Here is a 57671-nt window from a genome sequence, read left to right as displayed (position 1 = left end):
ATTGCTCCCAACCTATAGTACGATCGGTGTTACTGCCCCAATATTATTAATCATTTTACGACTTATCCAAGGTTTAGGATTAGGTGGGGAGTGGGGAGGAGCACTGCTTCTTGCTGTAGAGTATGCTCCAAAAAATAAACGAGGATTTTTTGGAAGTATCCCTCAAATGGGGGTAACAATTGGAATGTTACTCGGTACCTTAGCCTTATCAATAATGACCCTACTTCCGGAAAATTCTTTTATGACGTGGGGGTGGCGTGTTCCATTTCTTTTGAGTGCTTTGTTAGTATTTTTTGGATTATGGATTCGTAAAGGGATCGATGAAACCCCTTCATTCAGGAAGGCTCAGGAAAAAGGGGAAATTGCAAAAATTCCTTTCATTGAAACCATTCGAACACATTGGAAGGAAGTATTAATCGCCGTCGGAGCAAAGGTAGTTGAGACAGCGCCATTCTATATTTTTGGAACGTTTATCGTTTCCTATGCAACGACACAATTAGGTTATTCTCGAACAGTAACATTAAATGCTGTTACCTTAGCTACGATCATTACAACAATACTAATCCCATATATGGGGAGGCTATCAGATACGTTTGGACGAAAAAAACTTTATGTAATCGGAACTTGTTTGATGATTATATATGCTTTTCCGTACTTTTGGTTAATTCACCAGCATTCAGCTGTCTTGCTGACTGTAGCAACAGTGTTAGGTTTAGGGATTATATGGGCACCAATTACAGCTGTACTTGGGACAATGTTTTCTGAAATCTTTAAATCCAATGTCCGATATACAGGAATTACCTTAGGGTATCAAATTGGAGCCGCGGTGGCAGGAGGTACAGCTCCACTTGTTGCAACTGCATTATTAAAAGCATATAACAATTCATACGTACCGGTGGCACTATATATTATATTAGCTTCGATTATTTCACTGATTGCTATATGGTCGGTACGTGATCGTAAAAATGAAGAATTGGACACTGAGGCAGCTTAGGAAAATGAAAAGGATCTCAAATACGTTATTTTTATAGTTAACGTTCTCTTTAGAAAGAAGGTATCCCATGCTTATATTATCAGAAAAAGAAATACGAACCTTGTATTCTATGGAAGACGCTATTCAAGATTTAGAAGAAGCATTATTGTTTTATAAAAAAGGAAAAATTATCAATCCAGAACGAACAGTAATTGAGTTTCCAACGAAACATGCTTCTGCACTCTATATGCCAAGTGCAATGGATCCAATAGGAAAAGCAGCTGTTAAGATTGTAACAATTTTTCCGCATAATCCATCTAAGGGTAAGAGTACAACACAAGGTGTTATCCTATTAAATGATACAAATAGCGGTGAGCCATTAGCTTGCTTAAACGCTTCCTATTTAACAAGGCTTCGAACTGGAGCAGTAAGTGGAATTGCAACAAAATACCTGGCAAAGGAAACGGCATCAACAGTGACCTTAATTGGCTGCGGTGCAATGGTAGAGAGCCAGCTTCAAGCAATTCTTTTCGTTAGAAATATTAAGGAAGTTTATCTTTTTAACCGAACAAAAATAAAGGCAGAACAATTTGCAGAAAAAATAAAGGATATAAGCCCATGGTATAAAGGAACAGTTTCAGTAGTGGAGGATGTAAATGAAGCTGTATCAAAATCTGATATTATTATTTGTAGTACTCGTTCAGAAACTCCAGTTTTCTTAGGTGAAGTATTAAAACCAGGCACTCATATAAATGGTGTGGGATCCTACCTTCCTCATATGCAAGAAGTAGATGTTAATACCCTATTAAAGTGCTCAAAAATCGTAGTTGATACTCTTGAGGGATCAAGGACGGAAGCTGGCGACTTTATTATTCCGGACAGAGCTGGTCTTTGGAGCTTCTCAGAATTGCATGGTGAACTTGGTGATTTGGTTTCAAGGGATGCTACTGGTAGAGAAACTGATGAAGAAATTACTTTTTTTAAATCCGTGGGAATTGCCTATTTTGATCTTGCTGTTGCTGCAAATGTATATGAAAAAGCGGTAAGTAAAGGTATTGGAACACAAGTAGATATATGAGTTCTTTGTGCGATGTACCTGTTAATGTTAATTAGGTTTTTATAAAGTAAGGAAAACTCGATGAAGCCTATTTGTTATCATCGAGTTTTTCATTATGTTTGTTAGCTTCTGCTTGAACAAATTTTAATGTTTGCAAACTAAATTCTTTGAATGGAGAATTGGGTAGTTCATTAAAGTTCTCCATAGCTTGGTTTGCACTCAGCAGCGCTTGATCCCATTTTTTTAAATGGATATAGCAAAGAGCTTTGTATGAATCCTTTTCATAGAAGATGGCCAAGTCAAACGGGTGATGGGTATGCGATGGGACTTCAACTTTGTCCAACCAATCAATGGCTTCCCGGTAACGACCGAAACCGTACATGGCCTCACCCTTTGCGAGGTACATCCATGGTCCAAAGCTTTCTAATACCTCTTCATTAGACATATGCCTTTCTATAAGATCTAGTACCTTTGTATAGTCTTTTCTTTCTTTAATAAGATATATTAGCATCACTAAATCATGCGATAAAATGGATTGAATATCATCTGCAAAATCTCCATATTGTTTTAACTTCATTAAATAATAATTTATTCTCTCCTTATTATTTGACATCATTGCATGTGCGGAAGCTAATCGATATAAATCATCTATACGATAAAATGTTCTATATTTTTTTGAGATTTGAATGGCTCTTTCCATGACCTTTGTGGCAGTATTTAAATCTTCCACAGCAAAATGTAATATGGCTTCATGATAATCAAGATCAAGCATTGTCATTGGATCGATATACGCATGCTGAGTTTCAAGTATCTTTCTTTCATTTAGCAGAATTTTTAAAGATTGTCTGTAATCATGTTCAGTGAATTTTACCATTGAACGAAAAATGCCTAAATTTGCTCGTCTTCCAGTAAGGTTTATTTGATCGTACATTTGTGCTGCTTTTTCAGAAAAACTTTGCCAGTCATCCCTCTTGTTAAAATAAAGACATCGGCAGTAAATATCTAATAATCGTGCTGACTCATATCCTTGATTTAAATTTGGGATATAGGGTTCAATTAGCTCGATCAACTGAATATATTTGTTAGGCAAATCTTCAGTTTTCCTATTGTATAGAGTTTCTGCTTGCTCAAGGATCTCTCTTAGTTCATGTACACTCAGTTCTTCCAATAAATCTGCTGTCTCAACTTCAAGTCTTTCAGCTATATAGGCAAGACTTTCAATTGAAGGTTTCGCTTTATTATTTTCAATTAGGCTGAGCATCCCTTTAGTTAATCCTTCACCTGCAAGAGATTCCAGTGTCATCTTTTTTTGCTTTCTTAACTTTCTTATTCGTTCACCTAACATATTTTATTTATACACTCCTAAGTTGATAATAAGTTTAATTATATTAAACTTTAGATTGAAATGGAAGTGTGATCATGATATGATTTGTTTAATTAAATTAAACAAATGGGGGATATTTATGGAGGATCGGATCAAACTGCAGAGAGCAACATATCATTTATGGACATTCACGGTTAGTAAACTAATTTCGACATTCGGGGCACAGGTGTATTCGTTTGCCATTAGCTTTTATATTCTACAATTAACTGGCTCAGCTACTAGCTTTGCTACAAATCTATTATGTAATATACTACCGCGGACATTGGCAGCACCTTTTATTGGATATGTTGCTGATAATTACTCACGTAAAATTATAATCATTACATCTCAAATAGCTACTACACTTGCTATTGGTGGGCTTCTATTTATCAGTTTAACCTCTGGATTATCATTGATAGCCATCTATACTACAACCTGTATTTTATCAATCACTTCAACCTTCTCCGGAGTAACATTTACCTCGTCTATTACAGGCCTTGTTGATGAGGCGAGGATTCAGAAAGCAATGTCATTGAATCAAATATCTGTTTCCTTTGCTTCTATTGGAAGTCCTGCAGTAGGAGGATTATTATATGGAAGTGTTTCAATGCCAGTTTTTCTTATTATTTATTTGATTGCTTCATTTATCGCAGTTCTCCTTGAAGCAACGATGAATTTTAATCTTTTTGCAAAACGAAAGACGAAAGTAGACGGAAGCACGAAGGAACCCCTATTGCAAAGTATGAAAGCAGGAATTCATTATTTAAAATTACAGCCTATTATCATGACAATTATTTGGATATCATTACTTATTAACTTTTTATTTGGTGCATATGAAGTGGGATATTCATTTATACTTATTGAAAAGTTAAAAATCGTATCACAGCACTTCGGTTTTACACAAGGAGCATTTGCGATTGGAATGCTATTACTCTCAATATATTTTTCAATAGGAAAAGAAGTGAAATTTCCACTTCTGACATCTAAAAGAGGAATTATTGGAATGGGTATAGTTTTAAGTTCCATTGCCTTGCCGTTACTAATCTCCATGACATATGGCTTTATGGTCCTCTATTATGTAATGATTATGTTTTGTTTTGGCTCTTTGATGATTACTGTTAATACGCCAATCCAAGTGATGTTGCAAAAGAAAATAGATGATGATTATAAAGGGCGTGTTTTTTCGATCCTTGAAACAATGGCAATGGCCTTGATGCCATTAGGAATGGTTCTTTATGGTTTTTTATATGATATTTTTCCGGCTCAATGGGTCTTGATTTTATCAAGCTTTCTTTTAATTAGTGTGGTTCTTATTTTGGCTCGACCATCTATAATAAAGAAAGCACATCCTGAATTGATAAAACATGTAAAAGGGAAAGCTAGAGCTGTTTCATAAGAAAATGGAAATCGGAGTTATCGATCCTATCGATAACTCCGATTTTATCCTTACATATTTTAAATAATATTCTTTGTCGATGAGCAGAATATAATATTATTAAAAAGTATTGACAGGAGTAAAATGTAATAGTAATATAGTAAAAGTCGTTAAGATAGTTTGATTAGAAAAAGTGATTTCTAGTACTATATTAATCTTTTAAAAAAAGATGTTGACATAATGAAATAATAGTAGTATAATTTATAAATGTCGCTGGTTCAGCGGAATAAATTATTTCAAAAAAACAATTGACAACAAAGAGATTGAATGATAAAATGAAATCCTGCGTTAATGATTGATCTTTGAAAACTGAACAAAACGAAACGTCAATGAATTACTTTTATTTATAAGAGCTATATCAAACATCTTTTTGGAGAGTTTGATCCTGGCTCAGGACGAACACTGGCGGCGTGCCTAATACATGCAAGTCGAGCGAACTTGATGGGAGCTTGCTCCCTGAGAGTTAGCGGCGGACGGGTGAGTAACACGTGGGTAACCTGCCTGTAAGACTGGGATAACTCCGGGAAACCGGGGCTAATACCGGATAACTTTTTTCTTCGCATGAAGAAGAATTGAAAGATGGCTCCGGCTATCACTTACAGATGGACCCGCGGCGCATTAGCTAGTTGGTGAGGTAACGGCTCACCAAGGCGACGATGCGTAGCCGACTTGAGAGGGTGATCGGCCACACTGGGACTGAGACACGGCCCAGACTCCTACGGGAGGCAGCAGTAGGGAATCTTCCGCAATGGACGAAAGTCTGACGGAGCAACGCCGCGTGAGTGATGAAGGTTTTCGGATCGTAAAACTCTGTTGTTAGGGAAGAACAAGTATCGTTCGAATAGGGCGGTACCTTGACGGTACCTAACCAGAAAGCCACGGCTAACTACGTGCCAGCAGCCGCGGTAATACGTAGGTGGCAAGCGTTGTCCGGAATTATTGGGCGTAAAGCGCGCGCAGGCGGTTTCTTAAGTCTGATGTGAAATCTTGCGGCTCAACCGCAAGCGGCCATTGGAAACTGGGAGACTTGAGTGCAGAAGAGGAGAGTGGAATTCCACGTGTAGCGGTGAAATGCGTAGAGATGTGGAGGAACACCAGTGGCGAAGGCGACTCTCTGGTCTGTAACTGACGCTGAGGCGCGAAAGCGTGGGGAGCGAACAGGATTAGATACCCTGGTAGTCCACGCCGTAAACGATGAGTGCTAAGTGTTAGAGGGTTTCCGCCCTTTAGTGCTGCAGCTAACGCATTAAGCACTCCGCCTGGGGAGTACGGCCGCAAGGCTGAAACTCAAAGGAATTGACGGGGGCCCGCACAAGCGGTGGAGCATGTGGTTTAATTCGAAGCAACGCGAAGAACCTTACCAGGTCTTGACATCCTCTTGACCTCCCTAGAGATAGGGATTTCCCTTCGGGGACAGGAGTGACAGGTGGTGCATGGTTGTCGTCAGCTCGTGTCGTGAGATGTTGGGTTAAGTCCCGCAACGAGCGCAACCCTTGACCTTAGTTGCCAGCATTCAGTTGGGCACTCTAAGGTGACTGCCGGTGACAAACCGGAGGAAGGTGGGGATGACGTCAAATCATCATGCCCCTTATGACCTGGGCTACACACGTGCTACAATGGATGGTACAAAGGGCTGCAAGACCGCGAGGTTTAGCCAATCCCATAAAACCATTCTCAGTTCGGATTGTAGGCTGCAACTCGCCTACATGAAGCCGGAATCGCTAGTAATCGCGGATCAGCATGCCGCGGTGAATACGTTCCCGGGCCTTGTACACACCGCCCGTCACACCACGAGAGTTTGTAACACCCGAAGTCGGTGAGGTAACCTTTTGGAGCCAGCCGCCGAAGGTGGGACAGATGATTGGGGTGAAGTCGTAACAAGGTAGCCGTATCGGAAGGTGCGGCTGGATCACCTCCTTTCTAAGGAATATGGAAAACCACTTACGTGGTTCAGACGTCTTCTGTTTTGTTCAGTTTTGAAAGGTTAATCCTTTCAGTTTAATAGAGGTGAATTAGAAGCGAGAAGGTCGAGGAAGCAAGCGAACGAGCACCGGAACGTATAAACATACGTGAGGATGTGAGTGAGTGCGCTGACGAAGAGATTCGAAGCTTATCATTCGCCGGATTGTTCCTTGAAAACTAGATATATAAGAAGTAACCAAGTAATAACCGAGAATCGCCACTTTATGGATGAATCCATTAAGTAGTTTTTAAACTGAAAGGGCAAGGAGAAGCGAGAAGATCGAGGAAACGAACGAAGGAGCACCGCAGCGTATTACACATACGTGAGGATGCGAATGAGTGAGTTGACGAAGAGATTCGAAGCTTATCATTGGCCGTAGGTTAAGTTAGTAAGGGCGCACGGTGAATGCCTTGGCACTAGGAGCCGATGAAGGACGGGACTAACACCGATATGCTTCGGGGAGCTGTAAGCGAGCTTTGATCCGGAGATTTCCGAATGGGGGAACCCACTGCCCGTAATGGGGTAGTATCCTTACTTGAATACATAGAGTAAGGAAGGCAGACCCGGGGAACTGAAACATCTAAGTACCCGGAGGAAGAGAAAGCAATTGCGATTTCCTGAGTAGCGGCGAGCGAAACGGAAGAAGCCCAAACCAAGAGGCTTGCCTCTTGGGGTTGTAGGACACTCTATACGGAGTTACAAAGGAACGGAGTAAATGAAGAGGTCTGGAAAGGCCCGTCAAAGAAGGTAACAACCCTGTAGTTGAAACTTCGTTCCCTCCAGAGTGGATCCTGAGTACGGCGGGACACGTGAAATCCCGTCGGAAGCAGGGAGGACCATCTCCCAAGGCTAAATACTCCCTAGTGACCGATAGTGAACCAGTACCGTGAGGGAAAGGTGAAAAGCACCCCGGGAGGGGAGTGAAAGAGAACCTGAAACCGTGTGCCTACAAGTAGTTAGAGCCCTGTGCGTATTTTCCTTCGGAAAAACGCCGGGTGATAGCGTGCCTTTTGTAGAATGAACCGGCGAGTTACGATTTCATGCAAGGTTAAGCTGAAGAGGCGGAGCCGCAGCGAAAGCGAGTCTGAATAGGGCGATAGAGTATGAGGTCGTAGACCCGAAACCAGGTGATCTACCCATGTCCAGGGTGAAGGTAAGGTAACACTTACTGGAGGCCCGAACCCACGCACGTTGAAAAGTGCGGGGATGAGGTGTGGGTAGCGGAGAAATTCCAATCGAACTTGGAGATAGCTGGTTCTCTCCGAAATAGCTTTAGGGCTAGCCTTAAGGTAAGAGTCTTGGAGGTAGAGCACTGTTTGGACTAGGGGCCCTCATCGGGTTACCGAATTCAGACAAACTCCGAATGCCAATGACTTATCCTTAGGAGTCAGACTGCGAGTGATAAGATCCGTAGTCAAGAGGGAAACAGCCCAGACCACCAGCTAAGGTCCCAAAGTATACGTTAAGTGGAAAAGGATGTGGAGTTGCTTAGACAACCAGGATGTTGGCTTAGAAGCAGCCACCATTTAAAGAGTGCGTAATAGCTCACTGGTCGAGTGACTCTGCGCCGAAAATGTACCGGGGCTAAACGTATCACCGAAGCTGTGGATGGACACCTATGCATCTTTTCCTTCGGAAAAATGCTGGATGTCCGTGGTAGGAGAGCGTTCTAAGGGCTGCGAAGCTAGACCGTAAGGACTGGTGGAGCGCTTAGAAGTGAGAATGCCGGTATGAGTAGCGAAAGAAGGGTGAGAATCCCTTCCACCGAATGCCTAAGGTTTCCTGAGGAAGGCTCGTCCGCTCAGGGTTAGTCGGGACCTAAGCCGAGGCCGAAAGGCGTAGGCGATGGACAACAGGTTGATATTCCTGTACCACCTCTTCACCGTTTGAACGATGGGGGGACGCAGGAGGATAGGGTAAGCGCACTGCTGGAATAGTGCGTCCAAGCAGTTAGAGGGGTGACGAGGCAAATCCCGTCACCATGTACCTTGAGCTGTGATGGCGAGGGAAATTTAGTACCGAAGTTCCTGATTCCACACTGCCTAGAAAATCCTCTAGTGAGGTGAAAGGTGCCCGTACCGCAAACCGACACAGGTAGGCGAGGAGAGAATCCTAAGGTGAGCGAGAGAACTCTCGTTAAGGAACTCGGCAAAATGACCCCGTAACTTCGGGAGAAGGGGTGCTCTGTTAGGGTGCAAGCCCGAGAGAGCCGCAGTGAATAGGCCCAGGCGACTGTTTAGCAAAAACACAGGTCTCTGCGAAGCCGTAAGGCGAAGTATAGGGGCTGACGCCTGCCCGGTGCTGGAAGGTTAAGAGGAGAGGTTAGTCGCAAGACGAAGCTTTGAATTGAAGCCCCAGTAAACGGCGGCCGTAACTATAACGGTCCTAAGGTAGCGAAATTCCTTGTCAGGTAAGTTCTGACCCGCACGAAAGGCGCAACGATCTGGGCACTGTCTCAACGAGAGACTCGGTGAAATTATAGTACCTGTGAAGATGCAGGTTACCCGCGACAGGACGGAAAGACCCCGTGGAGCTTTACTGCAGCTTGATATTGAATTTTGGTACAGCTTGTACAGGATAGGTAGGAGCCTTTGAAACCGGAGCGCCAGCTTCGGTGGAGGCATCGGTGGGATACTACCCTGGCTGTATTGAAATTCTAACCCGCACCCCTGAATCGGGGTGGGAGACAGTGTCAGGCAGGCAGTTTGACTGGGGCGGTCGCCTCCTAAAAGGTAACGGAGGCGCCCAAAGGTTCCCTCAGAATGGTTGGAAATCATTCGCAGAGTGTAAAGGCACAAGGGAGCTTGACTGCGAGACCTACAAGTCGAGCAGGGACGAAAGTCGGGCTTAGTGATCCGGTGGTTCCGCATGGAAGGGCCATCGCTCAACGGATAAAAGCTACCCCGGGGATAACAGGCTTATCTCCCCCAAGAGTCCACATCGACGGGGAGGTTTGGCACCTCGATGTCGGCTCATCGCATCCTGGGGCTGTAGTCGGTCCCAAGGGTTGGGCTGTTCGCCCATTAAAGCGGTACGCGAGCTGGGTTCAGAACGTCGTGAGACAGTTCGGTCCCTATCCGTCGTGGGCGTAGGAAATTTGAGAGGAGCTGTCCTTAGTACGAGAGGACCGGGATGGACGCACCGCTGGTGTACCAGTTGTCTTGCCAAAGGCATCGCTGGGTAGCTATGTGCGGAAGGGATAAGTGCTGAAAGCATCTAAGCATGAAGCCCCCCTCAAGATGAGATTTCCCTTAGTTTATCTAAATAAGATCCCTGAAAGATGATCAGGTTGATAGGTTCGAGGTGGAAGTGTGGCGACACATGGAGCTGACGAATACTAATAGATCGAAGACTTAACCAAATAGATTTGAGGTTATGAACCGTTACTTCTTGATATATCTAGTTTTGAGGGAATAAACCCTTAACAAAATATAGTCTGGTAACTATGGCAAGAAGGTCACACCCGTTCCCATCCCGAACACGGAAGTTAAGCTTCTTAGCGCCGATGGTAGTTGGGGGCTCTCCCCCTGCAAGAGTAGGACGTTGCCAGGCGATGCCCCTAAATTGGGGCTATTATTTTTCTAAACTATATTAGCAAATTCTGCAAATGTGGCCCGTTGGTCAAGCGGTTAAGACACCGCCCTTTCACGGCGGTAACACGGGTTCGAATCCCGTACGGGTCACCATTAAATAAATTTTTATATTGGAGGATTAGCTCAGCTGGGAGAGCACCTGCCTTACAAGCAGGGGGTCGGCGGTTCGATCCCGTCATCCTCCACCATTAATTATTTTGATAGTGGTGCAATATTTTTTGTGTAATAAAATAGTTGGATTTTTTTGACGTTTGAAAAGTCGGAATAAATAATTTACAATATAAATGTACGAGCCTTTATATTTAAAATTATAGACTACACGATCAATCATTTTATTATGAGCCATTAGCTCAGTTGGTAGAGCATCTGACTTTTAATCAGAGGGTCGAAGGTTCGAGTCCTTCATGGCTCATCAAAGTTTGCTTTGATTCAATTTGCGGAAGTAGTTCAGTGGTAGAACACCACCTTGCCAAGGTGGGGGTCGCGGGTTCGAATCCCGTCTTCCGCTCCAAACAACCCTTGCCGGGGTGGCGGAACTGGCAGACGCACAGGACTTAAAATCCTGCGGTAGGTGACTACCGTACCGGTTCGATTCCGGTCCTCGGCACTAGAAATTTTTACGAAGTAAAAGATTTAAGGATTTTTGCGCAGCAAAAGATCCTTCCATAAAATATCTTACGATATAAATCATGCGCCCGTAGCTCAATTGGATAGAGCGTTTGACTACGGATCAAAAGGTTAGGGGTTCGACTCCTCTCGGGCGCGCCATGAACGGGAAGTAGCTCAGCTTGGTAGAGCACATGGTTTGGGACCATGGGGTCGCAGGTTCGAATCCTGTCTTCCCGACCATTATATAATTGGGGCCTTAGCTCAGCTGGGAGAGCGCCTGCTTTGCACGCAGGAGGTCAGCGGTTCGATCCCGCTAGGCTCCACCAATATCTAAAATATACTATGGCGGCGTAGCTCAGCTGGCTAGAGCGTACGGTTCATACCCGTGAGGTCGTGGGTTCGATCCCCTCCGCCGCTACCATAGAGGACCTTTAGCTCAGCTGGTTAGAGCAGACGGCTCATAACCGTCCGGTCGTAGGTTCGAGTCCTACAAGGTCCACCATATATAATTGGAGGAATACCCAAGTCTGGCTGAAGGGATCGGTCTTGAAAACCGACAGGCGGGTTACACCGCGCGGGGGTTCGAATCCCTCTTCCTCCGCCATAAATATTCCTTTGAAAACTTTTTATATTATCATCGCGGGGTGGAGCAACGAGCGTTACTTCATCGAACAACTGCGAGTTGTACCGATTGAGCTGCTACTAGAACAGGCATACTGAAATCGGGACAGTTGATAGTAAGATTGGATTAAAAAACTTTTTATAATATCGTCGCGGGGTGGAGCAGTCTGGTAGCTCGTCGGGCTCATAACCCGAAGGTCGCAGGTTCAAATCCTGCCTCCGCAATCATTTTCAAGTAAACTTGAAAGAAATTTGGTCCGGTAGTTCAGTTGGTTAGAATGCCTGCCTGTCACGCAGGAGGTCGCGGGTTCGAGTCCCGTCCGGACCGCCATTAATTTATGCAAAGATTAATATGGAGGGGTAGCGAAGTGGCTAAACGCGGCGGACTGTAAATCCGCTCCCTCAGGGTTCGGCGGTTCGAATCCGTCCCCCTCCACCATATATAATATAGGGGCATAGTTTAAAGGTAGAACTAAGGTCTCCAAAACCTTCAGTGTGGGTTCGATTCCTACTGCCCCTGCCATGGCGGATGTGGCGAAGTGGTTAACGCATCGGATTGTGGTTCCGACATTCGTGGGTTCGATTCCCATCATCCGCCCCATACTTAATGAATGAATATTGCGGGTGTAGTTTAGTGGTAAAACTACAGCCTTCCAAGCTGTTGTCGTGAGTTCGATTCTCATCACCCGCTCCAAAATACATAAAGGGCCTATAGCTCAGCTGGTTAGAGCGCACGCCTGATAAGCGTGAGGTCGATGGTTCGAGTCCATTTAGGCCCACCATTTTTTATATTTATATATTCCGCAGTAGCTCAGTGGTAGAGCTATCGGCTGTTAACCGATCGGTCGTAGGTTCGAATCCTACCTGCGGAGCCATTTTTATAAAAGATTTCAAGAGCGCATTAGCTCTTTTTTTGTATATTGAATAGTAACATGGTCAAAATAGCCTAGCTTGAAAAGGTTATTTATTTTTGTTAATATACAGAATGAACGTTCAGTATTAATGTTAATATTGGCATTGGAGTTGAAATAGTTGAATAAAAAGAAAATCCAAAGTGAACAAACCAAAAAGCGTGTAGCAGATGCTGCAAGGAATCTTTTTGCTAATAAAGGATATAAAGCCACTTCAATTGAAGATATTGTTGAAGCTACCGGGAGTAGTAAAGGGAATATATATTACCACTTTAAAAGTAAGGAAGGATTATTTTTATATTTATTAGATGAATGGGATAAAGAGTGGGAACAGAAATGGGTAGAAAAAGAATCATTATATAAAACAACGAAGGAAAAACTTTTTGGGATGGCCGAACAAATGGTTCTTGATGATTTGAATCACCCACTTACAAAAGCAGCTGATGAGTTTTTTAATAATGAAGAAAAGACTGGTGAGATTGAAGAACGAATTGCAGAGATGGTAATGGGACATTTGAAATTTAATCAAAAATTAATTCAGCAAGGGATAGATAGTGGTGAATTTAGAAAAGAAGACGTAGAAAGTCTCGCTATTATTCTAGAAAGCTTATTAATTGGTCTAAGCCAGATGTCAAGAAAGTCAACAGTTGAGGAGGCATTAACTTTATATAAATTAGCATTTAATGTATTTTTATTTGGAATATCAACAAGCTCTAATAGATAAAATAAGTGAGGGATTACACCTGGAAGGATCTTGCATAGACCAGGTAAGGGTAATCCTGTAATTTAATATAGAATGAACGTTCAGTATTTCTAAGTTCATGAGGAGGTTATTTATGTCATTATTGTTCAGAAATAGGGGAGCTATATTGCTTCTTATGCTAAATATATTTTTAATTTTTACGGGAATTGGTCTTGTTATACCTATAATGCCAACTTATATGATCGAGCTACATATTAATGGGAGCATCGTAGGATTGCTTGTTGCAGCTTTTTCTCTCACCCAGCTTATCTTCTCTCCATTTGGTGGGAAACTATCAGATTCAATAGGCAGAAAAAAGATTATTATTGCTGGAATGATCATTTTTGCTGTTTCTGAATGGATATTTGGAGTAGCTAATTCATCATTTCTTCTATTCGCTTCTAGAATGCTAGGAGGAATCGGTGCCGCATTAATTATGCCGTCTGTTATGGCATACGCAGCGGATGTAACATCTACTAAAGAGAGAGCGAAAGGTATGGGCTTTATTAATGCTGCTATAACTACTGGATTTATTATTGGACCAGGAATTGGTGGCTATATAGCTGAATTTGGGATTCGCGTACCATTCTTTGCTGCAGCAGTTGCGGGTGTGGTTGCGGCGATTATTACTTTACTCGTATTACCAGAATCTAATATTAAAAAAGAATCTGAATTAGCACAGTCTATTCAAACAAATAAACAAAGTTTAATCAGTCAATTGCTTCACTCCTATAAGGAGCCATATTTTTTAAGTTTAATTATCGTGTTTGTTATGTCGTTCGGTTTAGCTAACTACGAAACGGTTTTTGGATTGTTTGTTGATCAAAAGTTTGGGTTTTCACCGAAAGATATTGCGTTTATTATAACATTCGGATCTATCTCAGGTGCAGTAGTACAAATGACTATATTCGGATGGATGCTAAATCGCTTTGGAGAGAGGAAAGTTATTTCATCTTGTTTAATTATAGCTAGTCTATTTGTATTATCAACCTTATTTGTGCATAAGTATTGGCTAATTGTTGTAGTTACTTTCATTGTGTTCCTGTCAATTGATATTTTACGACCTGCCATTGGAACACAGATGTCGAAAATGGCTCAGGATCAACAAGGATATGTAGCTGGATTAAACTCCGCTTACACAAGTCTAGGGAATATTATGGGTCCAATAGTGGCTGGTTTCCTATTTGATATGAATGTTAATTATCCATATGTTTCAGCTTTTATCTTTCTTTTTGCCTGTTTTGTTTTGTCCATCCGGGCCGCAAGAAAGGTTGATAGCATCAATACCCAAGTTAAACTAAGGAAAAGTTAACATAGATATTTTTTTAAAAGATTCAGTTGTATTACTGAGTCTTTTTTATTTTATTCACAGGATATTTTCGTAATTATATCGAATATGGGTGACTATGTAGTATGTAGGAACTAAGGAAGGAGAAATGAGATGGGAAATCTACTCCAGCTGATTGATTGGAAAGAAAAAAATAATAGGGAAATGGATAAACTTTTATCCGGTAAGGAAACTTTATACGTTCAATCGATGAATTCTGGATATGAAGCAGAAGTAGCCAAAATTATTCATCAAGGCAATCAATTTGTACTTAAAGTATGGAATAGGGAATCTAAACCAAATGTTCAACTTCAATATCATTTATTGCATGTGCTTACTCAAAGAGAGGTTCCTGTTTCAAAGCCATTAGCATGGGGAGTGGATAGAAAAGGAAATAAAGTATTATTAACAACATATGATGGACTGTCTTTTCAAACATTTAGTAGCAAAAACATCACTGAAATGGCACGGATTCTATCAAAAATACATTGGATTTCTCCATATCAAATTAAAAATGTTAATCTACCAAAGTATCAATTTATCGATTATTTTTTTTCCGGGATTGAGGAATACCTGGATCTTAGTCAATTATTAATCCAGTTGGTTAAAAAAGCGCAAATAACACAGAGTGAGTTCATTCATGGAGATTATCATTTTGAAAATATCGTAGAAGAAACGGGAAGATTTACAGTTATAGATTGGACAAATGCTCAATTAGGGGATAAAAGATATGATTTTGCATGGAGTGTATTTCTATTAAAAATTTATGCGATATCAGAAAAACATGCTTCATTATTTCGTTCAGCTTATATATCGGAAAATTCTATTAGTCAGGATGAAGAAGAGTTATTTGAAGCAATAGCTTGTATAAGATGGTTATTATTATATAGAAAAAATAGAATCCCTATCCGCAATAATACTTTAGACAAGGTTCAAAGAATAATAAAATATAACCCTTATCTTAATAAAACTTTTTTTTATACATATATAGAAAGGAACGAGGGATAAATGAATATAGAAAAAATTTTTAATGAATTTCCTATTTTGATAGCAGATGAAATTTCATTGTTAAAAATTGAAGAGGATCATCTTGATGACGTGTTTGCTATATATAACAATGAGCAGGTTTTTGAATTTTGTGGAATTATCCCAAAACATAATAAAGCAACCGTAAAAAAAATGATTAGTCATTTTGAGCGCGATTTTAATAATAAGAAAAGAATAAAGTGGGGAATTGTTACACGTTCTGAATATAAATTAGTTGGAATTGTAGAAGCATTTGATTTTAATCAAAAAATCAATATGGTGACAATCGGCTACTATTTAGCAGAAGACTATTGGGGGAAAGGGATTGCATCAGCAGCTGTAAGTAAAGTAGTGGAGTTTCTATTCAATGAGGTAGATGTGAATAGAATTCAAGCGGATGTGATGCCGTTAAATGATGCATCAAAAAAGGTATTGTTAAAAAACGGTTTTCTAAAAGAGGGATTACTAAGGGAAGCAACGATTTGGTCAGGTAAAGGCATTATAGATATTGAGATTTATAGTATCTTAAAAAGGAATTATCATAAAGAGAGTATAGGGAAATCAATATAAACGGTTTAAATTAATCCATCTCTTTCATTATACTAAATAGTTCCTATTAAAGTGTCAAAATACTCTATCATTCGCTATTTTATATGAAAATTTTGTAGATTAAATGTGAAATTTTAGATAAAATAGTATTATTTTAACATTTTTTATCATTTACATGTTATGATAGGTTAGTATGATTACGGATTAATAGGAATAAGGAGAGGAATAATGATTAAGAGAATTAAAGCATTGTGCGTCCTTGTAATTGTCGTATTAGTTGCACTTTTTTCAAACTTTAATGTCTCAGCAGCAACACTTGTTGGGAAAGATCTATATACAATGAAGAATGTTTCAATTGAGATTAATGGAAAAAAGGCTTCTATCAAATCGTCTATTTTGAATAAAAAAGGTCATCTTTTATTACCAATGAGAGAATTATATGAAGCACTTGGTGCACAAGTGTCATGGGATCCAAAGAAAAAAACAGCAAGTTCTATTAGAAATGGAAAACGTGTGGATCTAACGATTAATTCTAAGACAGCCAAGGTGGATGGAGTAAGCGTTTCAATGGAAGTCGCTCCTCTACTTTATAAGAATCGAACATACTTCCCTCTAAGATTCGCCAGTGAAAATTTCGATGGGATCGTTGTTTGGAATGAAGGAAAACAAAAGGTTGAAATTACATTAGATCAATCAAACGGAAGTAATCCTCCTCCTACTCCAAATGTACCGGAGGGAGAAAAGTATACATTATATATTAATAATCAGAAGATAATAATGGACGATCCAGTTATCATTAAAGAGGGTAGGACATATATTCCTGCTAAATATTTTTATAATTATGTTGAGGATTCATCAGGTTTATGGGTATCTGATCGAGTGTTTGAAATGTTATTAGCTGGACTTAGCTTCCAATTTACAGATGGAAGCAACAATATATTAGTCAATCAAGAACCTGTTTCTATAGATGAGAAACCATTTATCAAATCAGGAGAAATGTATGTCCCAGCACCTTTCCTTGTTAAAGCTTTAGGGGGGAATTTACGTAATCTTGTTGACAGAAAAGAAATCTATATTACGTTTAATGATTATATGTTTTATAGTGAGTTTTTGGAAAAACAAGAAGGTTCAACTCCTAAACCTCAATATATACCAAATGCTCAATTAGAAGGATCACGAAATTTATTAGTTAGTGACAATCCGGAGAAAATTAATGCATATATGTTATACGGAACTACAGCAACACTTTCAATGCAAGAGGTTCAATCAACTACAGCAACAAATGAGCACCGAGTATTTGGGTGGCATTTAAATGAACTAGGTACAAAAGCTAAAATAGCCATTACTATTCAAAATATCTCGGATACAAATAGTATTAAGATTACGGATTCTAAAGGGTTAGCGAAAACTTCGGATAATAGTTGGATTACATATAATGTAGGTTTACCAATTGCAGATTCCGTACTAAATGGAAAATTAAAAAACTCTGAAAGTACTGGTATTGTTATTAATCCAGGCGAGACGAAAGTGATTGAAGCATATGACTTGGCTCCGGAGTTTCTAGTCGGCTTCTTACAGGATATTGATATTAGTTCTGTAAATGGCGGAAATAGTAAGTATATTATACGAACCGTTTTAGCTCAAAATGATGAAGATTTAACAAAGGTTCATTCTGATCCAATTTCAACAGATAGATTTGCTCATCCTAGAGGTGCCTGGCCACAGTCTACACTAAAAACGGAAATACCAGCCTATACAGTTGGTATACCAGAGGTGGGGTATAATCTTTCAAATGGTCAAACAGATCATTTGTTAACGGCTGAAAATTCACTATCTACTCTCAATGGGTCAGTTGGAAATCCAGGTCATTTTGGAATGACTTATAAGGTAAGTATTCCAATTGTAAATCCAACTGGTAGTCCAGCAAAAGTAAAAATCGTTTTAGCAGGTAGGGGTGGTCTTTACAGTGGAGCTGTGAAGATGAATGGAAAAGTTCATTTAATCCCAACACTTAAACCTAGTCAGGAATATGTAGAGCTTCCTGAGTATACGGTAAGTGGTTCATCAGATACCATCAATTTAGAAATTATGCATGCTGGTGGCGCTAACTTACCAGTTGCTGTTTATGTAGAATCAGTTGAATAAAAGCAAGGGGTCTGATCCCACTTAAAATACTCTACCTAGAGCGATTTCGTAATAGATAGTGTATGTTATGGGGTCTGACCCCTTTTTAGATATCCTTAATTTTTAATTTCTGATCTACAAACTACATTGAATAATGACAACTGAACATAATAAACATCTGAAACGCCTTACTTGATTATGCTTCTTTAAAGGAATAAAATATGTAAGTCCATGAAAGATAAAGAAAGGAGTGCTTCATTTTGGCACAGTCATTAAAAGGAAAAGTAGCAATTGTAACAGGTGCTGGAAAAGGGATTGGCAAAGCCATCGCCATTGCTCTAGCGAAAGAAGGAGTTAATGTTGGATTACTTGCACGTACGGAGGGAACTCTTAAAGAGGTTTCCAATGAAATAGAAAATTTAGGGGTAAAAGCAGCTTATGCAACTGTAGATGTTTCTTCCTTAGCTGAAGTAGAAAAAGCAATCGAAAAGGTAACAAATGAGCTTGGAAAAGCAGATATTTTAATAAATAATGCAGGTATAGGTAAATTTGCATCAGTTTTAGATATGGATCCTGAAGAATGGAAGAAAACCATCGATGTTAATTTGATGGGAACGTATAATGTCACTCGAGTGGTACTTCCTCAACTAATTGAAAAAAATGCTGGGGATATTATCAATATTTCATCTACTAATGGTTTAAACGGTGCAGCGACTTCAAGTGCTTATAGTGCTTCTAAATTCGGAGTTATTGGCTTTACAGAATCATTAGCTCAAGAAGTTCGCCGCAACAATATTCGAGTGACAGCATTAACGCCAAGTACAGTTGTAACAGAACTGGCTGTACAAAGTAATTTAATCACAAAAAATGAGGAAAAATACATTCAGCCAGAGGATATTGCAGAATTTATTGTTTCTCAATTGAAATTAAATCCTAGAGTCTATGTGAAAACAGCTAGTCTTTTAGGAACAAATCCATTCTAATTTGTAATGGTTAAAATCAAAAGGGGTAGGTGCTATTATTGCACCTACCTCTTTTACGTTCCAAATTATTATTGTTATAAGCTGTTTTCGTATAGTTTGTTGCTCTTGTAAAATCCAAACTGTAGGCTTTTACATCCAGCCGTTCTTATGGCGATTGCCGCTCTTTTCTTTAGTAAAATGAGATGTGTAGCAATCTCCAGCCGATAAAAATTTTTCTTAAATAAACAGCAACAATGTTTGAAAAAGAGCTTTGTTAAACAATGGAGAGCATGAAAAATCCTGTACAAGGTGAAAATAGGAAAAAAGGAGGCTAGCTTATGAAAGAGATAGATAAAAACCATATGGATAGATTTACCGTTGCAGGAACAAATATTGATGAAGTAAAAAGGCAAAATGAACGATCAGGAATGTCGTATAATCAGGTAAAAGAGTTGCTTGCTAAAACGACAGGTGGCAAGGGAACCTGGATCTATAGTGATACAAATATTGAAGAGGTAAAAAAGAAAAACCAAAACCAACAGTAGATGGAATCTGAATAGAATGAAATCATCATGTTAATATATGAAATATTGTGTTTTCATAACGTTAGATGATTAAATCCTAAGTGGTAAAAAAACATTTAGGATTTTTGTTTTTTTAAGCGGAGAAGTAGAAACTTTTCTCTTTCTAATTCGTAAGATTAATAAATAACTATTAGAAGGAGGTATTTATATATGGACATTGTTTTTATAGTTCTTGGATCTATATTTGTTCTTTATATCTTGATAATGGTTCCTTTGCAATATTCTTATATTTCATCTATGAAAGAGTTAGAGAAAACTACTAGGAAATCACATAATGAAATATATGAGGATATGAGTTTTGAAAATGAGCAACTTCATTATCACCTTCAAGGAAGTATCTTTAATTTGCCATCCAATCTAATTGCTTCGGTTGTTTATAAATTTCGCCATCATAAGAAGTAGAACTTCAATTGCTTCCGTAAAAATTTTTAAAAATGTTACCGCTTCCACTTGTGCTTTTCAGAATTGAATGGTACTATTAACCTATAATCAAATAGTGCATCACATGTTACTGATACGATCAGGCATGGTGGTAAGAAAAGAGTTGAACTTTCAACTTTTTATCGTACCTCCATGCCTTTTTGCGCTACATATTAATAAAGAAGTATTAGAAATGGAATGAGAAAAGGAGTCATTTAGTATGGTATTCAACTTTTTTAAAAAAGAAAAAGAAGAATTACAGATATATGCACCAATTAATGGACAGATTATTTCGATTGAAGAGGTCCCTGATCCTGTTTTTAATCAAAAGATGATGGGAGAGGGAGTTGCGGTTATTCCAACAGAGGGGAGTATTTGTTCTCCAGTTGATGGTACAATTCTTCAAGTTGCCCCTACAAAACATGCAGTGGGAATCCTTGCTAAGGATGGTTCGGAAATTTTGATCCATATTGGTTTAGAGACGGTCGCATTAAAAGGAGAAGGGTTTCAAGTTGCTGTAACTACTGGTGATAAAGTTTCTAAAGGACAACGACTGATTGATGTTGACTGGGAATATATTAAGATACATGCTAAAAGCATTATTACACCAATTGTTATAACAAATAGTAGTCATGGAGATAAACAGTATATCGTTACAAAGGAAAAGGAAGGCATACAAGGAGAAACCGTAATCATCACATCTTCCGAAACGTGATACACTGTGAATATAGTGAAAAACAAGGAGATGGCTTCCGATGAAGATATCAAAGATTCTTAATAATAATGCTGTGATTGTAGTAGACAATCAGCAGGAGAAGATTGCGGTTGGAGCAGGAATTGCCTTTGGTAAGAAGAGAAATGATATTTTAAATTCAGGGAAAATAGAAAAACTTTTCGTAATGAAGGAAAATGAGAAGCTTCAACAGTTGCTAAGTCGGATACCGGAAGAGCATTTTATCATCTCGGAAAAAATTATTTCCTTTGCTGAAGATTATATTGGAACAAAGTTAAATGAACATATTCATATCGCACTGACGGATCATCTTTCGTTTGCAATTGAAAGAGAACGTGAAGGAATTCAATTAAAAAACAAGCTTCTCCATGAGATAAGAATATTGTATAAAAAAGAGTTTGAAATTGGGCTTTGGGCAATTAAGCATATTAAGGAGTCTTGTAATATTAATATGCCCATCGATGAGGCTGCGTATATTGCCCTTCATATACATACAATGAAGGTTCAGGGTGGTGATATGCGACAAACAGTCATACAAACAACGATTATTAGGGATATTGTTGAGACCATCACAAAATTTTTACAAATTAAAGTAAGTGAAGATGATATTTCTTACCATCGACTGATCACGCATTTACGCTTTGCTTTAACTCGTATTAATCAGTCAGAAGTGAATACAATGGATGAAGAGATGCTGGACATGATCAAAAAGAAATTTCCACTCTCCTATCAATGTACGTTAGAAGTGGCTAAGAAAGTATCATCACAACATGGCATAGTCTTGCCAGACCACGAATTAGGATATATTACCCTGCATATTGAAAGATTACAAAAGCAATAAATGGATATAGAAAAATTAAAGGGGGTGAGATGTAAGGAGTTATACTATGAATAAATTACGTATATGTTTGTTAAGCTTGCCATCATTTAGCTAAAATCCAGAATAAAGAACGGCTCTTATTTACTTTATATTACTTACTACTAATGTCACTAGATATTTCATTAAAGATTAACGTATTCAAGTGGAATTGCATGAAGTACTATGTGACGGGAATGGAATGTTTTAGCTATTTGGTTATTTAATTATTCAGTATAACCCTATTGAGAAAATTAAGTATATGTATGATCTTTTGATTATGAATGGATCTAATATCAATATATTTAGATTTAAAAGAGACTGATTATTCTGTATTTTTAGGGGGAGAACGAAAAATGATGAACTATTTTCAAAGAATGGGTAAGTCGTTAATGCTTCCAGTCGCCGTATTACCAGCGGCAGCCATTCTTACTGGGATTGGATATTGGATTGATCCAACTGGATGGGGAGAAGGAAGTCCAGTCGCAGCGTTTTTAATTAAGGCGGGTAACTCTATATTAAATAATATTCCAATTCTCTTCGCAGTTGGGTTGGCGTTGGGGATGTCAAAACAAAAGGACGGTGCAGCAGCATTAAGTGGGTTAGTAGCATTTCTAGTAGTGAAAACTTTGCTTTCTCCTGATTCTGTTGCCATGTTGCAAGGAATCGAAGAGGCTAATGTCGATCCTGCCTTTTCAAAAATAGATAATGCATTTGTTGGGATAATTTCAGGATTAATTGCTGCAAGCATGTATAATCGCTTTAGTAAAGTACAACTACCTGCAGCATTTGCGTTTTTTAGTGGGAAACGACTCGTTCCTATTGTGACGGCATTTTTAATGTTAGTGGTATCGGTTATACTATTCTTCGTATGGCCAGTGGTCTATACTGGACTTGTTTCCTTCGGAGAATCAATCAGTAAATTAGGTGCTGCCGGTGCTGGATTGTATGGTTTCTTTAATAGATTATTAATTCCAACTGGATTGCATCATGCGTTAAATAATGTATTTTGGTTTGATGTAGCTGGAATTAATGATATTGGTAACTTCTGGTCAAATAAAGGTGAAAAGGGAATTACAGGAATGTATCAAGCTGGATTCTTCCCAGTTATGATGTTTGGATTACCGGCAGCTGCGCTTGCAATGTACCATACAGCAAAAACAAAGCAGAAAAAAGTAACGGCATCATTAATGTTAGCTGCTGGATTTGCTGCATTCTTTACGGGAGTAACAGAACCGCTTGAATTTGCTTTTATGTTTGTGGCACCAGCGCTTTATTTTGTGCATGCAATTTTAATGGGACTATCGTTAACAATAGCGGCATTGTTCCATTGGACGGCAGGATTTAGCTTTAGTGGAGGCTTTATCGACTTTTTCTTAAGTTTACGAGTTCCAATCGCTAACCAGCCATATATGTTAATTCTTCAGGGACTAGTATTTGCAGTTATTTACTATTTCTTATTCAGATTCTTGATCGTGAAATTCAACTTGAAAACACCAGGTAGAGAGGATGATCCTGTTGCAGTTGGTGAGGGAGTACTTGGAGAATCAACGGCTACAGCAGGTGCTTCAGGAAGCAAATTTGCGAATATGGCTGCGATCATTTATGAAGGTTTAGGTGGAGATGCAAATGTCACTGGTGTTGACAATTGTATTACCCGCTTAAGAGTAGATGTGCGAAATATGAATGCGGTCGATCAAAATAAAATAAAATCAGCCGGTGTTCCAGGAATTAAAGTCGTAGGTTCAAATCATATTCAAGTTGTTGTAGGGACATCTGTACAATTTGTCGCTGATGAAATTGCAAAAATACGTGATGAAAAAGGTGCCTGATTTTCATATAAACAACTTGCATCAGCATTCAAATATAATTGAATAGGGAAACAAAATGAAGAGGTGCTTATAAAGGGGTGAGTTGACTCCTGTATAAACACCTCTTTTAATATGGTTGTTTAGTTGCACTGCTGTATAGTGTAATTAATAGGACAAGCATGATAATGTCTAGACGAGCATTAAATGCAAATGAGATTATACTAGAATGGAAAATTGGAATTTTAGTAACTAGTAGGGCTCCCAGCATGATTCCGATTAAAGGAATTGTCGCAAGTTTAATCACTCTATTCATTAAGATCAAAACACCGCACACGACCTCTAGAGCTGCGACTATATACATTAATATAACCGGAAATGGTAGTCCTAGGCTAATAAAGTAATTACCCAATTCCTCATTAAGTAGTTTCATAAGTCCTGAGGTGATGAAAACATAGGCAATAAGATATCGAATAATGGCTAAGGACGTAAACATATATTTTTCCCCTCCCCTTATATTTATATGCACGTTTGGTGACAAGCTATGTACAAATGGACAAAAATTCTGAAAATAATTAAACTAAATAAAGGGAGTGATAAAATTGATTAGACTGTTTGTGACAAGACACGGTGAAACAGACTGGAATCGACAAAGAAGGTTACAAGGGTGGAAAGATTCTGAGCTGACTGAAACAGGCATAAACAATGCAATCGCGCTTGGACATAGACTCAGGGATATAAAATTTCAATCAGTTTATGCAAGTCCAAGTACTCGAACGATTAAAACCGCTGAACTTATTATAGGAGATAGAAACTATCCAATTATAACAGATGATTGTCTTAGAGAAATACATCTAGGGGAGTGGGAAGGGCAGACACAAGAGTTCCTTGAGAAGGAGTATCCTAAAGAATACAACGCCTTTTGGAACACACCGCATTTATATCAATCCGAAACCGGAGAGAGCTTTGCTCAGCTACAAGAAAGGGTTCAAATGGCATTAAAACGTATATTAGCTGAAAACGACGATGGAAATATACTTGTTGTGACACATACAGTATTTATCAAGTCTTTATTAGCGCATTTCAAACAATTCCCCCTGGAAAAGCTTTGGTCACCCCCATTTATCTATGATACAAGCCTTACAATTATTGAAGTGGATACTGAATCTAATATAACCTTGGAAGGTGATATTACGCATCTTTCTAAGGGGGTCTTGTAATGATTCGATATGCGGTGGGGGCAATTGTTTTTCATGGCACAAAGTTTATGCTTGTTCATAAGGTGAAAATACGCACACTAAAGGGTGCTAGCGATTTTAAAGGAGAATGGGATTTTCCAAAAGGAGGGGTAGAGCAGTCGGATGACAGCCTTATCAGTGCGTTAATAAGGGAATTAGAAGAGGAAACGGGTTCGAGGAATTATCAAATCATCAAACAACTTGCTGAACCGATTTGTTTTGCATTTAGTAAAGAATTCACTGAACAAACAGGGTATGATAAACAGATGACGACCATGTTTATCGTTGAATATAAGGGGAAACCTTCTGTACTCAAGGCAAAGGATAATGAAATCAATGAAATTCTATTTCTTAATAAGTTAGAAGTGTTGCAGAGATTAACTCATGATGAAACGAAAAGTTATTTTGAAGCTGTACATGATAACTATTTTAATTGAATTTCAAATTTAAATGATTTAATGTAGATAGCTTCGATTATTTCGAGGCTTTTTTATTTATAACAATGATTTTAATAGAATTTTACTTGTGGTTCTCACTTTTCATAAGAACCGCTGAACCTTTTATTTGGTGTAAATACCGGTAGTAGGGCTTTTATAAAAGCAAAATACAATACGAAAACAGCTTTTTTTTTACAAATGGTCTTGACCTTTACGTTACGTGAAGGTGTATCTTGAAAGTAGAGGAGGTGAGCTCATGGAATATACTGTGCAAAAGCTTGGTAAATTGGCAGGGGTAAGTACAAGAACACTGCGATACTATGATGAGATTGGAATTCTTAAGCCGGCAAGAATCAATTCATCTGGATATCGGGTATATGGTCAAGGAGAAGTGGATCGTTTGCAGCAAATTTTATTTTATCGCGAATTAGGTGTTAGTCTAGATCGTATTAAGAAAATTATTACATCCCCTTCCTTTGATGGAAACCAAGCACTTAGAGAGCACCGTGAAAAACTCCTCGAAAAAAGGAAACAATTAGACGTCTTAATTGCAAATGTAGATAGAACCATTCAATTATCAGAAGGGAGAATTCAAATGTCAGATCAAGAAAAATTTGAAGGATTTAAGAAGAAAATGATTGAGAATAATGAAAAGGAATATGGGGAAGAAATCCGCAAAAAATATGGAAATGGGACAGTTGACCAGTCTAATGCAAAACTAATGAATATGACAGAGGAGCAATATGAAGAAGTAACGAAATTAGAGAAACTAGTAAAGGAAACTTTGGCGGAAGCTTTTGCAACAGGAGACCCAGCAAATGATATTGCTCAAAAAGCCGCTGATTTGCATAGGCAATGGCTCTCATATTATTGGAAAGATTACAGTAAGGAAGCACATGTAGGACTCGCACAAATGTATGTTGCCGATGAAAGATTTACAGCTTATTATGATGAAGAACAACCAGGAATGGCAGAGTTTTTAAAGAATGCGATTCAAATTTATACGAAGAAATAACAGGTAGTAGTTAGAATAAAGGAAAAAATTAAGTATATAGTGACTAGTTGGCAGAAAAATAGAATTTCAAATAAAAAACTTCAGCTGTATTAAAAAAAGGGGGATGTCTTATTTAATAAGGCACCCCCTTCCTTAAAAGCTTTGCCTTTCATTTTACTGCGAAAAAGAGCTGCAATCTCCATAAGAACCAAAGAAAAAGTTTATTGGGTGTGAAAGCCGGCAGTTGGGCTTTTACAAGAGCTACAAACTATACGGAAACAGCTTTTAAAATAACTTGTTGAGTAGGACCTAGGAGTAGAGCATTTTCATTTTTAAGTTCGTATTGAACTCCATCGATAAGTAATATTGAAATAGTGTTACTAGTCACTTTTTCAACGACTTTTATAGTTTCTACATGATAGCCTTCATTTTCAAGGTGTAAGAGAACTGCGTTATGAAACTTCAGAGGCTCTTTGTACCACTTATACCAATTATCCAACTCAAAACGAATGGTAGTATCTTTTTGAAAAAGGGACTTTTTTAAGCGTTTAAACAAATGAACTCCCCCATTGCCCTTTTTTTCTTATATTAAATCTAACACATTTTTGGTTAATATTACCAATTATATCTAAATATTTTGATATATATCCTTTTAAGGAGCGTAAACATTGCATAATTAGCAACAATGTATGAGAAATGCCTCTTATTAGCTATTAAGATTAAAAGTCACCATTTGATGTTTTATCATGTAGCTATTTCAATTACAATGATAGTAACATTATATTTAGACCGAAGAGATCAGAATTTTTTTGGAGGAGATTGTAGTTGAGTAATAAAGTGTTAATTATTGAAGATGAAGAAAGTATTCGGGGCTTTATAAAAATTAATTTTAATATGCATAATTTTCAAGTGATAGAGGCTGAGTCGGGGGAAAAGGGTTTAATGATGGCGAGTTCAGAACATCCCGATATTGTTATCTTAGACGTGATGTTACCCGGGATCGATGGCTATCAAGTATGTGAATCATTGAGAAAGGAATTTCCCGATATAGGTATTATTATGCTTACTGCAAAAGGGCAGGATTTGGATAAAATTAAGGGGTTAGAGCTTGGCGCGGATGATTATGTTGTTAAACCATTTAATCCAATGGAGCTCATTTTGCGTGCGAAATCTTTAGTAAGAAGAGTAGGAGAAAAGCATGACCAAGTACAAAGTCAAAATGTCACATATGGACCATTTGTTATAGATACATATTCCAAAAAGGCTTATAAGAATGATAGAGAATTATCACTAACTCCAAAGGAGTTTCATTTATTACAATTATTTATGGAAAATCCGGGAAAAGCTTTTTCAAGAAATGCTTTATTGGATACAATATGGGGCAGTGATTTTGTAGGGGATCATAAAATTGTTGATGTAAATATAAGAAGGCTGCGAGTGAAGATAGAAGATAAAATGTCAAAGGATTTATTTATTGAAACCGTATGGGGTACTGGTTATCGATGGAGGAAGGATTAAGCAGATGTTCAAAAAAAGAAACAAGAGTGTTTCTTCAAAAAGTATAAAGACAAGACTTGTTGGTAATTTCATCATTATTATCCTCATAAGTGTGTTAGTCTTTGAAGCGTTACTAATTTATTTTACTAGATATTACTTCTATCATAATGTCGAAAATGTATTAACGAATCAAATTAGAATTTCCTCGGACTTTTATTCAAAGTATTTTTCCAATGTTCCGCTTGAAGAGAATGTCATTGATAATGTAGATGTCTTTTGGCAGCAAACGAATGCACAGGTGCAAATTGTTGATTTGAAAGGCAGGGTCCTATTAGATTCAATTGGAGTAGAAAATAAACAAACTCTAGGTAGCTCTGATTTCTATGATGCGTTGGCAGGAAAGAAGGGCGTTAGTATTGGAAAAGTTGACTATGGGCGCGAAAAGGTAATGACTGTGTCCTATCCTTTGAAATCAGATGAAGAAGTGGTAGGGGTATTGAGATTCATTACCTCACTTTCTGCCGTTGATAAAGTAATAAGGAATATAACTCTTATCTTTATTAGTATAGGGATTGTTGTAATTGTTATTACTGGTGCTATTGGTTTAATTCTCTCCTCAAGTATTGTACTTCCACTAAGAGAGGTAACAAATGCAGCGGAGATCATGGCCGGAGGTAATTTAGAAATACGAATAAAGAAAAATAGAAATGATGAGATTGGAAAACTAGTAGATACGTTAAACTATATGGCAGAGGAAATAAAGAAAAGGGAAGAAATCAAAGATGATTTTATCTCCTTGGTTTCTCACGAGCTGAGAACTCCTCTAACTTCAATAAAGGGCTGGGCTTCAACATTAAGTCGGGTTGATCGAAATGAAACCAAAATATTTGATGATGGCTTGACGATAATTGAAAAGGAAAGTGACAGACTAGCCGTAATGGTTGAAGAACTTCTTGACTTTTCAAGCTTTGCTTCTGGGAAAATTTCATTAAACAAGAAAAAAACAGATCTTAAAGATATTTTTTATTATATTGAAAAACAAATGCGGCCAAAGGCAATTCGCGAAGGGATACATTTTCAAGTAGAGTGTGAGGAACTCCCACTTATTGAACTAGACGGAGATCGAATTAAACAGGTACTGATTAATCTTTTAGGAAACGCCTTAAAATTTACTCCTCCTGATGGTACAGTCTCTCTGCATGGTTTTATGGAGAAAGATGCGGTTATTATGTCTGTAATTGATACAGGATGTGGGATAAGTAAAGAAGAATTGCCAAGAATAACGGAAAAGTTTTATAAAGGAAAAAATAGTAAAGCACATACAGGTTTAGGTCTTTCTATATGTGATGAAATAGTCAAACTTCATAAGGGAAGTCTCCAATTTAAAAGTGAAGTAAATGTGGGGACAGAAGTTATTGTTAAGCTACCACTTGAAATCAATCATACAGGGGTATCATGATGAAGCGAAAATTACATAGGGTACTGACCCTAATCCTATTGTTAATGATGGCTACCTTAATGGGATGTACGTCAAGAGACTTTAGTATTGGTGGGAAAATTGCTCCTCCCGTAAATGAGAGGATAACCATTAAGGGGACGTGGAAGATTGCAGAGTTTATAACGGCAGATGAAGGTCATGCAAATAATAACGATCAAATTCAAGATTATATCGGGAAAACGGCTAAATTTAATCATGAAGTTTGTGTTTTTGGTAAAGATGAATGTTTGAAGCCCGAATATAAGATGATTAATGTGTCAGCGGTTGATTATATGCAGAATAAATTTAAAATCACGCCAGAACAAATTGGAATTCATGATAAAAGAATGGATATAATTACTGTCACTTCAAACAATCAAATTTTCTATGAATTTATGAAGGTAAATGATCAAACCTTATATGTATCTGTGGAAGATGGTTTCTTTAAATTAGAAAAACAATCAGAAAACGTTCATATAGGCAAAAAAACCAATGATTTAAATAATGCAAAAATCAATGCAAGTATTGCAAGTGAGGACAAAAATCCATTTAAATCGGGACTATTGCTTGGGATTCGTTCCCAGGACAATACCTACAAAACCTTGTGGATCAGCTATATTAATAAAAAATTGCATCCAGTCATGGAGACTGAGCAACTTTTTGTCCCAAGGAAAAAAGGATTTTGGGAAATAGGATATAAAAAAGCTAACGAAGGTGTGGGCGGCAGCTTATATGTTAAGCCCGAGGTTGCAGCACCAAGTAAACTAGAATTAAAGTCTAGAAATATTCTTACAGAAAATAGTGCGCGAAAAATAGTTTTTGTTGGAAATGATTACATTGGCACAGAGCGTTTTCAACGCTATCAGGTGCTTCCAATTGACCACATTAGTGGAGGAAAAGGGATTACACTTTCAGATGTAACCATTAAACATTCTTCCAATGCGTTAATTCGTTCAAGTGAGGCATTTATTGCATCGCTAGAAAAAAAGAAGGCACAACTGCTTAATCCTGAACCAATAGAGGACAATTTCATTTTAGAAAGACGTAATGGCCATTGGATTATACGAGGCAGACTCTATTATAAGCAGCCTATTGGATCGAAGAATTACGAGGATTTTGATATCAATGTTATGGTTCCTTCAAAATTAATCCAGTATGATGAAATGAACATTCCTTGGGGAGAAATCAAATCGAAAATGCCTTGGGTGATCGATGCGTATGAATCTCCAAATAAAGATCTATTAATATTGATATCTACAGATACAATTTATATTTATTCACTTGTAAATGGGAATATCTCAAAACATCCTTTGAAGGAAATTCCATTAAATGAAGGAGATTCAATTGTCATGGCTGAATGGTCACTTGGACATTATGTTGAGAAGTGGGGAGAAATTGTTCAAAGAAAGTTCACCCCTTTTAAGGAAAAATGATTTAAGGAAAGGTTGCTTTTGTATCGTTTATTGCTTTTATAAAAGCGCTACTCCCGGCTTTTTACTTCATAAGAATTCAGCGGTTCTAATGGAGTTTCTCAGTGAGTGGAAGAGGGGCGACGGTATTCAAACCCATATTTAATAGTTAACACTTTACCTAAATAGCCAAATGTTTGAGGAAAAGGTTTAGGAAAATCACTAACACAAAAGAGGGATTAAAGTGAAACAAGTATATAGTGAGATCATCCAATTTCGTGGAACTCATTATGATTTTGGATATTTACAAGGGGAAAAATTAAAAGATTCACTTACCGTTAAAAATCGTGAAAATCAATGGAAGGTTCGGAAGCCACGTTTTCAAGTACAAGAGGAAGAGGTAAGAGAGGCAGTTATTCCTTTTGCTCCTGGCATTTGGGATGAATTATTAGGAATGCAGTCTGCATTAGAATGGCCAATGGATCGCATATTAATGGAGTTTGGCGGATATCGCTTAGATTATGTCCGTTCAGGTTGTTCAATCTTAACAGGGGAAGATTATTTAATTCGTAACTATGACTACCATCCAAAAACTTATGAAGGGCGCTATACACTTTTTCAACCTACAGATAAAGGATATGCCATTATTGGGCCGAGCCAGAGAGTGACGGGACGAATGGATGGAATGAATGAAAAAGGATTGGTAATAGGATATAATTTTATGCATCGGAAAAACCCAGGAGATGGGTTCATTTGTTGTATGATTGGCCGGTTAATACTAGAGTCATGTGCAAATGTGCATGAGGCAGTAGAAATGCTGAAAGAAATTCCTCATCGACATTCTTTTACCTATGTCGTATTTGATCAAAGTGGTGAATCAATTGCCGTTGAAACCTCACCTCGTAGAGTAGAAGTTCGTCAAACCAATATGTGTACCAATCATTTTGAAATAATGAAGCATGAGAACCGCAATCATCTGGTCGATTCCAAGCGGAGATTAGAAGTCTTGCGTCACCATCAAGAGCACCTCGAAGGAGCCATGGAAGCCTTCCGTTTATTGAATGATACAGATAAAGGTGTTTTTTCAAATCTATATGGAAGTTGGGCAGGTACCATTCATACTTCCGGATATTTAGCAAGAAAAATGGAAGCATGGTTCGCCTTAGGTGGGGATCACGAGCCAATCAAACTAGATTTTGCTAAATGGCTGAGTGGTGAGGACCTGAGTTTGGAACGTATGATAGGAACAGTTGATACTGACATTCCCTTTGTGCATATGGATGAGGGTGCGGACTGGTTTAAAAGCTAATAATTTAGGAGGAAATAGAGTCATGTTTATAAGACCTGCAGAAAAAAGGGATGCAGTTGAAGCAGCAAATCTTATCCATCTAGCAATAAAAGATATTGCTGAAACTCTAACTGGAGAAAAGGAAGATACAAAAATAAGACAAGTTCTCGCTCAGTTATTTACTGAAGAGAGAAATCGTCTTAGCTTTCAAAATTGTTTAGTAGCTACTACTGATCAAGCAATTATGGGAATTATTATTATCTATTCTGGAGCGGACGCTCAAATGTTAGATAAGCCAATTATTGATCGATTAAAGCAATCAGGTGAGGAAAAAGAAATTGTGATCGATAAAGAGGCTGAATTAGAAGATTACTATATAGATACAGTTTGTGTAAATCCTGATTATCAAGGCCAACGAATTGGAACTCACCTTATTCAAGCGGCTGAAAAATTAGCTTCAGAAAAAGGTTTTAACCGAATCTCTCTAAATGTAGCGAAGGATAATCCAAAAGCATGTCAATTATATACGCGTTTAGGATACAAGAAGGAACAAGTAATCCAAATTAATGGACATGATTATGATTATATGGTGAAAATCATAGATTAATTGTTGGCAGAGCTGTCTGATCTTATCTTCAGACAGCTTTTTTCATATTTTTAATGTTTCATTCGGATTCAAATTTTACTCTTATAAAGAAAAACAATGGCACCTTCATCTATAAGAAAATGTTGCTAATGATGACAAATAACTCCTATCATTCTATAATGGGATTATTGAAAAAATTCAGATACAGGGGGACTTCCATTGCCAATTAATATACCGAGACAATTACCTGCACGTGAAATTTTAGAACAAGAAAATATTTTTGTTATGGACGATGAACGAGCAAACAGTCAGGATATTCGTCCATTAAATATTCTTATTTTAAATCTGATGCCTGAAAAGGAGAGAACAGAAGTACAATTACTTCGGCTTTTAGGTAATTCACCCCTACAATTGAATATTATGTTTTTGCATATGGAATCACATGAATCGAAAAATGTGAGCAAATCCCATCTTGAACAATTTTACACAACCTTTAAGAATATAAAACATCGCTGTTTTGATGGAATGATTATAACAGGAGCCCCGATTGAACTTTTAAGATTTGATGAAGTGGACTATTGGCCGGAAATGGTAGAAATTATGGAGTGGACAAAAACGAATGTAACCTCGACTCTTCATATTTGTTGGGGAGCACAGGCAGCTCTGTATCATCACTTTGGTATTGATAAATATGAACTTGGCAAAAAATTAACAGGAGTATTTAAGCATCGTGTATTAGATCCGACGGTAAAAATCGTTCGCGGCTTTGATGAAGAGTTTCTCGCTCCTCATTCACGATATACAGGTAATTTAAGAAATGAAATGGTCGATTCCGATAATCTTATGTTACTATCAGAATCGGATGAAGCAGGCCCGTTTTTGTTCATGTCCAAAGATGGGCGACAAATAATGATGACAGGTCATTTAGAATATGATGCCGGGACACTAGCTGAGGAATATACACGGGACCAATTAAAGGGTACAGGTGAGGTCTATCTGCCAAAACATTACTTTCCAAATGACAATCCCGATGAGAAACCGCTCCATAGATGGCGTTCCCATGCACATCTCCTATTTTCAAATTGGCTCAACTATTATGTATATCAAGAAACGCCGTATCAGTGGGAATAAGACGAAATAGTAAAGAGGAATTTCAAAGATGGTTGAAATTCCTTTTTAGAATATATTAATTTCCTTCAACATGCTTATAGGAGGGAAAGGGAATATTTCCTATTGTCTGATTTATAAAAAAATGGTATATTAGTATCATTCCTTTGTAAACGATTTCATGATATAAGTTTCTGCAAGTGCCCCTTGTCTGTCCCTTATATCGTCTGAATAGCTCTGAAAGGAAATAAATAGATGTATAATGAAAACACTATTTTTATTATTGGGGATGCCAAGGCATCACAAAATAATCCGATTACCAAGAAATTTAGCCAGTTTTTTTTGGCATTCGTAGTGGATCGAACCGATGGGAAAATAATTGATGTAGAATGTTCTGCAACGGTTAACTTAACAATCAGATTTATCCAATCGATTTTTATCAATCGTTTTATGGATGATCCGATCATTGTTGAAGATATTAACCAACGTTATTTTGGCGCATCTCAAAAGGCTTTGATTGTTGCTTATCAAGATGCTTTAAAAAAATATCAAACTATTACTGCTTTGTCTAAATAAACCTAGGCAAAATCCAGTCTAACTTTTCATTGTTAGACTGGATTTTTGTCTTTTAAAGGGTTATTCCTTTGTTGTGATTAAACGATAAAGTAGGTAATAAAAAGGGGAAATGTAGATGATTAAAGATGGATTCATGTATCTTAGTGTATTGGTCGCTTTTGCAGCTTTAATGGTTGCCTTTGAGAAAAAGTTTAGTAGTAACCGCTTTTTTAAATTTATTCCTGGTATTGTTCTTATTTATATCGGAGCAGCAATTATGCAAACCTGTGGCCTGTTTGCACATAATGAATCAACAGCTTCAGTTTATTCAAATGTAAAAGGTGCTCTACTTCCAGCTATGCTTGCGATCATGCTATTAAAATGTGATATCCGCAGCATCTTCAAATTAGGACCAAGAATGCTTGGAGGATTTCTAGTAGCAGTAATTAGTATAATGATTGGTTTTATCGTTGTTTATGTTGCTTTTCAGCATTTCTACATAAAGGATACATGGAAAGCTTTTGGGGCTCTTGCCGGTAGTTGGACAGGTGGTTCTGCCAATATGGTTGCACTTCAGGGAATATTGAAAGTGCCAGAAAATATCTTTGGCTATGCTTTAATGATGGATACTATTAACTATGCAGTGTGGGTCATGTTTATGTTTTGGCTCGTGCCATTTGCTGGTAGGTTTAATCGTTGGACAAAAGCTGATACTAGCTTCATTCAAAAAGGATTTGAATCAGCAAGCTCCGAGGAGCAGACTGGCATCCAATTTCAACACTTATTATATTTGCTTGGTATTGGTCTTTTCATTTCTTCATTTTCCACTTTTGCAGGACAGCATTTACCTGAAGTTGGAGCAGTGATCAATGGGACAAGCTGGACAATTATGATTGCTTCAGTCATTGGGTTAATTTTAGGACAAACTCCAGTAGCTAAAATTGCAGGCGCATTAGATGTCTCAAATGTAATGTTATATATTATTGTGGCACTGATTGCTTCTCAATCCGATTTTTCAAATATAGCTCAGGCACCAATTTATCTTTTATCTGGATTGTTAATCATGTTAATTCATTTGATTATTATGCTCTTACTAGGAAAACTCTTTAAATATGATCTCTTTACTCTTGGAGTGGCTAGCCTTGCTAATATTGGAGGTATGGCTTCAGCACCGATGTTAGCAGCAGCATATAACCGGGCATTAATTCCGATTGGTGTCATCATGGCTTTAATAGGTTCCTTTCTCGGAACGTATTTCGGTATGATTGTCGCAAAGATATTGAGTATCTTTTGATTAGTAAAAGTAATAAACTCCAACTATATGAAAACAGACTGATGGGAAATTGAAAGGAAGCGATCATAGTGATTATTCAGGATCTACAAGTTAACAGTAGAAAATTGCCCTTACATATGCCATTTAAAACAGCTTTAAGAATTGCTACAGAAATAGAGAGCATTGAGGTATCTCTCATACTTGAAAATGGAGTTATTGGAAAAGGAGCAGCGGCACCTACATTTGTCATTACTGGGGATTCATCAGAGGGAATGGAAGCAGCGTTAATAGGTCCAATAAAAAATGCTCTTATCGGTTTGGATATTACACTTTTTCAAACAGCACTTCAAAGGGTACAAAGTTGTTGTGTAGGAAATCCTAGCGCGAAGGCAGCCGCAGATATTGCTTTGCATGATGCTTATTGCAAACTATTAAATCTCCCGCTGCATGCCTTTCTCGGAGATAAAAAGCCCCTACATACTTGTATGACGATTGGCGTTGATACGCCAGAGAAAATGGCTTCTGATGCCATAAAAAGTGTCAAAGATGGATTTCAGATTTTAAAAGTAAAGGTTGGGGCAAATCCAGAGCTGGATATTGATCGGATCGAAGCGATTCAAGAGGTTGTAGATGAAACAACGAAGCTTCGGCTTGATGCAAATCAAGGATGGAAACCGAAACAGGCAGTTTGGTTAATCAATGAAATGGAAAAAAGAGAGTTTAATATAGAGTTTATTGAACAACCAGTTGTTAGTTACGATCTAGAAGGATTAAAATTTGTCACTGAGCGAGTTGGCGTTCCAATAATGGCCGATGAAAGTCTCTTCTCAGCGAAGGATACAATGAAACTCATTACTGGTAGATATATTGATCTATTAAATATAAAACTAATGAAATGTGGAGGAATATCCCAAGCGTGGACTATTGCAAGTATTGCTGAAACGAATGGTGTAGAATGTATGATCGGCAGTATGATGGAACCGGCGTTTTCGGTAGGCGCTGCCGCACACTTTGCAGCCGCCCATCCAAACGTAAAGTATTTTGATCTTGATGCACCACTTTGGCTTTCAGAAGAACCAGATGTCTTAAAGTATAATGGTGCGGATATTCAATTATCTGACTCACCGGGTATAGGGGTAGTAGAAAATTAAATAGATAAAACAAGTTGGTCTCAATCGTAAAAATCGTTGAGACCATTTTTTATTAAATTTATAGTAGTAGGAGGAATATAAAGGAAAATCAAGAAAAATAGAGATATAAGATGCTTGGAGTATACCCTTGAATAGAAAGTAAAGTATCGTTAATAGCGGTTATTAAAATGGGGATGAATATGGAAAAATAAAGTTAAAAATAACCGGCATTTGAGTATTTTTTATAGAATATAAAACTAGCGCAGAAGTGGGTAAAAGGTTAAGGGGCTTGTGAGAATCAACATTTAGTGAAAGTCAGTTGAAAATAAACGAGAGAATAGCTCTCTCGTTTATTTGTGGTAAATTTTATTCTAGTTCACCTTTAGTAATTGTAAAATCATACTTTGCTGTTGATTGGCTTGAGCCATCATGACCATCGCAACTTGTGCAAGGATGGATTGTTTCGTATACTCCATCATTTCCTTTGCAAGATCAGCATCGCGAATCCTTGATTCTGCTGCTGTTAGGTTTTCTGCAGTGTTTTCTAAATTATTGATTGTATGTTCAAGACGATTGCTGTAAGCTCCAAGTTTGGAACGTTGAGACGATACAGTCTTCATTGCCTGATCAATCTTATCTATTGCTGATGAAGCTGATTCATGCGAGGACATATCAAGAGTTCCTTTTGCTGTATAACCTTTCTCACCATTCCCACTGTCAGTTAATCCCAACTCTTCAGCACGCATATCTGATATTTCAATGACCATCGTTTGTCCTGCATTTGCGCCAATTTGGATCGTATATGAACTCTTTGAGCCATCCAATAATTTCATTGTGTTAAATTCAGTGTCGTTACCAATCCGTGTGATTTCTTCAGTAAGCTGGTCAATTTCTTCTTGAATCGCATTACGATCTGCATCACTAAGTGTGTCATTAGCAGCCTGCACTGAAAGTTCACGCATTCTTTGCAGAATCGAATGTGTTTCATTAAGAGCGCCTTCTCCAGTCTGAATAAGAGAGATCGCATCCTGAGCATTTCGGGAAGCTTGATTTAACCCCCTAATTTGTGCGCGCATTTTTTCAGAAATCGCTAATCCAGCAGGGTCGTCCGCTGCTCGATTAATCCTTAATCCCGAAGATAATCTTTCCATTGCTCGACTCTGAGCTGTAATTGCTCGATTATACATTCGATACGCATTCATTGCAGCAATATTATGATTAATAATCATGGGATTTTCACATTAGCAAACCATCTAGTACTGCTTTGCTAAAAGTTCCATTTTCCCTCCTTTCTTTAGTTATTTTTACTATTAAAAATGATATTCTAGCTGAATGTAATACTTTTGAGAGGTAAAATACATTTCATCCAGTATTTTACTAATCCCTCTTCTTTATATCGGTTAAGAACATAGGAATATGAAGGTGCCTTTTGAAGAAAAGTGGGCATTATATCCGTTCTTAAAAACGATTCACCCATCGTTATCGTGAGTACTTAACTTAAATAGCAATAATGTTTGAGAAAAGAGTCGAAATAAATGAATGAAGTCCTCCTGGTATAACCACTGTTGTACCTTGGATAATTCCTCATCCAATGTGAAACAATACCTTTGTCAATTCAATTGCGACAAAGTTAGCTTTCTTCATCATTGAATGAAGGTTTTCTGTGATTTAACATGGATAGTGTAAAATCTAATGAAAGGAAGAGAGCGAAATGGCTCAATCAAATATAAAAGTAGCTGTACAGAAGTTTGGTAACTTTCTTAGTTCTATGGTTATGCCAAATATTTCTGCTTTCATTGCGTGGGGATTGATTACGGCATTGTTTATTCCTACTGGTTTCTTCCCAAATGAAAGCCTTGCCAAAATGGTTGATCCAATGGTCACATATTTACTTCCGTTATTAATTGCTTATACCGGTGGTAAGCTTGTACATGATCAACGTGGAGCGGTAGTAGGTGCTATTGCAACGATGGGTGTCATTGTTGGAACAGATATACCGATGTTCTTAGGTGCAATGATTATGGGCCCATTAGGCGGCTATGTCATCAAAAAATTCGATAAGTTAATCGAAGGGAAGGTCAAAGCTGGTTTTGAAATGCTTGTAAATAATTTCTCCGCGGGGATTTTAGGTGGAATTTTAGCTATATTAGCATTTTTAGCCATTGGTCCTGCCGTTAAAGGATTAACTGGTTTATTAGTAGATGGTGTTGATTGGTTAGTTGGAACAGGGCTGTTGCCACTAACAAGTATTATTATTGAACCTGCAAAGGTCTTATTCTTAAATAATGCCATTAATCATGGTGTTCTATCTCCAATAGGCGTGGAGCAAGTAAAGGATGCAGGAAAATCGGTTTTATTCCTTTTAGAAGCGAATCCTGGTCCTGGTATTGGTGTATTGCTTGCGTATTGTATTTTTGGAAAAGGTACGGCAAAGAGATCTGCTCCAGGAGCAGCTATTATTCAATTCTTCGGTGGGATTCATGAAATTTATTTCCCATATATCTTAATGAAACCTATGCTATTCTTCGCTGTTATTATTGGAGGAGTAAGTGGGGTATTCACATTAGTTCTATTGGGCGGTGGATTATTTGCTCCTGCTTCCCCAGGAAGTATTTTAGCAATTGCTGCTGTTACACCACACACAGCTGGTTCATATATTGCTAACTTTGCTGGGGTTCTTGTTGCCGGTGTTGTTTCATTTCTTTTATCTGCACTTATTTTAAAAACAGGTAAGCAAACAGAAGAAAATATTGAAGATGCAGCAAGAAAAATGGAGGAAATGAAAGGTAAGAAAAGCTCAGTTGCTGATGTATTTGCTTCTCAACCAGGAGAATTTCCTGAAAATGTTCAAAAAATCGTATTTGCTTGTGATGCAGGAATGGGATCAAGTGCAATGGGTGCATCATTATTGCGCAAAAAGGTGAATGAAGCTGGTCTAGATATTTCTGTAACAAACACAGCAATTAGTAATTTACCATCGGATGCACAAATTGTTGTGACACAGGAAGAATTGACTCCACGAGCGCAAAATAAGCTTCCACAGGCATTCCATGTATCGGTTGATAATTTCTTATCTAGTCCCGAATATGACCAATTAATTGAGCGATTAAAAGGTGATGGAAAAGACAATCTACAAGAAATCGTTGAGGATGCAGAAGAAGCAGTACCTGGTCCAGAGGATAATGAAAATACAGATAATGACTTGCTTTTGGAAGAAAATGTATTTTTAAATCAATCCTTTGTCAATAAGGAAGAAGCAATCCGGTTTGCTGGTCGTGCTTTATATAATGCAGGATATGTAAAAGAAAGCTATATTGAAGCAATGATTGCACGTGATCAATTGACTTCAACATTCATGGGGAATGATGTAGCGATTCCACATGGTACGGAAGAAGCGAAAAAGGATGTATTAAAATCTGGGTTTACTGTTATACAAGTTCCAAATGGTGTAGACTTTGATGGAAATAATGTCCGTTTGATTTTTGGTATTGCTGGGAAAGATGGCACACACCTAGAAATATTATCTGGCATTGCCGTTACATGCTCTGAAATGGTTAATATAGAAAAAATGGTCGAGGCAAAATCTGCAAAAGAAATTATCGATATATTAAATAATAAAGAATAATTTTTTGTTGAAAATGTACCGATCACTTCATTATTAGAACTAGGAATAGAAAAGTGTTTTATACCACTTTTCTATTTCTGTATTTTCTCTTGTAATAATAATAGAAAAGAGATGGTAGCTATGTTTATTACTTCAAGGGAAAAAGCAATCATCGAGCTTATTATTAAAACATCTGGGAAACATACGGCTTTTTCCATAGCCACTTTTTTAAATGTAAGTGTCCGTACGATTCAGAGAGATTTGAAAACAATTGAAAAGATTCTCCATCAATTTCATCTTCAATTAATCCGAAATACAAAGGATGGATTAATGATCGAGGGGAAAAATGAACAAATTTTTCGTTTAATTCAACATTTAACAGGAAGTCAGCCGGTAGATCAACCACCACAAGAAAAAAAGCTCTTACTTTTTTTGAACTTATTACAGGAAAGTGAGTCATTCAAAATACAAGTTTTAGCAAATGAACTTGGTGTCAGTATTACTACTTTAACTGGATACTTAGACGAATTAACAGAATGGCTAAGGAATTTTAATTTAGTTATCAACCGAAAAAGAGGTGTGGGTGTTGAATTAAAGGGTACAGAAAAAAATAAACGAAAAGCTTTGGCTAGTTATTTTTTGCTTTATTTTAATGAAGAGCTTATTGAGAGTCTATTTTTACTAGAAAAGGGACAATCAAATCAAAATCAAAATCAAATCCTTTATTTTTTTCAACCTAATCGTTTATTAGATATCGATCATTTGGTAAATAATGAAGTGAACAGTCGACAATCTCGTTTGGCAGATAGTGACTACATAGGCCTTGTTATTCAAATTTACATTACGATGCAAAGAGTTACGGATGGTTTTCTTATTGAGAATGAAATAATTTCAAGAGATGATTCTGATGAATATCGTTTGATTATGAAAATATGTAGCGACTTAGAAAAGCGATTTTCTGTTAGGTTTAATGAAGGTGATTTGGACTTTCTGACTACCATTTTAAAAGGTTCTAAGCTACAGGAGGCAGTTAATATTCCATACGATAGTGTGGTATTGGGGCAAATGATTAAAAACGTGATCCAATATGTCTCGTCCCAATTACATATTGACTTAACAAATGATTTTTCATTATATCAAGGATTATTAGCCCATATGGAACCATCGTTATTTCGTTTGAAACAAGGTTTGAAGTTGTTTAATCCTTTAACTGAGGAAATCAAAAGGAAATATCCGGTGCTTTTTCTGGCTGTAAAAAATAGTGTGGAAAAGGAATTTAAAGAGATTGAGGAATTTCCAGATGATGAGATTGCCTTCATTGTTCTCCACTTTGGCTCTGCCCTAGTCCTGAGGGAAGAGGAGATTGCAATTAAAGCACTTGTAGTTTGTCCTACAGGAATTGGTACATCAAAAATGCTTGCAAGTAGATTAAAGAAGGAATTTTTAGAGATTGATTCGGTTGATATTAAATCAATTAAAGATGTTCAGTTGCAAAGGAATCTACAACAATATGATGTCATTCTTTCAACTGTTCGTCTTCCATTCTTAAATAAAGAATATATCTTAGTAAATCCACTTTTAAGTACAGAGGATATAGCTGTTATTAGAGGGTTTTTACAAAAAAATATTGAAAATCTAACAAAAAATAAATTATATAGTGGAACTCAAGAAAATTCCTCCTCCAAAAAATTACGTCCTTCTCTAATGGAAGTATTGAAGGAAATGAAAGATATACAATCAGGTATAGAAGCCATCCTTCAGCATTTCCGAGTGTATCGCGTGAAAGATACTAATGATTATAAACAAATTATGCAAGGGATGTTAGAGAAGGCTAGGAAGGAAAAGCTATTAACCAATGTCGAAAATGTTATGGACTCCTTAATCGATCGAGAAAGAAAAGGAGGTCTAGGAATTCCAGCAACAGGAATGGGATTATTTCATTGTCGAAATCGGTATGTACATCAATTAATTTTTCAAATTGCTCATTTGAATGAGCCTTGTTCGGTAATGGGAATGGATGGGCAAAACATGCAGATGAAAAGTCTTCTACTGATGTTGGCTCCAGAAGAATTAAGTTCTAGAGAACAGGAAATTATAAGCCTATTAAGTACTAGTTTAATCGAAAATAATGATGCTATCATGATGTTTTCATCAGCTGATGAAGCAGTAATTCGTAAAAAAATGGAATCCATTTTTTCAGACTATTTATTTACTAATTTGATAAAGGAATGAGATAATTGAAACAAGTTGTACATTTTGGCGCAGGAAATATTGGTAGAGGGTTTATTGGAGCACTATTTTCACAATCTGGCTATCATGTTACTTTTGTCGATATAGCAGATCAAATTATTGACCAATTAAATAAGGACAAACAATACAATGTAAAATTAGCGACGGATCAAAAAGAAACTGTGACTATTAGTAATGTATCTGGATTAAATAATTTAAAGCAAGAGACGGAAGTTGTAGAGGCCATAAAAGATGCAACATATTTAACGACTGCCATAGGGCCTACCATTCTTCCACGTATCGCACCATTAATCGCAAAAGGATTAATAGAAAGAGTCAAGACAACAGATGAAAAATTATATGTTATTGCCTGTGAAAACCAAATTTCTGCAACAGATTTATTAAAGGGCTACATAGAAGAGCATTTAGACGCAGAGACAAAGGCGCATTTATCGAATAAAATTTATTTCTTTAATTCAGCTGTTGACCGCATTGTTCCTATTCAAAATAACCAAGGATCACTTGATGTGCTTGTTGAACCTTATTACGAATGGGTAGTGGAAACAACAGAAAGCATTCCACCAGTTGAAGGGATGAAAATTGTCTCTGATTTAGCCCCATTTATTGAAAGGAAATTATTTACCGTTAATACAGGACATGCTGTTATTGCTTACTTAGGGTATCTTGAAAATAAAACAACAATCGACCAAACTTTGACTGACGAAGCTATTGTGAAGCAAGTCAAAGAGACTCTTGGCGAAACGGGTGCTTATCTGATTAAACAGTATGGATTAAATCCTGATGAACATGAACAATATATCAATAAAATTATTCAACGATTTAAAAATGCCTATTTAAATGATGCCGTTACAAGAGTTGGCCGCTCACCGATCCGTAAGCTAGGACCAAATGATAGGCTTGTCCGCCCAGCTACAGAGGCGCATAAAGCCGGACTTTCTTACACAAACCTTGCAAAAGCTATTGCTTCTGCTTTACTGTTCGATTATAAAGAAGATGAAGAAGCAGTGAAATTGCAAGAAATGATAAGTGCTCATGGTGTATCTCATGTATTGAAGGAAGTAAGCGGGTTAGCTGAGGACAGTGACATTACGAATGAAGTTCTAAAGCAATATGAACAATTAAATAAATAACTCCTACAAAAAAAGTCGCTAAGAAACTCAATTTTCTTTTGCGACTTTTTTTGTTTATTAAATTTTTAAATCACTATGGTTTAAAGATTTCGTTTCTATTTGTATTGTTGTATGTTCAATTTGAAATTTATCTTTTATTAAATCTATTGCCCGTTGAAGAATTTCTTGAGTATCGGCATGTTCTTCAACAAGAAGGTGGCAGCTTAAAGAATCTAATCCAGATGTAATTGTCCAAATATGAAGATCATGTACATTGATTACCCCATTAATTTGTTTTAAATAGGATTCGATTTCACTTTGATCAATAGTAATAGGGGTACCCTCCATTAGGATGTGTATGGATTGTTTCATTACACCCCATGCACTTTTTAAAATCAATAGAGCGACAATCACGGAAATAATAGGGTCAGCGATATACCAATCAAATAAAAGCATTAAGGCACCAGCAATAATAGCACCGACCGAACCTAAAGCATCTCCTAATATGTGTAAATAGGCACTTCGTAAGTTGACATTATTTTTTATGTCGCTTTTTCTTATAAGAGACCATGCACTTATTAAGTTTGCAATTAGTCCAATTGCTGCAATAACCATCATAGAACCACTAGCTACTGTAGGTAGTTCGAAAAATCGCCCATAGGCTTCCCAAACAATAATGCCAGAAATGATAAATAAGGTTAATCCATTAAATAAAGCAGCTAATATTTCAAAACGATAAAATCCATACGTTTTATTACGGGAAGCTGGTCTTTGAGCGAACCAAATAGCGAATAGGCTTAATATTAAAGAGCTGGTGTCACTTAACATATGACCAGCATCAGATAAGAGAGCCAAACTATTTGTGACAAGACCGCCGAAAAATTCTAATAACATGATCCCAGCTGTAATCGTAAGAGCGATAATTAATCCTTTTTTATTCCCTTCTCTTGTTTCCGCAAAATGACTATGACCATGATGATGTCCGTGATGATCGCCTGAATGATGGTGATGTCCCATAAAACAACCTCCTCATTATTTTAATATGTGATAAAAAAGCGATTAAAGACATAAAAAATGTACTAAAGCATTTAATTTTTATATATGAATATATATTCATATATAATATATATTCACAAGCAATATTTGTCAATAGTTAATAAAAGACGAAAATCATTTTGGGATAATTTAGTATTCAAAGAATGAATCACATATTTAAATAAAATGGTCATGCTTTGTTATAATGGAGGTAATTATAACGAATGTTGAAGAGGAGAGTCTAAATGAAGGATTTTATAGCTATTGATTTTGAAACAGCCAATCGAAATCGATATAGTGTGTGTTCGGTTGGTATGGTGTTTGTGGAAAATGATAAAATAGTGGATTCGATTTATTCATTAATAGATCCAGAGGAACCCTTTGATCCAATGAATATATCTGTTCATGGAATACAGCCGACGGATGTAGAAGGAGCTCCAACATTTAATACTTTTTATCAATCGATACAGCATCATTTAGAGAATCGATTAATTATTGCTCATAATTTAGCTTTTGATGGCTATGTATTAAGAGATAGCTTAGCTCGTTATAATTTAATGCCGGTTCCAAGTAAATTGCTTTGTAGCTATCAATTATCAAGGAGATTAATTGAGGGAATAGGGAGTTATTCCCTTAAATCTGTCTGTGACCATTTTGAAATTGATATTATAAATCACCATCATGCATTAAGTGATGCACAAGCATGTGCAGAGATAGTGTTGAATCTCTCCAGGGAGTATGAATTATTTAATTTAGATGATGTATTCTCCAAAACAAATATTAAAGCGGGTGAGATATCACCAGGTTATTATCGGTCTTCTTTAGTTTCTTCGTCCAAAAAAAGAAAAAGAGAAATATCATAAAATTACATAGATAAGTGAAAAAGGCTCGTATTGGGTCTTTTTTTGATGGCTTCAAAAGCTTGGTCTTTTCTACTTATTTCAGTTCTAATGTGCTGCCCCTCGAGGTAAAAAAAGTTTCATTTTTTGACGCATATTTCAATGAATATTTTCTAACGCTAACTGGTAAAAAAGGAGAATAAGAATGAATGGAAATGTTTTTAATTGTTCTCTCACTTTTAGCTATTATTGGTCTCTCTAATATTGTTAATCACTTGATCCCGTTTATTCCTGTTCCTCTTATTCAGATAGCTCTGGGTATTTTGGTAGCCATTCTTCCATTCGGAATTCATGTACCAATGGAAACGGAGTTATTTTTAGTCCTATTTATCGCACCACTTTTATTTAATGATGGCAGACATGTATCAAGAAAAGCCCTTTGGCGCTTACGTACACAAATTTTATTGCTGGCATTAGGACTTGTTTTTGTTACAGTCTTTGCTATTGGATTTTTAATTCATTGGATGATCCCTTCTATTCCTCTCCCAGCTGCTTTTGCTTTAGCTGCTATTCTATCCCCTACAGATGTGGTAGCAGTAAGTGCAATGTCCAGTAGAGTACGCATGCCTAAAACGGTCATGCATGTTCTAGAAGGAGAAGGACTAATGAATGATGCATCTGGTTTAGTAGCATTCAATTTTGCCGTTGCTGCGACAGTAACAGGAGTTTTTTCATTAGTAAATGCAAGTGTGAGCTTTTTAGTGATTGCTATAGGAGGTTTCGTTGGAGGAGCACTTCTTGCCATCATTATCATTCGTTTTAGAGTGTTAATTCGACGCTTTGGTATGGAGGATGTAACCATTCACATGTTAATCCAAATCCTCACACCCTTTATTATTTACTTAATAACAGAGCATTTTCATCTTTCCGGTATTTTAGCTGTTGTTGCTGCTGGTATTGTACATGCGATTGAAAAGGATCGAGAAAAGTCTCCGACGGTCGAGTTGCAGATTGTTTCCAATAGTACGTGGACAGTGATTCTATACATATTAAATGGACTTGTTTTTGTACTGCTTGGATTACAAATTCCTAGTGTCGGGAATGAAATTTTTAAAGATCCGTTATTTAATAATATCATTGTTATTAAATACATTTTGATTATCACTGCAGCACTGCTTTTACTTCGATTTATCTGGATTTATTTTTCCTCATGGGTAGGATGGAAGCTAAAAAAAAGGAAAATTAGAAAGATTGATCTTAATCAAATAGGTATTACTACAATATCTGGTGTAAGGGGAGCAGTTACACTGGCTGGTTCGTTTTCTATTCCCTATTTTTTAAATGATGGAAGTCCTTTTCCAGAACGCTCATTAATTATTTTTATTGCGGCTGGGGTTATTTTAGTCACGCTAATCATAGCTAGTATTTTTTTACCAGTCATGGCTAAGTCTGAAATAGGAAAAAGGGAAGCTGAAAGAGAAGCGATGGAAAAGGTCGCGTTAATTCGATCAAAAATAGCTGCTATTCGTGCAATAAGAGAAGTGATGAATGACGAAAATCGTTCTGCAGCTTTTTCCATTATCTCCATTTATAATAGTAAAATTAATCAATTAAAATACACAAATAATGAAGAGGATTCCTTTCAAGCGAGAAAATTGGATAAGTCTATTCGGATGAAGGCTCTTGAAGCAGAATCAAATTATATTGAAAAATTAGTAAGAGAAAAACAAATCGACCGAACGGTTGCTTATTTATCTCAAGAATATATTCAAAGAATGGAAATCGCTATTACGAATCACATTAAATTTCGAGTACTGGTGATGTGGAGTTTAATTAAAAGAAGTATCCTTCAACTATTCCAGCTATTCCTTCCAAAGAAGAAAGAAAGACGAAAAAAACGCAGGGAAAGATATACAATGATGCTTCAGCTAAAGATGAAAATGGCGGAGGTAGCCATTAAGGTATTAAAAGAAGGAATGACACCGGAAAACAGAAATATTACATATATTATTATTGGCGAGTATAATGAGCTTTTGACAAAATTACAATTAGTAAAAAATGCTGATGCCTCTAAAAAATATGCAAGAATGGAAAGAGAGCTACAGGATAAGGCGTTTCAAGCGGAGAGAGATGAGGTCCAGAAAATGTATGAAAAGGCCCATATTACTATTGAGGTTGTTAGAAAACTACGTCAACAAATTAATATAAGAGAAGCATATTGGATGGAAGAGAATACTATACATGATGCATGATCAATTCTAAGTTGATGCTGGAAATTAGTTGGTCTTGTAAATTTGAATGAAAAAGGGAGTCGCCTATAGGTGCTCCCTTTTGTTGTCTACGGCATGTTAGGATGAATCCGTTTAATGATAAGCAAGGTGTGTTGATATTTAAGGGAAATAAGGTAAAATGAAAACGAATTTATTTTCTAATGATTTCAAATAAATCAAATTGTCTTTCGCACAAATGAGGTGGAACAAAAATGTTAAAAGATGATTTACTTTCATTTTTAAATAGGGAGACAAAGGATTTTGAATGGGACAATCCGTCAACATCATTTACTGCGTCAAAACTATCAGAATTATTCAATGTTAAACGGAATACTGTCAGTCATTATCTTAATCAATTAGTCCAGGAGGATAAAGTGATTAAGATTAATACAAGACCAGTTTATTTTTTGAGTAAGTTTGTTTTTGAACAAACTTTTTTTACAGTAAATAAGTCTATCTATGACAGCTTACAAGAATTAAAGGAGAGTCAACTTGAGACGGAAATTTATCCATGTCCAGACTTATTTGATGAATTAATTGGTTCGAAGGACAGCTTATATAAAGCGATTGAACAAATTAAAACATCAATTTTCTATCCAGATGGTGGCTTACCGATCATGATTAGTGGTCCAACAGGTGTAGGGAAAAGCTATATTGCGAATTTGATATATCGCTACAGTATTGAAAAAGGAATTCTAGCTGAAGATGCTCCATTTATTAGCTTTAATTGTGCTCAATATGCTAATAATCCTGAATTATTATCAAGTAGTTTATTTGGATATGTCAAAGGTGCCTTTACAGGGGCCGATTCTATGAAAGCAGGCTTGTTAGATGCTGCAGATGGAGGAATCTTATTTCTAGATGAAGTGCATCGATTAAATGAAGAAGGACAAGAAAAGTTGTTTAGCTTTCTTGATCAAGGTGTGTTTCGGAGAATGGGTGAGAACGAAGGATCTCATCAAGCAAAAGTACGTTTTATTTTTGCAACCACGGAAAATTTAGAAAAAAGCTTTCTAAGTACATTCTTACGAAGAATTCCTATTCGTGTCATTATTCCAAGTCTGAATGATAGAAGTGAGAAAGAAAAAAAGCAATTGGCTTATATGTTTCTCATTAATGAATCAAGGAAATTTAGTTTACCATTACGTATATCAAGCAGGGCGCTAGATGTAATAATAAAGCATCATTATTCAGGGAATATTGGAGACTTTAAAAATACAATTAAATATATTACTGCTTCATCCTATATGAAAAATAGAGAGAAGGAAGAAATATCTATCAAGTTACATGATCTACCTGATATTATTTTAGAGGATACGATTCGATTTGCTGATCAGAAATATAGGCAAAATAATGATATTTTAATTTTCCCGACTTCAACATTAGATCAACTGTACGAATCGAGTTTATCTAGGTTCCAGCAGATAAAAAAAACATATGATAATATTTTAGACTCTTATGACCGCAGTCAAATAAAGCAGCAAGATATGACTGTTTTTGAACAGCAAGTATTCAGCGAAATTCTAGCTCTTTTCGACAAGCTTATTTTCGATACTTCTAAAGAAAATACGAGTGTGATGATGGAAATAACAACTGTGAATGTTCAAGAAATTATCCGTTATCTAGAAAATGCATATAATGTCAAATTTAATGGGAATAGTGTTTATGCAATGGCACATTTTCTTTACTATAAAGGAAATACTGAAATACACTGGACTGATAAACAGGAAGTAATAATCACTGACCTGACAAGCTTTGTTGATGAGAATTGCAAAATGGAACAACAACTAGCAAAACAATTTGTTCATTTGCTGGAAAGCAAGCTTGATGTGAAGTTGTATAAGATGGATGAAATATTTTTAACCTTTTATTTACGAAGTATGACGATAGAGCGTACGAATAATAAAGTAAAGGCAGTAATTTTAGCACATGGCTATGCTACTGCTAGCAGTATTGCGAATGTAGCTAATCGTTTACTTCATAAAAATGTCTTTGAAGCGTTTGATATGCCTATTGATGTTTCAGTTGGAGAGATTGCTTCTAGAGTCCTAAATTACATTGAGTCGAATGATGTATCAAAAGGGCTAATTCTTTTAGTAGATATGGGTTCATTAAAGGATATCTATTCACAATTTAAAAAAGAGGTAAATGGACCAGTTGCAATTATTAATAATGTGTCTACACAAATGGCCTTATTCCTTGGAGATATGTTAGGCAAGAATTTATATATAGAAGAAATGATTGAAAGGCTTCAGGATGCAAGTAAAACTGAATATAGTATCATTTATCCGGAAGTAAATAAGGAAAAGGTTATTGTAACTACATGCTTAACAGGAATGGGAACAGCTATTCAAATTCAAAAGCTTCTTGAGGCTAGCATTCCAGAAGAATTAGATATTAAGGTACTTGCTCATGATTATAATCGATTAAAGGAACATGGTACATCAGAAGCTATTTTCCAAATGTATCAGGTACTGTCAATTGTCGGAACAGCCGATCCTGGACTTCCTTTAGTAGACTATATCTCCTTAGAAGATTTAATTTCTGGTCAAGGAGAGGCAAAATTAAGGAAGATATTTAAACCCTTTTTGAATGAAGATTGTATTCAAGTGATAAATAATAATTTAATTAGAAATTTTTCTCTTGAACGTGTAATTGAGTCGATTACTATATTAGATACTGAGAAAATTCTAACGCATGTCGAAGCGTTTCTTCATCAATTAGAAGTACAATTAAATAAGCGTCTTACTAATGATAAAAAATTAGCTTTGTATGTACATATGAGCTGTTTGGTTGAGAGACTGATTCGGCAGGCACCGATTGAAACTTATACAAATATTGAGGAATTCGAACAGTGTCAAAAAGAAATGATATATTCTATTAAAGAGGCATTTAGTGTCATTGAAAATATTTATAATGTCAAAATCAATATAGCAGAGATTGGTTATATTTACGATTACTTAATTGCTGAACCTACTGATAGTAGTGAATTTTAATATTATTTGAAACATTTTGTCGAGGCGTGCCACTATTTTGGCATGCTTCTTGCATTTCTATAAGATAAGAGGATTCGAACAAGGAGGTGAGGCATCGATGAGATACTTTGTATTCGCATCCCATGGAACATTTGCTGATGGAATTCTAAATTCATTAGAACTAATAACAGGCAAGCATGATAATGTTTGGACCATTAATGCTTACATAAATGAAAAGGAGGATATTAAAGATCAAATATCAGCAGTTGTTAATCGCATTGCGGCAGAAGATGAATTAGTGGTCGTGACAGATATTTTTGGTGGAAGCGTCAATAATGAATTTATGAATCTATTAAATAATAAAAATATCCACTTAGTTGCAGGATTAAATTTGCCATTAGTAATTGAACTGGTAACTATGAGCGTGATAGAGAAAGATACAAAAGCCTTAATAAAGAGAGCATTGGAAAATGCAAAAAGCTCAATTCAATACTGCAACATAGAATTAGATAAGCTCAATGAAGATGATGAATTTTAAGAGAAGGGAATATTGAAAATGATTAAATTACTGCGTGTAGATCATCGATTATTACATGGTCAAGTTGCTTTTTCTTGGACACAAAATATTGGGGCAGATTGCATATTAATAGCAAATGATGATGTTCCTGTTAATGAGTTACGCAAAACGACAATTAAGCTCGCTAAGCCACAAGGAATCAAACTAGTGATAAAAAATATTGAAGACTCTATTCAAGCATTGCAAAGTGGAGTAACAGATAAATATAAGCTGTTCATCGTAGTTGAATCAGTAGCAGACGCCGAAAAAATTGTAAGTGCTTTCCCTGAAATTAAGCAGGTGAATCTTGGAGGAGTGAAAGCAAAAGAAGGAACTAGAAATATTTCGAAAGCAGTTAACCTCTTACCTGAAGAGGAGGAACTAGTGAAAAAGATGGTAGGTCAAGGTGTTGAAGTGGAAATCAGACAGGTTCCAAATGACAAAAAGATTTTTGCACAAAACGTACTATAAAATGAATCTTCTAAAGGAGGTTGAGATATGCTTACTGCATTATTGCTCGGTCTTGTAGCTTTTATTGCGCAAAGCGAATATGCCTTAGGGACAAGTTTATTATCCCGACCAGTCGTAACAGGGTTACTAATTGGACTTGTAATGGGGGATATTAAAACGGGTCTCATTATGGGTGCAACATTAGAGTTGGCATTTATAGGTTCATTTTCGGTTGGGGCGGCCATTCCCCCTGATGTTGTCACAGGAGGAATATTAGGTACTGCATTTGCTATTTCTTCTAATGCAGGGCCTGAAACAGCCTTACTATTAGGATTGCCGATTGCCACGTTAACACTTGTGTTAAAAAATATTTATTTAGGTCTTTTCTTGCCATTTCTATCACATAAAGCTGATAAGTATGCCGAAAATGGGAATACGCGTGGTGTGGAAGCCATGCATTTAATTGGTGGCTTTGGACTTTCTTTCATGCTTGCTTTAATTGTTACCATCTCATTTTATGTAGGTAGTGATGCTATTAAACAAGTGCTAGATGCTATTCCTGCATTTATTCAAACGGGGCTTCAAGTCGCTACTGGTATTCTTCCAGCACTAGGTTTTGCGATGTTAGCAAGATTATTGATTAATAAACAAGTGGTTCCTTATTTCTTCCTAGGATTTATCATCGCTGCTTACTTAGGTGTACCTGTCACAGGTATTGCGATATTAGGGGCTATAATTGCTGTCATTATGGTAAATGTCATGAATACTAAAAAGCCTCAAGTGGCTACAAATGAAGGGGGAGGGGTAAATTATGACGATGATGAAGACTTCTGATTATGAAAATCAAGATGCAACAGATAATCCAGAATTAACGAAAAAGGATCTTCGCCGCTTATTTTGGCGTTCCTTTCAAATGGAATTTTCATGGAATTACGAACGACAAATGAACTTAGCGTATACGTACGCGATGATTCCAATTTTAAAAAAATTGTATAAGAAAAAGGAAGACTTATCGAATGCATTAATGCGTCATTTGGAGTTTTTTAATACGACACCTCATATTGTAACGATGATGCTAGGTGTATCTGCAGCAATGGAAGAACAAAATGCTAAAGATAAAAATTTTGATCCATCCACTATTAATAATGTGAAGGCATCATTAATGGGACCACTTGCTGGTCTAGGCGATTCATTCTTTTGGGGAACTTTGCGCCTAATCGCAACAGGTGTAGGTACTTCCCTTGCGTTACAGGGGAGTATTCTTGGCCCCATTTTGTTTTTACTTATTTTTAATATTCCTCATCTCATCGTTCGGTACCTTTTAACAGGCTTCGGCTATAAGATGGGAACAGGCTTTCTGCAACGTCTTCAAAAAAGTGGCGCAATGGGAAGTTTAACATTCGGAGCAGCTGTTCTTGGGTTAATGGTTATTGGAGGTATGAGTGCTTCAATGATCAGTATCCATGTACCTTTAAAAATTGGTAGTGGTGAGGGGGCCTCTGGTGTTCAAGATATATTAAATAATATTATGCCGGGACTATTGCCATTGTGTGCATTTGGTATCATTTATTGGCTGTTAGGTAAGGAAGTAAAAGCGACAACCATTCTCCTAGGTATAGCTTTTGTTGGCATATTAGGAGCATGGATTGGGGTTTTTGGAGCCTAATTATATATAAGTATATGGATGAAAGGAGTATTTTGCATGAAGGAAACGATGATGACTTATATACATGAAGAGAAGGACGTATGTGAGGCAATTGTAGCGAGTTTTCAAGAAAAAACAAAGGCTTTTAGACAGCTAATAGAAAAAAGTAAACCTAAAAACTGGCTAGTACTTGCAACGGGATCAAGTTCAAATGCCATGCTCAGTGCAAAATACTATATAGAAAAAGTTGCTGGAATATCGATTGAAATTCAAGAGCCATTTAATTTTGTACACTATGAAACTCTTAGGGATTCTATTGATTTTGTCATTGCTGTTTCACAAAGTGGTCATAGTTATTCAACTATTGAAGCTTTGAAAAAGGTACAAAAAGAGGCAAAAATTCCAACGGTAGCTTTAACATCACAATTAAATAGTCCTATTGTAAATTATGCAGATTTGGTTCTTGATATTGGCTGTGGGACGGAACATGTAGGTTTTGTAACAAAGGGATTTACTGCTACTGTGTTAACCTCCATGCTCTTAGGAATTGTCACCGGAAATGTACTAGGTAGATTAGATGAAATGGCGATGGACAACGAGATTCAAGCTTTAAAAAAGCAAATCAAAGAAATTCCTTCTATTATTGAGAAAACAGAAGAATTTTATAAAAAGCATGCAGCTGAATTACATGAAATTCAACGTTTTTCAGCAATAGGCTATGGACCTACTGTAGGGACTGCCAAAGAATTTGAAACAAAATTCACTGAAACGGTAAGAGTGCCCTCGCAGGGATTCGAATTAGAAGCCTATATGCACGGCCCATATTTAGAGGTTAATTCCAATCATGGCTTAATTTTTCTTCAAACCGAAAGTAAACTTTCGGAAAGAGCCAGTAAATTAAAGCAATATTTCCAAGCATATACAGATCATTGTTTTACCATCACTAGCCTAAAACAAAAAGGTGATGAAAAAACATTAGCATTAGACTTGGAAGTTAACGAATTTATGAGTCCACTTGTGATGGTGATTCCGTTTCAACTGTTATCTTACCGAATTGCAACTGGAAAAGGAATCGATCTAGGAATTAGAATCTTTGATGACTTTGATAAAGTGTTAAAAAGTAAGATTTAAATAAATACTGATCAATTAAAATAATAAACTAAAAAGGTTAGGAGAATGATGATGCTTAAATTTGATGAAAATGTATATTTAGAAAATGCACGACTTACTTATGAAACACGTGATGAAATTGAAAAGGTTGCAGATGAAATTACTCAACAGGGCTTTAAAAACATCTTTTTTATTTCTGTAGGTGGTTCTATATCGCTTATGTGGCCAATTCAGGAAATGTTAAAGCAAATGACAGATATTCCTGTCTTTTCAGAACAGGCAGGAGAAATTATTTTAACTGGACATAAGCAATTAACGAAGGATTCCATCGTGGTTATGGCCTCAAAATCCGGTGATACAAAAGAAACAGTAGCAGCGGCAGAATGGTGTAAAGAGCAAGGTTATCGTGTAGTATCACTTGTAGGTACGCCAAATACGCCACTAGAAAAGGCGAGTCACTGGGTTATTCCAAATAAGGCTAAAAATGGTGTGGAATTCGAATATATGCAATTGTTCATGCTACTCTTTAAATTAGTTCATAATAAAGGTCAATTTCCTGCTTATCAAAAATTTGCTGATCAGCTTGAAAAGCTTCCAGAAAACCTGCTTCGCGCAAAAGAAAAGTTTGAACCGATTGCAGACGAAATTGCTAAAACCTACCATAAAGAAAACTATAATATTTGGATTGGCGATGGTGAGATGTGGGGAGAGGTGTACCTATTCTCTATGTGTATATTAGAAGAAATGCAATGGGTGCGTACGAAAGCAGTATCATCATCAGAATTCTTCCATGGGACACTTGAATTAGTGGAAGAGGATGTTCCAGTATTTTTAGTAAAAGGGGAAGGGAAGCGTAGAATACTAGATGATCGTGTGGAAAAGTTTTGTCAACAATATACGAAAAAGCTAGTTGTTATTGATACGAAAGATTATGAATTAAATGGGATAGATGATGAGTTTCGTTGGATCTTAGCACCGACAATTTCATCCACTCTTTTAGTTGATCGATTAGCCCGCTATTATGAAAAATATACTGGTCATGATTTAGATATGCGTCGTTACTATCGTCAATTTGATTACTAATATGGTAATATAAGGCAGAGTGTCATATTCTCTGCCTTATTTTTATAAGTATTTTTTAATGAGTAGTATTGTCGAATGAGAAAGTCCTTTTGGTAATTAGAGCTAATCATACCATTTAAAAATAGGAAAAGTTATGATTGAGTTGTATGTGGAACATTCTTTTGATGTACACAGGAAGATAAGAAAGTAATTAACGAAAGGGTGGTAGTTAAATGAAGCCAATTCGGTTAGTAATTTTTGATATGGATGGTTTATTATTTGATACAGAACGACCCTCATTTCTTGCAATGAAAGAGGTAATGAAAAAACAAGGATATCAGTTTACGATAGAAAATTATCGGCAAATGATTGGACTTTCTGGACCTAAAAGTAATATCGTTTTACAAGAAATATATGGTAAAGATTTTCAGTTTCATAGAATTTCTGATGATTACAATGAAACGTTTAAAAGAATACTCGAGTCAGAAGGATTAGCTATTAAGCCGGGAGCTAATGAATTACTAGATGCGATTGAGCAAAAAGGGTTAAAAAAATGTATCGCTTCATCCAGCAGTAGGGAAACGATTCAACAACATTTAATTAAAACTGGATTGGAATCAAGATTTGACTTCTTTGTAAGTGGGGATGAAGTAGAATTTGGTAAGCCTCATCCTGATATTTTTATTGAAGCTTGTAACCGTGCTAATGAAAAACCAGATTCAGCCTTAGTTTTAGAAGATTCATTGAATGGACTAAAAGCAGCTTATGGTGCAAATATTAAGTGTATTATCGTTCCAGATCTGATTCAACCAAATGAAGAAATGAAACAAAAAGCATTTTCAATTGTTAAGGACTTATCACTAGTAGTATCCTACATTGAATAAATAAGACGGATAATCTTGCTCCATAAAACAAGGGTTATTTGATAAGTATGATATATTTATCAGATAACCCTTCGACTTTTTATTATATTAAATTTTGTTCTTGAAGGATTTTCTTCAGTAATGCTTGGCAACCTTCTGTTATTAGTTCATAGGTTTCCTCGAAATTGCCAGTATAATATGGATCAGGAACATCTTTTTTTAGCTCAGTTAAATCAAGTAGACGAATAATTTTTGGATGCTTAGCCTGATTTAACATCGTATATATATTTGATAGATTACTCTCGTCCATTCCAATAATGTAATCAAATCTTTCGAAATCCTCTTTTTTTAATTGACGTCCGAAAAGTCCCTCAGCTGAAATGTTATTTTCTTTAAGAATAGTGAGTGTCCCTTGGTGGGGGCTATCTCCTATATGCCAGGATCCAGTTCCTGCAGAATCAATCATAATTTTATCAGTCAACTGTGCCTTATTAACCATATGTCGAAATACAGCCTCTGCCATTGGAGAACGACAAATATTGCCTAAGCAAACAAATAAGACGTGAACCATATAGCCCATCTCCTTTTTAGTTTATTATATAAGAATAGAAAAATTAGTGCGAATTTTTCAGATGAAGCTTTTGCGATTATAAGTGAAGAGAGAAGACCATATTGTCAATAAGGGTGGTAGGATTGAGGACATCAATTTTCTTTATTTTGAAAGGAAGGCTTTAGGGAAAATTGGTAGACTCGACAATGCCGAGGTGATATTTTTATAATATTTAATCCACCTATTATTTGATTATTATAATAGATGGTATAGTGCTGGGTATGATTAATTTTGTAAAGAAAATCCTCATATGCTTCAGTAACTGGGCGTGTTTCATAATCTTGATATTTATTAAAGTCCTCTTGAAAAGCTTCTTTCTGTATATTGAATAATTGCTTTACTTCATGTTTTTCCGTGTTCAGTACGTTAATATCCATGCTGAACACCCTTTCACGTTTTCGATATCATCATATGACTAAGTTTGAAAAAAATTGGGGCTATGACTAAAGATGGGTGCTGAATTTGAACCTATCTTTAGTCACGGCCTAGTATAGTTTTCCTTCAATGCATATTTCACACATCTTTACGGTGATAAACATAGTGTGTCCTTAAATAATAATCAAGGTTTCACAACAATACGATTGACACTTCCGTTAGCCAGTCGATCAAACCCCTCATTTATTTCTTCTAACGGAATAACATCACT

At 36.7% G+C, this 57671-nt stretch carries 47 protein-coding genes, 19 tRNA genes and 3 rRNA genes (2 of these 69 running past the window's edge); 61 read left to right on the top strand and 8 right to left on the bottom strand.

From position 1 onward, the window contains the following. Both MHI39_RS23330 and MHI39_RS23325 read left to right on the top strand, forming a co-directional pair. On the top strand, nucleotides 1-994 hold the 3' portion of the coding sequence (locus MHI39_RS23330) for an MFS transporter (RefSeq protein ID WP_342540317.1). 293 nt of this gene lie to the left of the window's left edge; the window shows 994 of its 1287 coding nt (coding positions 294-1287); the start codon falls outside the window, past its left edge; its stop codon occupies nucleotides 992-994. A gap of 67 nt (nucleotides 995-1061) precedes the next feature. Then, nucleotides 1062-2051: an ornithine cyclodeaminase family protein gene (locus MHI39_RS23325; protein WP_259548181.1), complete on the top strand. Its 990-nt coding sequence runs from the start codon at nucleotides 1062-1064 to the stop codon at nucleotides 2049-2051. A gap of 67 nt (nucleotides 2052-2118) precedes the next feature. Here MHI39_RS23325 and MHI39_RS23320 read toward each other — a convergent pair whose 3' ends face one another. After that, a complete protein-coding gene (locus tag MHI39_RS23320; protein WP_342540316.1) occupies nucleotides 2119-3375 on the bottom strand; it encodes a helix-turn-helix transcriptional regulator in 1257 nt (418 codons plus the stop codon). A 118-nt stretch (nucleotides 3376-3493) separates the two neighbouring features. On the opposite strand from MHI39_RS23320, the gene MHI39_RS23315 reads away from it, so the two are divergent. The 34 genes from MHI39_RS23315 to nagE all read left to right on the top strand — a co-directional run bounded on the left by MHI39_RS23315 (nucleotide 3494) and on the right by nagE (nucleotide 23680). After that, nucleotides 3494-4789, top strand: coding sequence for an MFS transporter (locus MHI39_RS23315; protein ID WP_278891895.1), 1296 nt, complete (start codon nucleotides 3494-3496; stop codon nucleotides 4787-4789). A 406-nt stretch (nucleotides 4790-5195) separates the two neighbouring features. Beyond that, nucleotides 5196-6748, top strand: a 16S ribosomal RNA gene (locus tag MHI39_RS23310). 421 nt (nucleotides 6749-7169) lie between these two features. Beyond that, nucleotides 7170-10152: ribosomal RNA gene (locus MHI39_RS23305) — 23S ribosomal RNA — on the top strand. Between the two features lie 74 nt (nucleotides 10153-10226). After that, a 5S ribosomal RNA gene (rrf, locus tag MHI39_RS23300) occupies nucleotides 10227-10343 on the top strand. Together the 16S, 23S and 5S rRNA genes with 19 tRNA genes alongside form the textbook arrangement of a ribosomal RNA operon. A 59-nt stretch (nucleotides 10344-10402) precedes the next feature. Beyond that, nucleotides 10403-10477 (top strand) — tRNA-Glu (locus MHI39_RS23295). A 19-nt stretch (nucleotides 10478-10496) separates the two neighbouring features. After that, a tRNA-Val gene (locus MHI39_RS23290) sits at nucleotides 10497-10572 on the top strand. A 151-nt stretch (nucleotides 10573-10723) separates the two neighbouring features. After that, nucleotides 10724-10796 (top strand) — tRNA-Lys (locus MHI39_RS23285). Nucleotides 10797-10820: 24 nt separating this feature from the next. Further along, nucleotides 10821-10895 (top strand) — tRNA-Gly (locus MHI39_RS23280). 10 nt (nucleotides 10896-10905) lie between these two features. Then, nucleotides 10906-10991: transfer RNA gene (locus MHI39_RS23275), tRNA-Leu, on the top strand. An 84-nt stretch (nucleotides 10992-11075) separates the two neighbouring features. Next, nucleotides 11076-11152 (top strand) — tRNA-Arg (locus MHI39_RS23270). A 4-nt stretch (nucleotides 11153-11156) separates the two neighbouring features. Continuing rightward, nucleotides 11157-11233 (top strand) — tRNA-Pro (locus MHI39_RS23265). A 10-nt stretch (nucleotides 11234-11243) separates the two neighbouring features. Further along, nucleotides 11244-11319: transfer RNA gene (locus MHI39_RS23260), tRNA-Ala, on the top strand. Nucleotides 11320-11337: 18 nt separating this feature from the next. Beyond that, nucleotides 11338-11414: transfer RNA gene (locus MHI39_RS23255), tRNA-Met, on the top strand. 4 nt (nucleotides 11415-11418) lie between these two features. Continuing rightward, nucleotides 11419-11495 (top strand) — tRNA-Ile (locus MHI39_RS23250). 9 nt (nucleotides 11496-11504) lie between these two features. Next, nucleotides 11505-11597: transfer RNA gene (locus tag MHI39_RS23245), tRNA-Ser, on the top strand. Nucleotides 11598-11765: 168 nt separating this feature from the next. Beyond that, nucleotides 11766-11839, top strand: a tRNA-Met gene (locus MHI39_RS23240). Nucleotides 11840-11868: 29 nt separating this feature from the next. Next, nucleotides 11869-11945, top strand: a tRNA-Asp gene (locus MHI39_RS23235). A 23-nt stretch (nucleotides 11946-11968) separates the two neighbouring features. After that, a tRNA-Tyr gene (locus tag MHI39_RS23230) sits at nucleotides 11969-12053 on the top strand. 10 nt (nucleotides 12054-12063) lie between these two features. Beyond that, nucleotides 12064-12137 (top strand) — tRNA-Trp (locus tag MHI39_RS23225). Nucleotides 12138-12139: 2 nt separating this feature from the next. Next, a tRNA-His gene (locus MHI39_RS23220) sits at nucleotides 12140-12215 on the top strand. 19 nt (nucleotides 12216-12234) lie between these two features. Continuing rightward, nucleotides 12235-12308: transfer RNA gene (locus MHI39_RS23215), tRNA-Gly, on the top strand. A gap of 11 nt (nucleotides 12309-12319) precedes the next feature. After that, nucleotides 12320-12396, top strand: a tRNA-Ile gene (locus MHI39_RS23210). Nucleotides 12397-12414: 18 nt separating this feature from the next. Beyond that, nucleotides 12415-12489: transfer RNA gene (locus MHI39_RS23205), tRNA-Asn, on the top strand. 157 nt (nucleotides 12490-12646) lie between these two features. Then, nucleotides 12647-13249 carry a TetR/AcrR family transcriptional regulator gene (locus MHI39_RS23200; protein WP_251339105.1) on the top strand — a complete coding sequence of 201 codons (603 nt, stop codon included), beginning with the start codon at nucleotides 12647-12649 and terminating at the stop codon, nucleotides 13247-13249. Between the two features lie 112 nt (nucleotides 13250-13361). After that, on the top strand, nucleotides 13362-14579 hold the full coding sequence (locus MHI39_RS23195; RefSeq protein ID WP_342540315.1) for an MFS transporter: 1218 nt from the start codon (nucleotides 13362-13364) through the stop codon (nucleotides 14577-14579). 129 nt (nucleotides 14580-14708) lie between these two features. Continuing rightward, nucleotides 14709-15602: an aminoglycoside phosphotransferase family protein gene (locus tag MHI39_RS23190; protein ID WP_342540314.1), complete on the top strand. Its 894-nt coding sequence runs from the start codon at nucleotides 14709-14711 to the stop codon at nucleotides 15600-15602. Next, nucleotides 15603-16190 (top strand): GNAT family N-acetyltransferase, encoded by a 588-nt coding sequence (locus MHI39_RS23185; protein ID WP_259548174.1) that lies wholly within the window; start codon nucleotides 15603-15605, stop codon nucleotides 16188-16190. 207 nt (nucleotides 16191-16397) lie between these two features. Further along, nucleotides 16398-18314 (top strand): copper amine oxidase N-terminal domain-containing protein, encoded by a 1917-nt coding sequence (locus MHI39_RS23180; RefSeq protein ID WP_259548173.1) that lies wholly within the window; start codon nucleotides 16398-16400, stop codon nucleotides 18312-18314. A gap of 239 nt (nucleotides 18315-18553) precedes the next feature. Next, complete coding sequence (locus MHI39_RS23175) at nucleotides 18554-19276, top strand: 3-ketoacyl-ACP reductase (protein ID WP_342540313.1); 723 nt, start codon at nucleotides 18554-18556, stop codon at nucleotides 19274-19276. Nucleotides 19277-19593: 317 nt separating this feature from the next. Then, nucleotides 19594-19800: a gamma-type small acid-soluble spore protein gene (locus MHI39_RS23170; RefSeq protein ID WP_259548171.1), complete on the top strand. Its 207-nt coding sequence runs from the start codon at nucleotides 19594-19596 to the stop codon at nucleotides 19798-19800. A 189-nt stretch (nucleotides 19801-19989) separates the two neighbouring features. After that, nucleotides 19990-20241 carry a DUF3949 domain-containing protein gene (locus MHI39_RS23165; RefSeq protein ID WP_342540312.1) on the top strand — a complete coding sequence of 84 codons (252 nt, stop codon included), beginning with the start codon at nucleotides 19990-19992 and terminating at the stop codon, nucleotides 20239-20241. A gap of 238 nt (nucleotides 20242-20479) precedes the next feature. After that, nucleotides 20480-20974 (top strand): PTS glucose transporter subunit IIA, encoded by a 495-nt coding sequence (locus MHI39_RS23160; protein WP_259548170.1) that lies wholly within the window; start codon nucleotides 20480-20482, stop codon nucleotides 20972-20974. A 40-nt stretch (nucleotides 20975-21014) separates the two neighbouring features. Beyond that, entirely contained in the window at nucleotides 21015-21833 is an 819-nt protein-coding gene (locus tag MHI39_RS23155; RefSeq protein WP_259548168.1) for a PRD domain-containing protein, read from the top strand. Nucleotides 21834-22204: 371 nt separating this feature from the next. After that, nucleotides 22205-23680, top strand: a complete 1476-nt coding sequence (gene nagE, locus MHI39_RS23150; RefSeq protein WP_058003232.1) for an N-acetylglucosamine-specific PTS transporter subunit IIBC — start codon at nucleotides 22205-22207, stop codon at nucleotides 23678-23680. Between the two features lie 106 nt (nucleotides 23681-23786). Here the strand turns inward: nagE and MHI39_RS23145 are convergent, their stop codons facing one another. Next, nucleotides 23787-24152, bottom strand: coding sequence for a DoxX family protein (locus MHI39_RS23145; protein ID WP_342540311.1), 366 nt, complete (start codon nucleotides 24150-24152; stop codon nucleotides 23787-23789). 106 nt (nucleotides 24153-24258) lie between these two features. On the opposite strand from MHI39_RS23145, the gene MHI39_RS23140 reads away from it, so the two are divergent. The 3 genes from MHI39_RS23140 (at nucleotide 24259) to MHI39_RS23130 (ending at nucleotide 26346) form a co-directional block, all read left to right on the top strand. Beyond that, nucleotides 24259-24876 carry a histidine phosphatase family protein gene (locus MHI39_RS23140; protein ID WP_342540310.1) on the top strand — a complete coding sequence of 206 codons (618 nt, stop codon included), beginning with the start codon at nucleotides 24259-24261 and terminating at the stop codon, nucleotides 24874-24876. After that, nucleotides 24876-25331 (top strand): NUDIX hydrolase, encoded by a 456-nt coding sequence (locus MHI39_RS23135; RefSeq protein WP_342540309.1) that lies wholly within the window; start codon nucleotides 24876-24878, stop codon nucleotides 25329-25331. Before MHI39_RS23140 ends, MHI39_RS23135 begins: the two co-directional genes overlap by 1 nt. Nucleotides 25332-25587: 256 nt before the next feature. Beyond that, complete coding sequence (locus tag MHI39_RS23130; RefSeq protein WP_342540308.1) at nucleotides 25588-26346, top strand: MerR family transcriptional regulator; 759 nt, start codon at nucleotides 25588-25590, stop codon at nucleotides 26344-26346. Between the two features lie 247 nt (nucleotides 26347-26593). Here the strand turns inward: MHI39_RS23130 and MHI39_RS23125 are convergent, their stop codons facing one another. Beyond that, nucleotides 26594-26881: a hypothetical protein gene (locus MHI39_RS23125; RefSeq protein ID WP_342540307.1), complete on the bottom strand. Its 288-nt coding sequence runs from the start codon at nucleotides 26879-26881 to the stop codon at nucleotides 26594-26596. Between the two features lie 269 nt (nucleotides 26882-27150). Between MHI39_RS23125 and MHI39_RS23120 the strand changes: the two genes are divergently transcribed. The 9 genes from MHI39_RS23120 (at nucleotide 27151) to MHI39_RS23080 (ending at nucleotide 36668) form a co-directional block, all read left to right on the top strand. After that, a complete protein-coding gene (locus MHI39_RS23120) occupies nucleotides 27151-27843 on the top strand; it encodes a response regulator transcription factor (protein ID WP_251339092.1) in 693 nt (230 codons plus the stop codon). Nucleotides 27844-27847: 4 nt separating this feature from the next. Continuing rightward, nucleotides 27848-29281 (top strand): HAMP domain-containing sensor histidine kinase, encoded by a 1434-nt coding sequence (locus MHI39_RS23115; RefSeq protein ID WP_259548160.1) that lies wholly within the window; start codon nucleotides 27848-27850, stop codon nucleotides 29279-29281. After that, nucleotides 29281-30732, top strand: a complete 1452-nt coding sequence (locus MHI39_RS23110) for a hypothetical protein (RefSeq protein WP_342540306.1) — start codon at nucleotides 29281-29283, stop codon at nucleotides 30730-30732. The genes MHI39_RS23115 and MHI39_RS23110 overlap by 1 nt, the downstream gene beginning before the upstream one ends. A gap of 220 nt (nucleotides 30733-30952) precedes the next feature. Then, a complete protein-coding gene (locus MHI39_RS23105) occupies nucleotides 30953-32017 on the top strand; it encodes a C45 family peptidase (RefSeq protein ID WP_342540305.1) in 1065 nt (354 codons plus the stop codon). 22 nt (nucleotides 32018-32039) lie between these two features. Beyond that, complete coding sequence (locus MHI39_RS23100) at nucleotides 32040-32603, top strand: GNAT family N-acetyltransferase (RefSeq protein WP_342540304.1); 564 nt, start codon at nucleotides 32040-32042, stop codon at nucleotides 32601-32603. 198 nt (nucleotides 32604-32801) lie between these two features. Continuing rightward, entirely contained in the window at nucleotides 32802-33713 is a 912-nt protein-coding gene (metA, locus tag MHI39_RS23095) for a homoserine O-succinyltransferase (protein ID WP_342540303.1), read from the top strand. 231 nt (nucleotides 33714-33944) lie between these two features. Continuing rightward, nucleotides 33945-34265 (top strand): DUF3870 domain-containing protein, encoded by a 321-nt coding sequence (locus MHI39_RS23090; RefSeq protein ID WP_259548154.1) that lies wholly within the window; start codon nucleotides 33945-33947, stop codon nucleotides 34263-34265. Nucleotides 34266-34380: 115 nt separating this feature from the next. Then, on the top strand, nucleotides 34381-35538 hold the full coding sequence (locus MHI39_RS23085) for a DUF819 family protein (RefSeq protein ID WP_278891326.1): 1158 nt from the start codon (nucleotides 34381-34383) through the stop codon (nucleotides 35536-35538). A gap of 68 nt (nucleotides 35539-35606) precedes the next feature. Next, entirely contained in the window at nucleotides 35607-36668 is a 1062-nt protein-coding gene (locus tag MHI39_RS23080) for a dipeptide epimerase (RefSeq protein ID WP_342540302.1), read from the top strand. A 350-nt stretch (nucleotides 36669-37018) separates the two neighbouring features. Here the strand turns inward: MHI39_RS23080 and MHI39_RS23075 are convergent, their stop codons facing one another. After that, nucleotides 37019-37876: a flagellin gene (locus MHI39_RS23075; protein ID WP_058003220.1), complete on the bottom strand. Its 858-nt coding sequence runs from the start codon at nucleotides 37874-37876 to the stop codon at nucleotides 37019-37021. A gap of 482 nt (nucleotides 37877-38358) precedes the next feature. Between MHI39_RS23075 and MHI39_RS23070 the strand changes: the two genes are divergently transcribed. The 3 genes from MHI39_RS23070 to MHI39_RS23060 all read left to right on the top strand — a co-directional run bounded on the left by MHI39_RS23070 (nucleotide 38359) and on the right by MHI39_RS23060 (nucleotide 43631). After that, nucleotides 38359-40272 (top strand): PTS mannitol transporter subunit IICBA, encoded by a 1914-nt coding sequence (locus MHI39_RS23070; RefSeq protein WP_342540301.1) that lies wholly within the window; start codon nucleotides 38359-38361, stop codon nucleotides 40270-40272. 120 nt (nucleotides 40273-40392) lie between these two features. Next, entirely contained in the window at nucleotides 40393-42483 is a 2091-nt protein-coding gene (locus MHI39_RS23065; RefSeq protein ID WP_342540300.1) for a BglG family transcription antiterminator, read from the top strand. Between the two features lie 5 nt (nucleotides 42484-42488). After that, nucleotides 42489-43631 (top strand): mannitol-1-phosphate 5-dehydrogenase, encoded by a 1143-nt coding sequence (locus tag MHI39_RS23060; protein ID WP_259548152.1) that lies wholly within the window; start codon nucleotides 42489-42491, stop codon nucleotides 43629-43631. A 57-nt stretch (nucleotides 43632-43688) separates the two neighbouring features. Here MHI39_RS23060 and MHI39_RS23055 read toward each other — a convergent pair whose 3' ends face one another. Further along, a complete protein-coding gene (locus MHI39_RS23055; protein ID WP_342540299.1) occupies nucleotides 43689-44627 on the bottom strand; it encodes a cation diffusion facilitator family transporter in 939 nt (312 codons plus the stop codon). 263 nt (nucleotides 44628-44890) lie between these two features. Between MHI39_RS23055 and MHI39_RS23050 the strand changes: the two genes are divergently transcribed. From MHI39_RS23050 to MHI39_RS23005, 10 genes are all read left to right on the top strand, one after another. Beyond that, nucleotides 44891-45508: a 3'-5' exonuclease gene (locus MHI39_RS23050; RefSeq protein ID WP_058003215.1), complete on the top strand. Its 618-nt coding sequence runs from the start codon at nucleotides 44891-44893 to the stop codon at nucleotides 45506-45508. A gap of 185 nt (nucleotides 45509-45693) precedes the next feature. Further along, nucleotides 45694-47736 (top strand): Na+/H+ antiporter, encoded by a 2043-nt coding sequence (locus MHI39_RS23045; RefSeq protein ID WP_278891322.1) that lies wholly within the window; start codon nucleotides 45694-45696, stop codon nucleotides 47734-47736. A 230-nt stretch (nucleotides 47737-47966) separates the two neighbouring features. After that, nucleotides 47967-50750: a sigma 54-interacting transcriptional regulator gene (locus MHI39_RS23040; protein WP_342540298.1), complete on the top strand. Its 2784-nt coding sequence runs from the start codon at nucleotides 47967-47969 to the stop codon at nucleotides 50748-50750. Nucleotides 50751-50847: 97 nt separating this feature from the next. Next, nucleotides 50848-51267, top strand: a complete 420-nt coding sequence (locus MHI39_RS23035; RefSeq protein ID WP_058003212.1) for a PTS sugar transporter subunit IIA — start codon at nucleotides 50848-50850, stop codon at nucleotides 51265-51267. Between the two features lie 18 nt (nucleotides 51268-51285). Beyond that, nucleotides 51286-51756 carry a PTS sugar transporter subunit IIB gene (locus MHI39_RS23030; RefSeq protein WP_058003211.1) on the top strand — a complete coding sequence of 157 codons (471 nt, stop codon included), beginning with the start codon at nucleotides 51286-51288 and terminating at the stop codon, nucleotides 51754-51756. Nucleotides 51757-51783: 27 nt separating this feature from the next. After that, on the top strand, nucleotides 51784-52569 hold the full coding sequence (locus MHI39_RS23025; RefSeq protein ID WP_071976426.1) for a PTS mannose/fructose/sorbose/N-acetylgalactosamine transporter subunit IIC: 786 nt from the start codon (nucleotides 51784-51786) through the stop codon (nucleotides 52567-52569). Further along, nucleotides 52553-53401, top strand: a complete 849-nt coding sequence (locus tag MHI39_RS23020; protein ID WP_342541480.1) for a PTS system mannose/fructose/sorbose family transporter subunit IID — start codon at nucleotides 52553-52555, stop codon at nucleotides 53399-53401. The genes MHI39_RS23025 and MHI39_RS23020 overlap by 17 nt, the downstream gene beginning before the upstream one ends. 36 nt (nucleotides 53402-53437) lie before the next feature. Further along, on the top strand, nucleotides 53438-54511 hold the full coding sequence (locus MHI39_RS23015; protein WP_078110366.1) for an SIS domain-containing protein: 1074 nt from the start codon (nucleotides 53438-53440) through the stop codon (nucleotides 54509-54511). 51 nt (nucleotides 54512-54562) lie between these two features. Then, the gene (locus MHI39_RS23010; protein WP_058003207.1) at nucleotides 54563-55573 is read left to right on the top strand and encodes an SIS domain-containing protein; all 1011 of its coding nucleotides are present in this window, start codon (nucleotides 54563-54565) and stop codon (nucleotides 55571-55573) included. A gap of 212 nt (nucleotides 55574-55785) precedes the next feature. Then, on the top strand, nucleotides 55786-56436 hold the full coding sequence (locus tag MHI39_RS23005) for an HAD family phosphatase (protein ID WP_078110365.1): 651 nt from the start codon (nucleotides 55786-55788) through the stop codon (nucleotides 56434-56436). 82 nt (nucleotides 56437-56518) lie between these two features. Here MHI39_RS23005 and MHI39_RS23000 read toward each other — a convergent pair whose 3' ends face one another. The 3 genes from MHI39_RS23000 to MHI39_RS22990 all read right to left on the bottom strand — a co-directional run. Beyond that, complete coding sequence (locus MHI39_RS23000) at nucleotides 56519-56986, bottom strand: low molecular weight protein-tyrosine-phosphatase (RefSeq protein ID WP_058003205.1); 468 nt, start codon at nucleotides 56984-56986, stop codon at nucleotides 56519-56521. A gap of 131 nt (nucleotides 56987-57117) precedes the next feature. Continuing rightward, nucleotides 57118-57402: a GNAT family N-acetyltransferase gene (locus MHI39_RS22995; protein ID WP_259548140.1), complete on the bottom strand. Its 285-nt coding sequence runs from the start codon at nucleotides 57400-57402 to the stop codon at nucleotides 57118-57120. Between the two features lie 182 nt (nucleotides 57403-57584). Further along, nucleotides 57585-57671: the final stretch of a zinc-dependent alcohol dehydrogenase family protein gene (locus MHI39_RS22990; RefSeq protein ID WP_342540297.1), read on the bottom strand. 1038 nt of this gene lie beyond the right edge of the window; 87 of the gene's 1125 nt are visible here — the last part of the coding sequence; the start codon falls outside the window, past its right edge; its stop codon occupies nucleotides 57585-57587.

The organism is Heyndrickxia sp. FSL K6-6286 (assembly GCF_038630395.1).
Taxonomy (GTDB): domain Bacteria; phylum Bacillota; class Bacilli; order Bacillales; family Bacillaceae_C; genus Heyndrickxia; species Heyndrickxia oleronia.
Note: the sequence above shows the minus strand (reverse complement) of the source record. Positions and strands in the feature narration are given on the sequence as shown.

Coding starts and splice junctions, on each gene's coding strand:
- MHI39_RS23325 (WP_259548181.1), top strand. CDS start 1,062: ATGCTTATATTATCAGAAAAAGAAATACGAACCTTGTATTCTATGGAA.
- MHI39_RS23320 (WP_342540316.1), bottom strand. CDS start 3,375: ATGTTAGGTGAACGAATAAGAAAGTTAAGAAAGCAAAAAAAGATGACA.
- MHI39_RS23315 (WP_278891895.1), top strand. CDS start 3,494: ATGGAGGATCGGATCAAACTGCAGAGAGCAACATATCATTTATGGACA.
- MHI39_RS23195 (WP_342540315.1), top strand. CDS start 13,362: ATGTCATTATTGTTCAGAAATAGGGGAGCTATATTGCTTCTTATGCTA.
- MHI39_RS23190 (WP_342540314.1), top strand. CDS start 14,709: ATGGGAAATCTACTCCAGCTGATTGATTGGAAAGAAAAAAATAATAGG.
- MHI39_RS23185 (WP_259548174.1), top strand. CDS start 15,603: ATGAATATAGAAAAAATTTTTAATGAATTTCCTATTTTGATAGCAGAT.
- MHI39_RS23180 (WP_259548173.1), top strand. CDS start 16,398: ATGATTAAGAGAATTAAAGCATTGTGCGTCCTTGTAATTGTCGTATTA.
- MHI39_RS23170 (WP_259548171.1), top strand. CDS start 19,594: ATGAAAGAGATAGATAAAAACCATATGGATAGATTTACCGTTGCAGGA.
- MHI39_RS23165 (WP_342540312.1), top strand. CDS start 19,990: ATGGACATTGTTTTTATAGTTCTTGGATCTATATTTGTTCTTTATATC.
- MHI39_RS23160 (WP_259548170.1), top strand. CDS start 20,480: ATGGTATTCAACTTTTTTAAAAAAGAAAAAGAAGAATTACAGATATAT.
- MHI39_RS23155 (WP_259548168.1), top strand. CDS start 21,015: ATGAAGATATCAAAGATTCTTAATAATAATGCTGTGATTGTAGTAGAC.
- nagE (WP_058003232.1), top strand. CDS start 22,205: ATGATGAACTATTTTCAAAGAATGGGTAAGTCGTTAATGCTTCCAGTC.
- MHI39_RS23145 (WP_342540311.1), bottom strand. CDS start 24,152: ATGTTTACGTCCTTAGCCATTATTCGATATCTTATTGCCTATGTTTTC.
- MHI39_RS23135 (WP_342540309.1), top strand. CDS start 24,876: ATGATTCGATATGCGGTGGGGGCAATTGTTTTTCATGGCACAAAGTTT.
- MHI39_RS23130 (WP_342540308.1), top strand. CDS start 25,588: ATGGAATATACTGTGCAAAAGCTTGGTAAATTGGCAGGGGTAAGTACA.
- MHI39_RS23115 (WP_259548160.1), top strand. CDS start 27,848: ATGTTCAAAAAAAGAAACAAGAGTGTTTCTTCAAAAAGTATAAAGACA.
- MHI39_RS23110 (WP_342540306.1), top strand. CDS start 29,281: ATGAAGCGAAAATTACATAGGGTACTGACCCTAATCCTATTGTTAATG.
- MHI39_RS23100 (WP_342540304.1), top strand. CDS start 32,040: ATGTTTATAAGACCTGCAGAAAAAAGGGATGCAGTTGAAGCAGCAAAT.
- MHI39_RS23090 (WP_259548154.1), top strand. CDS start 33,945: ATGTATAATGAAAACACTATTTTTATTATTGGGGATGCCAAGGCATCA.
- MHI39_RS23085 (WP_278891326.1), top strand. CDS start 34,381: ATGATTAAAGATGGATTCATGTATCTTAGTGTATTGGTCGCTTTTGCA.
- MHI39_RS23075 (WP_058003220.1), bottom strand. CDS start 37,876: ATGATTATTAATCATAATATTGCTGCAATGAATGCGTATCGAATGTAT.
- MHI39_RS23070 (WP_342540301.1), top strand. CDS start 38,359: ATGGCTCAATCAAATATAAAAGTAGCTGTACAGAAGTTTGGTAACTTT.
- MHI39_RS23065 (WP_342540300.1), top strand. CDS start 40,393: ATGTTTATTACTTCAAGGGAAAAAGCAATCATCGAGCTTATTATTAAA.
- MHI39_RS23055 (WP_342540299.1), bottom strand. CDS start 44,627: ATGGGACATCACCATCATTCAGGCGATCATCACGGACATCATCATGGT.
- MHI39_RS23050 (WP_058003215.1), top strand. CDS start 44,891: ATGAAGGATTTTATAGCTATTGATTTTGAAACAGCCAATCGAAATCGA.
- MHI39_RS23045 (WP_278891322.1), top strand. CDS start 45,694: ATGGAAATGTTTTTAATTGTTCTCTCACTTTTAGCTATTATTGGTCTC.
- MHI39_RS23040 (WP_342540298.1), top strand. CDS start 47,967: ATGTTAAAAGATGATTTACTTTCATTTTTAAATAGGGAGACAAAGGAT.
- MHI39_RS23035 (WP_058003212.1), top strand. CDS start 50,848: ATGAGATACTTTGTATTCGCATCCCATGGAACATTTGCTGATGGAATT.
- MHI39_RS23030 (WP_058003211.1), top strand. CDS start 51,286: ATGATTAAATTACTGCGTGTAGATCATCGATTATTACATGGTCAAGTT.
- MHI39_RS23025 (WP_071976426.1), top strand. CDS start 51,784: ATGCTTACTGCATTATTGCTCGGTCTTGTAGCTTTTATTGCGCAAAGC.
- MHI39_RS23020 (WP_342541480.1), top strand. CDS start 52,553: ATGATGAAGACTTCTGATTATGAAAATCAAGATGCAACAGATAATCCA.
- MHI39_RS23015 (WP_078110366.1), top strand. CDS start 53,438: ATGAAGGAAACGATGATGACTTATATACATGAAGAGAAGGACGTATGT.
- MHI39_RS23010 (WP_058003207.1), top strand. CDS start 54,563: ATGCTTAAATTTGATGAAAATGTATATTTAGAAAATGCACGACTTACT.
- MHI39_RS23005 (WP_078110365.1), top strand. CDS start 55,786: ATGAAGCCAATTCGGTTAGTAATTTTTGATATGGATGGTTTATTATTT.
- MHI39_RS23000 (WP_058003205.1), bottom strand. CDS start 56,986: ATGGTTCACGTCTTATTTGTTTGCTTAGGCAATATTTGTCGTTCTCCA.
- MHI39_RS22995 (WP_259548140.1), bottom strand. CDS start 57,402: ATGGATATTAACGTACTGAACACGGAAAAACATGAAGTAAAGCAATTA.